Genomic DNA, 57,442 nt, shown 5'->3' on the forward strand with positions numbered 1-57,442 from the left:
GCCGAGCGGCGCGCTTCGTTGAGGGTGGGGACCGGATCGGCGTAGATGGTGAAGTTCAGCAGGGTCGGCAAGCGCTCGGGCGCGCTGCGTTGGCGCACGATCAGCGCGCAGACGGTGGCGCCGTCGGGCGTGGTCACCGCGACATCGCGTTGGATCAGATAACGGCGCGCGTCGTCCGCGGCGATCAACGCCGGCAGTTGCGGCGCCAACGCCGCGTAGCTGCGTTCGACCTGGTAGCTGCGCAGCAAGGCCAGCGCGGCGTTGCGGTCCAGCGTGGGCTGTTTGTGCAGCGGCGCCAAGGCATCGGCCATCGCGCGCTGCTGCCGCGGCTGCTCTGCGGTCTCGAAGTTGAGCACGCGCATGGCCACCGCGGCGCTGCGGTCGTCCATCGTCGCGATCGATTCAGCGAAGGCGCGCGGCAGGGCCTGCTCGAAGCTCAACCCCTGCCCCGCCTGCAGCGCCTTGGCGCGGGCGTACAACCGGTATTGGGCGAGGTTGAGCCGCACCGGCACCGGGCCCTGGGTGGCGGTGGCGGCGAGTTCGTCGAGGCTGCGTTCGGCCGCAGCGTAGTCGCCGGCCACCAGTTGCAGGCGGAAGCGTTGGTTGAGGTCGCGGCTGCGATCGGGGTCGCGATAGTCGGCGAGCAGTTGCCGGGCCAGCGACGGCATGGCGGCGTCCAGGCGCTTCGCATCGTCGGCGACGATGGCGGGCAGCGCGTAGGACGCGGCGGTTTCGGCCGCGCGGGCAGCGGAACCGCACAGGCCGACGGCGGCGATGGCCGACATGAGGATGATCGATCGCAGCATTTGCCCTCCCAGGCGTGCATGTATCCCTGACTGGATGGCGCCAGCGGCGGAATCGTCGCATAACCGACACCGCCGCGAACGAATACACGATTACGCCGGCTCGCTGGCTGTAGGAGCGGCGTGAGCCGCGACCCGGGATCCCTGCTTGCGGCGCTCACTGGAAAGCCCACGGTCGCGGCTTGCGCCGCGCCTATAGGGGCGGGCTGCGACCGAATGTCCCAGGACGGGCATATAGCCAAGGTCGCGCCGCGGGCCCGACAATGGCGCTTTCCGACAATGGATGTTGCGCATGCGTGCTGCCGCCCTGCTGCTTGTCCTGGCATCGTTCGGTGCCGACGCGATCGTCGTTCGCGACGATGTCCCGGATTTGCGCTATCGGATGGCGGTCTCCGAGTTCCCGGCGCTGGCGGACATGCCTGGCGAGGGCCATGGGGTGCTCATCGCGCCGCAGTGGGTCGTTACCGCCGCCCACGCCGTCGCCTGGCAGCACGCTGTCGATGAGGTGGTCGTCGGCGGCACGCCGCGTGCGGTACGCCGCATCGTCGTCCATCCGGGTTGTAAGCAGCCGCCTCAGGCGATGATCGACGCCGCGTTGAAATCGGGCGATTGGGAGGCCTTCTTCGCGTTCGCCGCCACCTCCGACGACATCGCCTTGATCGAACTTGCCGAGCCGGTGCGCGATGTCGCGCCCGCGGACATCTACCGCGGCTCGGCATTGGGCAAGGTCATTCGGATCATGGGGCGCGGCGCCACGGGGACGGGTTCGAAGGGCCATTCGCTGCATGGACCGAACCGGACCGCCCTGCGCCAGGGCTACAACCGGATCGGCATCGAGGAAACCCGCTGGATCGGCTACACCTTCGACGCACCGCCGAAGGCGCTGCCCCTGGAGGCCTCGGCCGGTAGCGGGGACAGCGGCGGGCCGATCCTGGTCGCGGTGGACAAGCAATGGCAGGTCGCAGGCGTAACGGCGTGGAAGCGTGGCCTGGTGGAGGGCACCGAACTGCGCCCGGGGCGATACGGCGAGACCAGTTACGGCGTGCGGTTGGGGAACTACGTAGGCTGGATCGAAGAGACGATGACGGTGGGTGGGGATTCCGGGAAATCCGCCGGACGTTGAAGCGGCACTGGCGACGGGGATAGGAACGCCGGTGGATCGCTGCCTGATGTAGGCGAATCGCTTCCTGTAGGAGCGGCGTCAGCTGCGACTGCGAACCCCGGCGTGCGGCGCAAGCTGAAACCCCGCGGTCGCGACTTGCGTCGCTCCTACAGGGGGCCCAGACGGCTGCGCGGTTTTTTTCGGATGCAAAGCCGGCGGAGATAGGACCGCCGGTGAATCGCTTCCTGTAGGAGCGGCGCGAGCCGCGACCGCGAATCCAGGCGTGCGGCGCGAACTGGAAACCCCGCGGTCGCGACTTGCGTCGCTCCTACAAGGGGCCCAGACGGCTGCGTGGTTTTTTGGGATGCAAAGCCGGCGGAGATAGGACTGCCGGTGAATCGCTTCCTGTAGGAGCGGCGCGAGCCGCGACTGCGAATCTTGGCGTGCGGCGCGAGTTGGGAACCCCGCGGTCGCGACTTGCGTCGCTCCTACAGGGGGCCCAGACGGCTTTGCGGTATTTTTGGATACAGGTGAATCGCTCCCTGTAGGAGCGGCGCGAGCCGCGACTGCGAATCCTGGCGTGCGGCGCAAGCTGGAACCCCTGCGGTCGCGACTTGCGTCGCTCCTACAGGGCCCAGTCGGCCGCGCGCGGGGTCAGCGGTTCTGCGACTCGGGGTGCCGCACCTGCCCTTCGCCGCGCACGACGAAACGCTCGATGGTCAGCGACTCCACGCCCATCGGGCCGTAGGCGTGCAGGCGCGTGGTCGAGATGCCGATCTCGGCGCCGAGGCCGAGCTGGCCGCCGTCGTTGAAGCGCGAGGAGGCGTTGACCATCACCGCCGAACTGCGGGTGCCGCGGACGAACGCATCGGCGGTGGCGGCGTCTTCGGTCGCGATGACTTCGGTGTGGTCGGAGCCGAAGCGGGCGATGTGCGCGAGCGCTTCGTCCAGCCCATCGACCACTTTCGCGGCGATGATCAGGTCGAGGTATTCGGCGGCGTAGTCGCCCTCATCGGCGGGCTGCACCGTGCCGGCCGGCAGGTCCGCCGCGAGCGCGCGCGTGCGCTCGCAGCCGCGCACCTGCACGCCGCGCCCGGCCAGCGCGACGAGCGCGCGCGGGACGAAATCGGCGGCGATGTCGCGATGCACCAGCACGGTTTCCAGCGCGTTGCACACGCCCGGCCGCGAGGCCTTGCCGTCGATCAGCAGGCCGAGCGCGAGGTCGAGGTCGGCGGCGCGGTCGACATAGAGATGGCACACGCCCTTGTAGTGCTTGATGACCGGCACCCGGGCGTGTTCGGCGACGAAACGGATCAGCCCCTCGCCGCCGCGCGGAATCGCCAGGTCGACCAGGTCCGACAGTTGCAGCAGTTCGAGCACGTGCTCGCGCGCCGGGTCTTCGATCAGCGACACCGCCGCGGCAGGCAAGCCCTGCTCGCGCAAGGCCGCATGCAGGCAGGCGGCAATCGCGGCGTTGCTGGCGCGCGCTTCCGAGCCGCCGCGCAGCAGCACTGCGTTGCCGGCTTTCAGGCACAGCGCGGCGGCATCGGCGGTGACGTTGGGGCGCGCCTCGTAGATCATCGCGATCAAGCCCAGCGGCACGCGCTGGCGTTCGATCACCAGGCCATTCGGCCGGGTTTCGCGACGAGTGACTTCGCCAAGCGGGTCGGCCTGCGCCGCCACTTCCCGCAGCGCCGCGGCGATCGCGGCCAGGCGCGACGGGTCGAGGCGCAGGCGGTCGAGCATCGCTGCGCTCAGGCCGGCCGCTTCGCCGCGACCGAGGTCTTCGGCATTCGCGCTGAGAATGCTGTCGCTGGAAGCATCCAGCTGCGCCGCCATCGCCTCGATCAGGCGGCGGCGCGCGTCGCCGTCGAGCGCGGCGAGGACGACGGAGGCGTCGCGCGCCTGTTGGGCCAGGGCCCGGACATAACCGCTCATGGCAAGACTTCCTTGGGCAACTCGGTGACGGCGCCGGGACCGGCGTCGCCATTGGAACTCTGGGACGGCGCGCTGGCGCGATCGAGCAGCACCAGATCGTCGCGATGCACCACCGATTCACCGTAGCGGAAACCGATCAGCGCCTCGATATCGCGGCTGTGGCGGCCGGCGATCCGGCGCACCTCGCCGGCGTTGTACTGGACCAGGCCGCGCCCGAGCACCGCGGCGGCATCGCCGACGCTGCGCAGCTCGACCACGTCGCCGCGGCGGAACTCGCCTTCGGCCGCGACCACTCCGCCCGGCAACAACGAGGCGCCGCGATCGTGCAGGGCCGTCGCCGCGCCGGCGTCGATGCGCAGGCAACCGCTGGCCGGCGCATGCCGCAGCCACTGCTTGCGCGCACGCAAACGGTCGCTGCGCGCCGCCACCAGGGTGCCGTGCAAGCGGCCTTCGCCGAGCGCGGCGACCACTTCGGCATCGCGGCCGCAGAACAAGGCGGTGGCGATGCCGGCGGTGGCGGCCTTGGCCGCGGCTTCGAGCTTGGTGCGCATGCCGCCGGTGCCGAGCGTGCCGGCACCGCCGCTGGCGGCGTCGAGCAGTTCCGGCGTGACCACGGCGACCTGCGCAATCGGCCGCGCCGACGGATCGCGCTGCGGATGGCCGCTGTAGAGGCCGCCGATGTCGGTCGCGATCAGCAGCAGGTCGGCGTCGACCAGTGAGGCGACGGCGGCAGCGAGGTTGTCGTTGTCGCCGAGTTTCAATTCGTCGACGGCGACGGTGTCGTTCTCGTTGATGACCGGCAAGGCGCCGAGCCGCAGCAGCTCGCGCAACGAAGCGCGCGCATTGAGATAGCGGCGGCGGTTGCGCAGGTCGTCGTGGGTCAGCAACACCTGCGCCACCGGCACCGGCGACAGGCCCTGCCAGAACGCGATCAGCGAGGCCTGGCCCAGCGAGGCCAAGGCCTGCCGCAACACCAGGCCATTGCCGCCGGCCTCGATGCGGCTGCGCCCGGCGGCGACCGCGCCGGACGACACCAGCACCACTTCGCGTTGTTGCGCGCGCGCTTCGGCGATGAAGCGCGCCAGCCCGGCCGCATAGCGCGGGTCGAGCCCGCCGCCGGCCTGATCGGCGAAACCGGCCAGCAGACTGCTGCCGACCTTGAGCACAGCGCGACGCCAGTTCGGCAAAGGCTGGGCGATGAAATCCTTTGCCGCGACGCTCATGTCAGTGCCTGCAAGCGTCTGCGCAGCACGTCGAGGCGCAGGTCGGCGGATGCGCCGGGCGAAACGCGCGCGGCCAGACTGGCTTCGGGATCGCCTTCGGCCCAGCGCGCCGGATCGGCCGCCTGCTTGTAGGCGTCGCGGAACGGCACGCCTTGACGAGCCAGGTCCACGGCGAGGTCGGTCGCGTACATCGACGGGTCGAGCGCGGCGCGCAGGTTGTCGGGTTTCCACTCCAGATTGCGCAGCAAGTCCGGCAACAGTTCGAGCGCGGCCAGGCCGCGGCCGAAGGCGTGGAAGATCGCGCCCTTGGAGAACTGCAGGTCGCGGTGATAGCCGGACGGCAACGACAGCAGATGCTCGATCTCCGAGCGTGCGGCGGCGACGCTCGCGTAGCTCGCGCGCATCAACTCGATCACGTCCGGGTTGCGCTTGTTCGGCATGATCGAGCTGCCGGTGGTGTACTCGGCCGGCAGCGCGACGAAGGCGAACTCGGCGGTGGTGAACAGGCTCAGGTCCCAGGCCAGGCGGCGCAGGTCGAGCACCGCGGTCGACAAGGCGTCGATCGCGCCGAGCTCGAACTTGCCGCGCGACAGCTGGGCGTAGGCCGCCGACACCTGCAGGCGGCCGAAACCGAGCGCCGTGGTGGTGTGGTCGCGCGCCAGCGGCAGGTTGACGCCGTAACCGGCGGCGCTGCCGAGCGGATTGGCGTCGACCCAATCGAGGGTCTGCTGCGCGCGCACGGCGTTGTCGATGAAGCCTTCGGCCCAGGCGCCCCACCACATACCGGCCGAGGACACCACCGCGCGCTGCAGATGGGTATAGCCCGGCAACGGCAACTGCGCTTCGGCTTCGGCGCGGGCCAAGGCGACCTCGGCGGTCTCGCGGCACAGCGCGTACAGATGCGACAGGCGATCCTTGAGCCAGAGCCGGGTCGCGACCAGGATCTGGTCGTTGCGGCTGCGGCCGGTGTGGATCTTGCGGCCGGCATCGCCGAGGCGTTCGATCAAACGGCCTTCGATCGCCGAATGGCCGTCCTCGAAACGTTCGTCGAGGACGAAGCGGCCGGCGCGGAAGTCCTCGGCCAGCACGTCGAGCTCGCGAGTCAGGCCGGCCAGCTCGTCGGCGCTGAGGATGCCGATCTGCTGCAGGCCTTGCGCATGCGCGGCGCTGGCCTGGATGTCGAACAGGAAGAATTCGCGGTCGAGGATCACGTCCGCGCCGGCGAGGAAGTTCTGGATGCGCGCGTCGACCTTGACGCCGGGTTTTTGCCAAAGCAGATCGGACATGGGGGCGGCTCGCGGGGGGCTGGAGGTTGGTGTGGGGGTGAGGAGTGAGGAGTGAGAAATGAGGAGCGAGGAACCAGGAACTGGGAACTGCAAGCAACGCTTTACTCGTTACTCGCTCCTCTTCACTCGTTCCTCGCTTCGATCCGCGCCGGCACGTCGGCCGGCGTCAGTTCGCTGCGTTCGCCGCTGGCGCGGCGCTTGAGTTCGACGATACCGCGATCCAGTCCGCGCCGGCCCACCACGACCTGCCAAGGCAGGCCGAGCAGGTCCATGCGCGCGAACTTGACCCCGGCGCGTTCTGGGGTGTCGTCGTGCAATACGTCGATGCCGCGCGCTTCGAGCTGCGCTTGCAGTTCGACGCAGGCGGCCTCGACTTGCGCATCGGCCGGGTCGAGATTGACCAGGCCGACGCGGAACGGTGCGACCGCATCGGGCCAGACGATGCCGCTGTCGTCGTGGCCGGCCTCGATGATCGCACCGAGTAGGCGCGACACGCCGATGCCGTAGGAGCCGCCGTGGATCGGCCGCTCGTCGCCCTCGGGCGTGGTCACCAGCGCCTTCATCGGTGCCGAGTATTTGGTGCCGAAGTAGAACACCTGCCCGACTTCGATGCCGCGGGTCTGCACGCGTTGTTCGGCCGGCACCTCGCGCTCGAAGCGGTCGATGTCGTGGACGTCCTCGGTGGCGGCGTAACGCGCGGTCCAGGCCTGCACGATCGGTTCCAGGTCGCCTTCGTAGTCGGTGTCGTCGCCCGGAATCGGCAGATCGAGCACGGCGCGATCGCAATACACCGCCGACTCGCCGGTCTGCGCCAGCACCAGGAACTCGTGCGAGAGATCGCCGCCGATCGGGCCGGTCTCGGCGCGCATCGGGATCGCGCGGATGCCCATGCGGGCGAAGATGCGCAGGTAGGCGACGAACATGCGCCGGTACGACCGGCGCGCCGCGGCTTCGTCCAGGTCGAAGGAATAGGCGTCCTTCATCAGGAACTCGCGCCCGCGCATGACCCCGAAGCGCGGCCGTTGCTCGTCGCGGAACTTCCACTGCACGTGGTACAGGTTCATCGGCAGCGCGCGGTAGGACCGCACGTTGGCGCGGAAGATCGCGGTGATCATGTCCTCGTTGGTCGGCCCGTACAGCAGCTCGCGCTCGTGCCTGTCCTTGATGCGCAGCATCTCCGGGCCGTAGGCGTCGTAGCGGCCGCTCTCGCGCCACAGGTCGGCCAGTTGCAGGGTCGGCATCAGCAGTTCGAGCGCACCGGCGCGGTTCATCTCGTCGCGGACGATGGCCTCGATCTTGCGCAACACCCGCAGACCGGCCGGCAACCAGGAATAGATGCCGGCGGCTTCCTGGCGGATCAGCCCTGCGCGCAGCATCAAGCGATGCGAAGCGATCTGCGCGTCGGCGGGGTTTTCCTTCAATGTCGGCAACAGGTAACGCGACAGACGCATGGCGACCTACTCCTGGGTTTCGAACGACTCACCGACCACCAACCTACTTACCGTCCCGCTCCCCCCCTTTGGAAAAGGGGGGTTAGGGGGGATTTGCTCTTGCTCTTGCTCGACCAACGACAAAAACAACGGCAACAGCAAATCCCCCCTGCCCCCCTTTTCCAAAGGGGGGAACGGCTTGGGGTTACGGTTGCGGTCGCGACTCCACTTCGATGCCGGCCAGCTCGTCGAAACCGAATGCCAGGTTGAGGTTCTGCAAAGCCTGCGTCGCCGCGCCCTTGAGCAGGTTGTCCAGGGTCGATACCACCACCACGCGGCGGCCGTCCTCGGACATGCTGAAGCCGCCGATGTCGACGTGGTGCTTGCCGGCGATCGCGCTGACCCACGGCGCCTCTTCCTGCACCCGCACCATCGGCTCGCCGTCGTAATGGCGGTGATAGTGCTCGACCAGTTCCTCGCGCTCGAAGCGGCGCGACAGATGCAGGTTCGAGGTGATGGTCAGGCCGCGGAAATGCGCGGCCACGTGCGGCATGAACTCGACCGGGTGGCCCAGATGGCGGGTGACTTCGCGCTCGTGCATATGCCCGGTCAGCGCGTACGGCATCAGGTTGTCGCGCAGCTTGTCGGGGTCGTTCTTGTCCGACGGCGAGGTGCCGGCGCCGGAATACCCCGACACGCCGAAGCACTGCACCGGGCCTTCGAGCACGTTGAGCAGCGGCGCGATCGCCAGTTGCATCGCGCTGGCGTAGCAGCCCGGATTGCTGATCCGGCGCTGGCCGTGGTACTGGGCGCGGGTCAGCTCCGGCAGGCCGTAATACCAGTGGTCGTCGAAGCGGTAGTCCGCCGACAGGTCGATCAGCACCGGCTCGGCGCCGACCGCATCGAAGGCGGCGACGCATTGCGCGGCCTTGCCGTTCGGCAGGGCCAGCACGATTGCGTCGGCGCCCAGGCCCGGCAGCTCTTCATGGCTCGGCGAGCTGTAGCGCAGGTCGCCGCCTTTGGCGGCGTACTCGGGAATATGGTCGGCGACCGGCTGCCCGACCAGTTCGCGCGAGGACACGAAGGCCAGCTCGAACTGCGGATGCGCGGCGATCAGCCGGATCAGGTCGGCGCCGACATGGCCGCGCGCGCCGACGATGCCTAGGGTCTTAGCCATGGGTCTTGCCTCCGGAAGCATGCTGTTCGAGCTTGTACCGCAGATTGCGTTTCACCGCCGGCCACTCGTTGTCGATGATCGAGAACGCGACGGTGTCGCGGCGGCTGCCGTCGGCATGGCGGCGGTGATTGCGCAGCACGCCGTCCTGCTTGGCGCCGAGGCGGGCGATCGCGGTGCGCGAGGCCAGGTTGAACCAACTGGTCTCGAAGCCGACCGCGATACAGTCCAGCGACTCGAAGGCATGCCCGAGCAATAACAGCTTGGCTTCGGTGTTCAGGCCGGTGCGCTGCACGCGCGGCGCGTAGAAGGTGTAGCCGATCTGCACCCGCGGCACGCTCGCGTCCATGTCGTAGTAACGGGTGCTGCCGACCACCTCGCCGGCCGCATCGAGCACCGCATAGGCCCAGGCCGTGCCCTTGCCCTGCATCGCCAGGGCCGCATCGACATAGGCCTCGACGGCTTCGGGCGCCGGCACGTTGGTGTACCAGGCGCGCGCCAGTTCGCCGTCGGCCAGGGCCGTGCGCAGGCCGTCGGCATGCGCGTAGCTCAGCGGTTCGAGCGTCACGTGCTCGCCGCTCAATCGGATCGGCCTATGCCAGGCGGCGGCGGTGTGGTCCTCGCTCATCGGTTCAGTCCTGCAGGGTCGGATCGCGCTGGGAAGAAAACGCCACGCATTCGGCGATCTCGTCGAAACCGTTCATGCCGTACCAGAACACCTTCCACTTCTCCTGCTTGTAGCAGCCGTCGGACTCGGCGTAATAGAACGGATTGACCGGGTTGCCGTGGCGCGAGCGCCAGAACAGGCTCGGGTTCTGCTCGCGCATGACCTGCCACACAGCGCGGCCGAGGCCTTCGCCCTGGGCGTCGTCGAGCACGGCGAACTTGTCCAGGTAGGTATGGCCACCGCCATCGATCAGGATCACCGCGGCGCGGTAGTTCTCGCTGACGTAGGCGCGCTTGAGCGTGGTGGTGTCGAAGTAGTCGCCGACCAGTTTGCGCCCGAACGCGGACTCGATCAGGCTGCGCAGCCGCCCCAGGTCGAGCTGGTCCCAACGCTCGGCCTGCAGCACGCGTTCGCCGCGCCGCACCAGGGTGCCCGAGCCCTTGTGGGTGAACAGTTCCTTGGCCAGTTCGGCCGGCTTGGTGATCGACACCGACGAAGTCAGCGGCAACTTGTCCAGCAAATCCTTGATCTGCTCGATCTTGACCCGCATGCCGCCGTTGATCCACGGCTGCTGGATCAGGTGCTCGTACTCGGTCGACAGATTGATCGAGTCGATGACCCGGCCGTTGTCGTCGAGCAGGCCGCCGGTGCCGGTCAGGAACACGATCTTGTACGGCTGCAGCACCTGCACCAGCTCGTTGGCGGCGAAATCGGCGTTGACGTTGAGGATCTGGCCGCCGGCGGTTTCGCCGAGGCTGGCGATCACCGGGATCGAGCCGGCCTGCAGGCTGGCCTCGATCGGCGCCAGGTTGATCGCGCGCACTTCGCCGACCAGGCCATAGGTGTCGCGGTCGAGGTAGTCCGCCTCGAACACGCCGGAGATGATCGAAGTCGCGCGCGCATCGCCGGTCTGCAAGGCTTCGACCAGCTTGAGGTTCTGCGCCTGGAACACGCGGCGCACGATCGCCAGCGCTTCCGGCGAGGTCACGCGCAGGCCGTTGACGGTCTGCTTCTCGATGCCGGCCGCGGCCAGTTCGGTGTCGAGCTGCGGGCCGGCGCCGTGGATCACGATCGGGGTCAGGCCGACGTCCTGCAGGAAGGCCAGCGACGAGGTCAGCGCGGTGAGATCGTCGCGCAACACCGCGCCGCCGACCTTGACCACCGCGAAGCGCTTGGCGTCGAGCTGGGAAAAACGTTTGAGGTACTGCGAGATCTCCTTCGCGCTGGCCATGCTCGAAAGCAGGCGCACGATGGTCTGTCGCGTTTGCAGGTGGGCGTCCATCGAAATGCTCATTGCGCGTTGTTGTCCATGATGCGGGCGACGCTGTCGGCGTAACGCTGCAGTTGTTCCAGGGCGACCCACTCGTCGGCGGTGTGGGCCTGGGCGATGTCGCCGGGGCCGTACACCATCGCGGTCAGACCGCCGGCCGAGAACAGCGAGGCCTCGGTCCAGAAATCCACCGCGTTGCCGATCGGCAGGTCGAGCGCGTCGGCAAGGTCGCGCGCTTCCAGGCGCCGTTGCTCGGCGCTGGCGACGTCGCCGGCCGGCAGCGAGGGGCCGCGGAAGGTTTCTTCGTAACTCTCGATGGCGCTGGCGTCGGCCATGCCGCGGAAGCCCTCGTGCAGGCCGTCGATCGATTGCGAAGGCAACGGCCGGAAGCCGAAACGCAGCTCGGCGCTCGGCGCGATCATATTGGCCTTGATGCCGCCTTCGACCCGGCCGATGTTGAAGCGCAGGCCGGTCAGGCCGCCGAAGCGCTGGTGCGACTGCGACTCGACGAAGTCCAGGGCCTTGCCGCCCCAGCGGATCGCCTGGTGCAAGGCGCTGGTCTGCATCGCGTTCGCGCCGGAAGCGTGGCCGGCGACGCCGCGGAACTTCAGCAGTACCGAGCTGATACCGCGATGGGCGAGCACGGCTTCGCACATCGTCGGCTCGGCGATGATGGCTTCGTCGAAACCGTGATCGGTGGCGAGGAAACCGGCGATGCAGCGCGGGTCGTTGGCTTCTTCGTCGGTGCTGAACAGGAACGCGGCATCGCCCTTGGTCGTCGCGGCGGCGGCGAGCAGGCCGGCGGCCGCGCCCTTGATGTCGCAGGCGCCCAGGCCGATCGCGCGGTCCTCGGTGACGCGCAAGGTATGCGGATCGGCGCTCCAGGCCTGCGACGACGGCACCGTGTCGAGATGGACGTTGAACAACCGCCGCGGCTGCCCGCGCACGGCCAGCATCGACACCGCCCCGGCGCCGTGGTCGACGACTTCGATGCGGAAGCCGTCGAGCTGGCTGCGCAGGTAATCGAAGATACCGCCGGTGCCGATCTCGCGCGGCGGATTGCGGGTGTCGAAGGACACCAGGGCATGCAGGTGCTTCAGGACTTCGGGGAGCATGGTTGGGCTCGAGTCTTTCGCTTGGGTGGCGGACGAGGAGTGAGGAGTGAGGAGTGAGAAGTGAGAAGTGAGGAGAGGTTAAGTTCGCTTTCGCTCACTCCTCACTCCTCTCCACTCACTCCTGGCAAGAGCATCAGCCCTTGCGGTTGATCTCCGCCCACAGCGTGCTGCTCATACCGAACAACTTGATGAAGCCCTCGGCCTCGGCCACGCCCCAGTCGGCGGCCTGAGCGTAAGTCGCGCCCTTGGCGTTGAGGATGTGCGTCGAGTTGATCGCCACCGCGTTGACCACGCCGCCCGAGGTTTCCAGCACCACTTCGCCGTTGACCGTGCTCTGCGAGCTGGCCAGGAAGGCTTCGAGGTCGGTCTTCAGCGGGTCGTGGAAGAAGCCTTCATAGACCAGTTCGACCCACTTGCGCGCCACGTCCGGCTTGAAGCGGTTCTGCTGCTTGCTCAGCACCGCCTCTTCCAGCGCGCGATGCGCGGTCAACAGCGCGATCAGGCCCGGCGCTTCGAAAATGATCCGCCCCTTGAGGCCGATGGTGGTGTCGCCGGTATACAGGCCGCGGCCCACGCCGTACTGCGCGAACAAACCGTTGAGCTTGGCCAGCAGCTTGTGGCCTTCGATCTTCTCGCCATCCAGCGCCACCGCTTCGCCGTTCTCGAACGTCAGCGTGACCTTCAACGACTGCGCCGGCCATTCCGCACGCGGCTTGCACCAGCCCACCGCGCCCTCGCCCGGCGCCTGCCAGCGGTCGATCTCGCCGCCGGACATGGTCAGGCCGAGCAGGTTCTCGTTGATCGTGTAGGCCTTCTGCTTGGCGCGCACGCCGAAGCCGCGCTCTTCCAGGTACTTCTGCTCGTAGGCGCGCACTTCGGTGTGTTCTTTCTGGATTTCGCGGATCGGCGCGACGATCTCGTAATCGCCGAGCGCCTTCACCGCCAGGTCGAAACGCACCTGGTCGTTGCCCATGCCGGTGCAACCGTGGGCGATGACCTTGCAGCCCAGCTCGGCGGCGCGCGCGAGCGCGGCCTCGACGATCAGGTAACGGTCCGACACCAGCAGCGGGTACTGGCCCTGGTAGCCCTCGCCGGCCCAGACGAAGGGCTTGACGAAGCCCGACCAGATCGCCGGGCCGCCGTCGACGGTGACGTGGCTGGCGACGCCGAGTTCGGCCGCGCGCTGCTCGATGAAAGCGCGCTCTTCGGCATCGACGCCGCCGGTGTCGGCGAACACGGTGTGCACGGCCCAGCCGCGCTCCTGCAGGTAAGGCACGCAGAAGCTGGTGTCGAGGCCGCCGGAGAAGGCCAGCACGATATTGCGATCAGTCATGGGGGTTTCCGGGGAAAGAAGTGAGTGAAAAGGAAAAGGAGTGAGGAGTGAGCAAGGGCGGGAGCGCGGGAGGGAGGACGAGCGAGCAGGAGCCCTGCTCACTCCTCACTCCTCTCCACTCACTCCTAGATCAGGGCGGCCATGATCGCCTTCTGCACGTGCAGGCGGTTTTCGGCTTCGTCGATGGCGATGCACTGCGGCGAATCCATCACCGCGTCGGTGGCCTTGACGTTGCGGCGCAGCGGCAGGCAGTGGCTGAAGACGCCGTTGTTGGTCAGCGCCATCTTGGCTTCGTCGACGATGAAGTGCTGGTACTGGTCGCGGATGGGCTTTTCGGGGCCCCAGTTGCCGAAGTACGGCAGTGCGCCCCAGCTCTTGGCGTAGACCACGTCGGCGCCGCGGTAGGCGCTTTCGATGTCGTGGCTGACCTGCAGCGAACCGCCGCTTTCGGCCACGTTCTGCTCGGCCCAACCCATGTAGCGCTCGTCGAGCACGTACTCCGGGGTCGGGCACAGCAGGGTCACGTCCATGCCCATGCGTGTGGCGATGGTCAGGGCGGAGTTGGCGACCGCGGTGTTGAGCGGCTTGGGGTGATAGGTCCAGGTCAGCACGTACTTCTTGCCGCGCAGGTCGCTGGTGCCGAAGTGCTCCTGCAGGGCCAGCGCGTGGGCGAGCTCCTGGCAGGGATGGGTGATGGTTTCCATGTTGATGACCGGCACCGGCGAGTACTTGGCGAAGCTCGCCAACACCTTGTCCTGGCGGTCGTTGGCCCAGTCGACGAACTTCGGGAACGCGCGCACGCCGATCAGGTCGACGTAGCGGCCGAGCACCTTGGCCACTTCGGCGATGTGCTCCTCGGTGTCGCCGTCCATCACCGTGCCCAGCTCGAACTCGATCGGCCAAGCGTCCTTGCCGGGCTGCAGGACCACGGCATGGCCTCCGAGCTGGAACGCGCCGAGCTCGAAGCTGGTGCGCGTGCGCATCGACGGATTGAAGAACACCAGCGCGATCGACTTGCCCTTGAGGTGGTCGCCGAGCTTGCTGCGCTTGAACGCGGCGGCCTGCGCCAGCAGCGCATCGAGGTCGGCGCGCGACCAGTCCTGGGTGTTGAGGAAATGCTTCATTGGTCAGCTCGAGAATGGGGAATCGGGAATGGGGAATCGGTTAGAGCGGTTGCGCTGTGGCCGGCAGTCGCGAGAGGAGACGGATAACGGCGTACTGCTCTGCCATTCCCGATTCCCCATTCCCGATTCCCGACCCGAAAAACAAAAAAGCCCAGCGCTAAGGCTGGGCTTTTCGTGTGTGGTGCTTGTTACACGAACGACGGCGAGCGCCGTCACCCAGCTGATTGGCAGGGCAACGGTCGACGCGCGCGCGAGGTCATGCCCGCCGCCATGTAGGCAGAGGTCAGGATGTCGGCGTCGGCGTAGTTCGGGTTCATGAGGCCGCGAATGCTCGCATGGGCAGGCCCGGGGCGCAAGCCGGCCAAGCCAGGTCAGGCCCGCTCCAGGCCGGTCGGGATCAGCGCGAGGTGCTGATCGGGGTGATGATCGGGGTCACCGCGACCCGGATCCGCAGCTTGTTGCCGGGGTCTTCGGGCAGGCGCGAGCGGAACCGGCTGCCCTTGTAGACGTAGTCGACGTCGTAGGCGATCGGGCGGCGGAACTCGCGCTCGACCGGCACCGGCTTGCAGTTGTCGCCGGTGCTGGGCTTGGGATTGCGCTCGCGGCCGAGGGCTTCGCGGACCGCGCCGACTACCCGCGACAGGCGCGAATCCTCGGGGGTGGGCGGCTCCGGCTCGCACTGCTGCTCGACCGTGGTGGCGCGCAGGGTCTGGTAGACCGGCGTCACCTTCAGCACCTGGGCGTAGTCGAATCGCACGTTTTCGGCCTGGATGACCGTGTGCTGGGCCGCCGCCGGGATCGTCCACAGGCCAGCCAGGGCGCTGGCGAGCACCAGGATCGAAGCCTGCAGGACGGTTCGGTTCATCGGGCTCGCGGAGTGGGATTCGTAAACAAAGTGTAAGAGCAGTGTCCGCTCACGGCCTGAATCCCGCCTTTAGACCTTGAGCCTGCGAGCTCTCGGCGCGGTGCCGGCGCCGCTTCGGAGGCCGGAAGCCGGCCGGATTGCGCACCGGGCCCGCGCCGTCGCGCCCGAATCCTCGCCCTGCCCCTGCCCACCTGCCCACCTGCCCGCCGTTCGCACCGGCACCGCCGCGGCGAAGCGCGAAGCGGATCGGCCGCATCGCCGGCCCGGATCGTCGCGGCGCGCACCGCGAGGGTCATCGGCCGTTAGAATGAACCGACCCCAAGCCGTATCTCCATGAGCCTGCATCTCTACAACAGCCTGTCGCGACAGGTCGAAGCCTTCGTCCCGCTGGATCCGGCACGCCCGACGATGTACGTCTGCGGCCCCACGGTCTACAACTTCGCGCATATCGGCAACGCCCGCGGCCCGGTCGTGTTCGGCGTGCTCGCCGACCTGCTGCGCCGTCGCTACGGCGTGCTGGCCTACGCGCGCAACATCACCGACGTCGACGACAAGATCAACGCCGCGGCCGCCGAACAGGGCGTGCCGATCTCGACCATCACCGATCGCTTCGCCGCCGCCTACCGCGAGGACATGTCCGGCCTCGGCGTGCGCCTGCCGGAGCTGGAACCGGCCGCGACCGCGCACATCGGCGAAATCGTGACGATGATCGAGCGCCTGATCGAAAACGGTCACGCCTACGCCGCCGAAGGCCACGTACTGTTCTCGATCGAGACCTACGACGGCTACGGCAAGCTCTCGCGCCGCGACATCGACGACATGCGCGCCGGCGCCCGCATCGAGGTCGCGCCGTACAAGCGCGACGCCGGCGACTTCGTCCTGTGGAAGCCCTCGACCGGCGACCTGCCGGGCTGGGACTCGCCCTGGGGCCGCGGCCGCCCGGGCTGGCATATCGAGTGCTCGGCGATGGCCGCCGCGCACCTGGGCGAAACCATCGACATCCACGCCGGCGGCGTCGACCTGGTGTTTCCGCACCACGAGAACGAAATCGCCCAGAGCGAATGCGCCCACGGCGGCAAGACCTTCGCCCGCTTCTGGCTGCACAACGGCATGCTCAATTTCGACGGCGGCAAGATGGCCAAGTCGAAGGGCAACATCGAGACCGTGCGCGACCTGCTCGGCAAGCATCCGGCCGAAGCGCTGCGCTATGCCCTGCTGTCGGCGCACTACCGCCAGCCGCTGGAATGGTCGCCGGGCCTGATCGAACAAAGCGCGCGCACCCTGGACCGTCTGTACGGCACCTTGCGCGAGCTGGCCGAGGTCGACGCCGGCGCCGTTGCGATCCCGGCCAGCATCGAGGCCGCGCTCGAGGACGACCTCAACACCCCGCAGGCGCTGGCCGAACTGGCGCGCATCGCCGGCGAAGCGCGCAAGGCCACCGACCCGGCCGAACAGGCTCAGCTCAAGCGCGACCTGCTCGGCGCCGGCCTGGCCCTGGGCCTGCTGCAGCAAGACCCGGCGGCGTGGTTCGTCGGCGCGGTCGATGCCGACGACGACGCCCGCATCCAGGACCTGGTCGACGAGCGCAACGCGGCCAAGAAAGCGCGCGATTTCGCCCGCGCCGACGCGATCCGCGACCAACTCGCCGGCGAAGGCATCCTGCTCGAGGACACGCCGGCCGGCGTGCGCTGGGTCAGGAAGCGCGCCACCCAGCCGGCCTGAGGCCGGTCGCGGCGACCACCGCTGCGCTTGTGCACGCCCGGCCGGCAACGGCCGCGGCGCACGCCCCGAATACCGCGCCAGGGACGGCCGCCTACCGTGATGAATCGATGATAGTCAGTCCCTTCCCGCTCGAATCCACCGCCGCGCAAGCGCAGGCCGCGATCCGCGAAGAATTCGCCTTCTTCGGCGACTGGTCCGAGCGTTACCAGTACCTGATCGACCTCGGCCGCAAGCTGCCCGACCTGCCGGACGAGTGGAAGACCGAACAGCATCGCCTGCTCGGTTGCCAGTCGATGGTCTGGATCGTGGTCGAAGGCGACGCCGACAAGCTGGTGTTCCATGCGATCAGCGACTCGGCCATCGTCTCCGGCCTGATCTACCTGGCCCTGCGTGTGTACTCGGGTCGCAGCGCGACCGAGATCGTCGCCACCCAGGCCGACTACATCGCCGACATCGGCCTGGCCAAGCACCTCTCGCCGACCCGCAGCAACGGCCTGGCGGCCTTGCTCGCCTTCGTCCGCGACCAGGCGCAACGCCGGCTGTGAGCACCGACGCCGACCGCCCCGCTGCCGTCGGCACCGGCTCCCGCGACGCTGCCACTACCATTCAAACCTCCGCCGCTCCAGCGATAGGCGCCGCGCAACTGCTGCGCAACCCCGGCTTCGTCGGCCTGCTGGTGTATCGCTTGCTGGGCATGCTGTCGTACCAGATCGTCGCGGTCACCGTCGGCTGGCATGTCTACGAAATCACCCACGACCCGCTCGCGCTCGGCCTGATCGGCCTGACCGAGGTCATCCCCTACTTCTGCTTCGCCCTGTTCGCAGGCTATGCGGTCGATCACCTGCCGCGGCGCAAGCTCGGCCTGTTCGCATGCCTCGGCTTGTTGTTGACGACGCTGATGCTGGCCGGCGTCGCCAGCGGCCATCTGCCGACCGGCGCGTTCGGTTTCGGCACTTTGACCATCTATGCGGCGATCGCCATCAACGGCGTGGTCCGCGCCTTCCTGGCGCCGGTCTACATGTCGTTGTTCGCGCGCGTGCTCAAGCGCGAGCACTACGCGCGCGGCGCCGGCGTCAGCAGCGTGGTCATGCAGACCGGGCTGGTGCTCGGCCCGGCGATGGGCGGCGCGCTGGTGGCTTGGGGCGGCAAGACCTCCGCGTATCTGGTCGCGGCCGGTTTCGCCCTGGCCGCGGCGGTCGCGATCATTTCCCTGCGCGTGACCGAACCGCCGGCGCCGGCCGAACGCGCGCCGGTGTTCAAGAGCATCGGCGAAGGCCTGCGCTTCGTCTTCAATAATCAGGTGGTGCTCGGCGCGCAGGCGCTGGACATGTTCTCGGTGTTGTTCGGCGGCGCGGTGGCGCTGTTGCCGGCCTTCATCAACGACATCCTGCATTACGGCCCGGAGGCCCTGGGCGTGCTGCGCGCGGCGCCGGCCGCCGGCGCGGTGCTGATCGGGTTGTGGCTGGCGAAACATCCGCCGCAGAAGAACGCCGGCCGCCTGCTGCTGTACGCGGTGGCCGGGTTCGGCCTGTGCATCATCGGCTTCGCCCTGTCGCGGCAGTTCTGGCTGTCGGCGGCGATGCTGATGTTGTCGGGCATGTGCGACGGCGTTTCGGTGGTGCTGCGCTCGACCATCCTGCAGTTGTCCACGCCCGACGAAATGCGCGGCCGGGTCTCGTCGATCAACGGCATCTTCATCGGCTCGTCGAACGAGCTCGGCGCGTTCGAATCGGGCCTGGCGGCGCGCCTGATGGGCCTGGTGCCGTCGGTGATCTTCGGCGGCTGCATGACCCTGGCGGTGGTCGGCGCGACCGCGAAACTGGCGCCGAAGCTGCGCCGGCTGGACCTGCGCGACCTGCAATGAGGCCGCGCCACGGCCGGATCAGCGGCCGGATCAATCGCTGCGCAGCCTGACCCGGCGACGCTCCGCTTCCGAATGTTCCGCCGCGTCGGCGCGCGGCACCGGTTTGCGGACGGCCGCCGCGACCGCGGCGACCAGGGCGATCAGGCCGTTCAAGGCCACCGCCGCGACCGCCACCAGCACGTCGCCATAGCTGCCGGCGGCGCTGGGCTCGGCATCGAGATTGGCCAACTGCCATACGCCCGCTCCGATCAGGGGCGAGCCGACCAGCAGGTTGAGCACGAACAAGGCCGGGCCGGCCACGCGGTCGAAGCGGTAGGACAGCCGCCACAGCACGAGGTTGAGGCCGATGATCAGCACCAGTGCGGCCAGTAACAGCAAATCGTCCATGAAGGGTGGCTGGGTTGTGCGGGTACGGACACGGTATCACCGCATGGGGTGCCGGTAGCCGCCGGCGGCTAAGCCGGCGATGCCGCAGGCGACATGTCGCGCAGGCGTCCGATGCCGGCCCGGCATCGCTCGGCGTAGTCCGGGTCGGCGGCGATCTCGTCGAGAATCGCGATCTCCTGCGCCCGCGCCTCTGCCTGCAGCGGAACGAACGCATCGAGCAACCCGGCAAAGTGCGGCGGCGAATTGAGTATCCGGGTGTGCAACAAGGCGCACCACTCCGGCGCCCGCTGCCGCAACGTCGTCAGGTTTTGCGCCAGCGCAGCGAAATACCGGTCCGAGGCAAAGCTTTCGACGGCGTGAACGACGCCGAAGATCACCTCATGGAATTCGCAATCGTCGTCGAGCAGGCCGAGCAAGACAGGGATCAAGGCCTCGTCCTCGGCGCGATACGCCTCGGCGATCAAGGCGTCGAAGCGCGCCACATTGGTGTCGTCGACCGGCCCGAAGGCGAGCAGGTCGCGGCGGATCTCGGAGGTGGGGCGCATCGTGCATCGCTCCTGGGCAACTCGTGGTGGGTGCGTCGTACCGGGGTCGATCCGGCACAGCGTGCCCGGCCCGGCCTGCATCGTAGCGGCGCGGCCGCAAACGAAAAGCCCCGCTTTCGCGGGGCCTTTCGTGATGCGGGACGAAGCGACGGTTCAGTCGCCCATCTGCTTCTGCAGATGTTCCCAACGCTCCTGGGCGTCGATGGTGCGCTCGGCGGTCAGGCGCGCCTCCAGGCGCTCCAGGCCGATTTCTTCGCCGGTGTCGACGCAGAAACCGTAGTCGCCGGAATCCACGCGCTTGAGGGTGCTGTCGATTTTGCTGATCAGCTTGCGGTAACGGTCGCGGGTGCGAAGCTCGAGCGAGTTTTCGGTCTCGCGGGTGGCGCGCTCGGCCTCGTCGCCGACATCGCGCACTTCGTCCTTGAGGTTCTCGATGGTCTGCTTCGACTCTTCGACCAGGTCGGTGCGCCACTGCAACAGACGCTGGCGGAAGTACTCCAGCTGCAGCGGGCTCATGTATTCCTCGTCCGACGCCGGCTTGTAGCCTTCCGGCACGAGCGGACGACCGGTGGCGGGGTCGTTCTTGTAGGGCACGACCTTGACCTTGGTTTTCGGGGCGGGGGTTTGTTGGCTCTTGGCGGTCACGGCCACGGCGACCTTGCCGGCCGGGCGCGGAGCCGGAGCGGCGGCGGTTGTCGCAGGCTTGCCCGCGGGAGTTTTGCTGGATGCTGTCTGGGTCACTGTGTTCTTGCTTTGGTCGGAGATGCTGACGACCTGCGCCGGGGCGACCTTGGAGGACGGCGGCGACGCGGGCTGCTTGTCGGCAGGCTTGGCTGCGGGCTTCACAGCTTCGGGCTTTTTCACTTCAGTTTTCTTAAGCTCGGGCTTCTTTGCTCCGCTGTCCTTGCTTGCCGCGGATTTATTGGCCGGTGCGGGCACCGCCTTCTTCGCCGGAACCGCCGGCTTGGCGGCCGGCTTCTTCGCGGCCGGAGCCTTGGCAGGCGCCGTCTTCTTCGCGGGCGCGGCCTTCTTGGCCGCCGGTTTGCTCGGCGTGGCTTTCTTGACTGCTGCCGTCTTGGTCGCCGCGGGCTTGCTCGCAGGCTTCTTGGCCGCGGGCGTCTTGACCGCAGGCTTCTTGGCGACCGCCTTCTTCGGCGCAGGCTTGGCCACGGGTTTGGCCACCTTCTTAGCGGCCGGCTTGACGGTCTTCTTGGCGGCCTTGGCGGCCTTCTTCGCAGGTTTTTTCACTGCCACGAGCGGCTTGTCCTTCTATTCCCTGAGGGCGCCCCTGGACGCCGTCCAGGAGCTTCGCGGGCCAAGCATGACCCACCCGGTCATCAAATGCACATGCGTTCGACGACCGCAAGTGAAATCCGACATTACGCCGGTTTTCGCCCGGTCCGAGCAAACTTGGCGGCTTCGCTTCCACGCCGCACGGACCTTCGTCTTGCACTTGCCTTGTTTGGGGAAAGCGCGCTGTTATACCCTGCTGCGGCACCCGCGGCAACCGCGCGAAATACCCGGCCAAACGCAGTGCCCGCGGGTCTATCCAGCGCCCCGGCCCTGCCTTAGTCCCTACCGTTGCCGGCATGAAGGAAACGTGATCGACCGCCTGCTCATCGCCCTGCTTCATGGCTACAAACGTTGGATCAGTCCGATGTTAGGCCAGCGCTGCCGTTTCTATCCCAGTTGCTCGTCGTACTCGATGCAGGCCATCGAGCGCTTCGGCGCGCTCAAGGGCAGCTGGCTCACGGTCCGGCGCATCGCGCGCTGCCATCCCCTGCACCCCGGCGGGCACGATCCGGTGCCGCCCCTGGAACCTGGAAAGCACTCATGTCATCGACACTGATCGTCAACGCCCGCCTGGTCAACGAAGGACGCGAGTACGACGGCGACCTGCGCATCGAGGACGGCCACATCGCCCAGATCGGCAGCGGCCTGGCCGCGCGCGGCAACGAAACCGTGGTCGACGCCCGGGGCCGGCGCCTGCTGCCGGGCATGATCGACGACCAGGTTCACTTCCGTGAACCGGGCCTGGAGTACAAGGCCGACATGGCGACCGAGTCGGCCGCGGCGGTCGCCGGCGGCCTGACCACGTTCATGGACATGCCCAACACCAATCCCCCGACCCTGGATGCGCAGGCGCTGGAGGACAAATACCGCCGCGCCGCCGGCCGCGCCTGGGGCAACTACGGCTTCTACCTGGGCGCCAGCAACGACAACCTGGCCGCGATCCAGACCCTGGACCCGCGCACGGCGCCCGGTGTGAAAGTGTTCATGGGCGCTTCGACCGGCAACATGTTGGTCGACGATCCGGTCACCCTCGACGCGATCTTCCGCGACGTGCCGACGCCGATCATCACCCACTGCGAAGACACGCCGATGATCGACGCCGAACTGGCGCGCTACAAGGCACAGTACGGCGACGACATCCCGGCCCGCTTCCATCCCGACATCCGCTCGCGCGAGGCCTGCAAGAAATCCACCGAACTGGCGATCTCGCTGGCGCGCCGGCACGGCACCCGCCTGCACGTGCTGCACATCAGCACCGCCGACGAGCTGGCGCTGTTCGAAGCCGGCCCGATCGAAGGCAAGCGCATCACCGCCGAGACCTGCATCCATTTCCTGCGCTTCGACCGCGACGACTACGAGAAGCTCGGCCACCTGATCAAGTGCAATCCGGCGATCAAGGACCCGGCCGACCGCGAGGCGCTGATCCGCGCGGTCGCCGGCGACGTGATCGACGTGCTCGCCACCGACCACGCCCCGCACACCCTGGAAGAAAAAGCCCGCCCCTACACCGGCGCGCCGAGCGGCCTGCCCTTGGTGCAGTTCGCGCTCAATGCCGCGCTGGAACTGGTCCACGAAGGCCATTTGACCACCGCCCAGGTGGTCGACAAATTCGCCCACGCGCCGGCCAAGCTGTTCGACGTCGACCGGCGCGGCTTCCTGCGCGAGGGCTATGCCGCCGATCTGGTGCTGATCGACGACACGCCCTACACGGTGCAGCGCGAGGACGTGCTGTCCAAGTGCGGTTGGTCGCCGTTCGAGGGCCGCACCTTCCATTCGCGCATCGCCTCGACCTGGGTCAATGGCGTGTTGGCCTGGGACGGCAGCGCCCTGGTCGGCGCACCGAACGGACAGCGCCTGGCGTTCAATCGATGAGGGCAGTGCTCGCGGGCTCGATGCTGGTCGCGGCGTGGCTGGCCCCGGTGGCCTTCGCCGGTGCGCAAACCGCGCAGGTCGCGGCGCCGGCGCGCGCGCCGGCCGACACCCGCATCGTGTTTCCGCCGGCGGTGCAGCAAGGCGCGCTGGTGATCGGCAAGGTCCCGGCCGGCAGCGTCGTGCGCTACGGCGAGCGCGTTCTGCGCACGACCGGCTACGGCACGGTGGTGTTCGGCGTCGGCCGCGAGGCCAGCGGGACGGTGGCCGTGCAGGTCGAGACCGCGCCGGGTCGCGCCGAAACCGTACGCATCGCGGTGACGCCGCGCGACTTCCCGACCGAATACATCCAGGGCGTGCCGCCCAAGACCGTCAACCCGCCGCCGGAGATCGCCGCGCGCATCGAGCGCGAGCAGGCCGAAGTCACCGCCGCGCGCGCGCGCGACGACGACCGCGCCGATTTCGCCCAGCCCTTCGTCTGGCCGGTGCGCGGCCGCATCAGCGGCCGTTTCGGCAACCAGCGCGTCTACAACGGCCAGAAAGGTTCCGGCCATTCCGGCATGGACATCGCCGCGCCGACCGGCACCGCGATCGCGGCACCGGCCGCCGGCGTAGTCACCTTCGCCAAGCCCGGCCTGTACCTGACCGGCGGCACCGTGCTGCTCGACCATGGCCACGGCGTCAGCTCGAACTTCCTGCACCTGTCGCGCATCGACGTCAAAGTCGGCGACCGCGTCGCCCAGGGCCAGACCCTCGGCGCGGTCGGCGCGACCGGACGCGCGACCGGCCCACACCTGCACTGGGGCATGAACTGGTTCGACGTGCGGGTCGACCCGCTGCTGGTGTTGGAACGCGGGCAAGCGACCCAGGCGGCGAAAGCGCCTACGCCGTAAGAGCTATCTGGCGCTCAAGTGGCGCCGGGCGCCGAATACAGGCGGCCGAGCGGCTCGTAGGAAGGCGAGCGTTCCAGCTCGCACAAGCGCAGCCACTTCGGATTCGGCTGGCGCGGCCCCGCCGCAAGCAGGCCGGCGCCGGTCGAGATCAGACCGAGCCGCGAACGCGCCGCGGTCGTGGCGATGTAGAAATCGCCGTCGTCGACGCCCGCGTCGCCGTCGAACGACGGCAACAGGCGGCGTTCCTCGGGCAACCACGGTGCGATCTGCAGCCACAACGCCGGCCAATCGATCTGCGGAAACGGCGCAGCGCGCGCCGCCATCGGGGTCAGCTGCGGCGCCAGGCGCCCAGGCGGCTGCACCGGGTTCTCGGCGAAGCACCGATAGACGAATTCGCTCGCGGTCATCGCATCGGCGCCGGCGCGGGCGACGCGCTGCAAGGCTTCGTACAGCACCCGGCGCAAGGCCGGTTGCGGCGGCAGCTCGCGCTCGCGCACCGCCGCGAGCACGCCGAGCGCGCGCAAAGGGTCGCCGGCATAGTTCGGCCGGCGCAAGGACAAGGCATGCGCCAGCACGGCGATGCGGTCGTTGTCCTGCAAGTCCTCGCCCTGCCCCGACAAGGGGCGGCGCACGTCCACCGCGACCACATCGGCTGCGCCCAGGCGTTCGTCCAGGGCCGGCTCGACCACGCCGCCGGCGCCGAAATCGATCACGCAACCGGCGCGGCCGACCAACAACACATGGTCGTAGTCGCTGTCCCCGAACCAAGTGGTCAACGTCGCCAGCTCGTTACGGTTGCGCATCAGCAGCAGGTCGCCGGTGCGCAACTGCGCCGCCGAGACCGTGGCCGGGCTCGCGCCGTCCGGCGGATTCATGACACGACCTCGCGTTCGGGCGCGACGCTGTGGCCGGTGACGCGGTCGCGCCCGGCCGACTTGCTCGCATACAAGGCGGCGTCGGCGCGTTCGAGCAACTGCTCCGGGGTTTCGCCGGTGCGTAACTCGGCCACGCCGAGACTCAGGCTGACCGGCAACAGGCGGCCGTCGATCGACAGCGGGCTGCCGCTGACCGATTCGCGCAGATGCTCGGCGACCCGGATCGCGTCGCGCAGATAAGTGTCGGCCAACACCACCAGCACTTCGTCGCCGCCGTAACGGCCGAACAGGTCGTAGGCGCGCAAACGATTGCGGGTGCGCAGCGAAACGATGCGCAGGGTTTCGTCGCCGACGCGGTGGCCGTGTTCGTCGTTGATGCGCTTGAAGTGGTCGATGTCGAAGAACACCACCGACAAGGGCCGGTGCGAACGGTGCGCGCTCTCGACCGCGCCGCGCAGGCTTTGCGAGATCGCCGCGCGCGTCATCGCCCCGGTCAGGCTGTCGTAGGTAGCCAGGCGATTGGCGGTGTCGCGGTCGCGCCGCAGCTGCTGCAGTTTCGAGGTCAGGCCGAGCAACAGGCCGAGCCCGCCGAAGGCCAGGCCGACCGGGAAGGAATATTCCAGCCAGGCGTACTCCGGCCACCACTCGTGATTGGCGCCGACCAGGACCACCAGCAGCACCATCAACGGCGACCACGCCAGCAGCAGGAAATACGCTTCGCGCTGGCGCCGCCAGATCGCCACCACGGTGCAGTACAGCACCAGCGCGATCACCAACAGCAGGTTGAGATTGCCGAACAGCGCGCTGTGCTTCCAGGTCCGGAACAAGGACACCAGCAGCAGCGCGCCGAGCGAGACGCTGCAGTAATCGAGGATGCGTGCGACCTTCGGCTGGGTCGTGCGCAGGCCGAGGAAGAAGATCAAGAAGCGAATGCTGGCGAGCACCGCCGCGGTATTGAGCACGACGTTGGTGCGCCCGTCCGGGGCGATCTCGTCGAGCCAGGGAATTGCGCGCATCTCGCCGCCGTCGGCGGTCAGGGTCAGGATCTGCAGGACCAGGGTCAGGCCGAGGTAGGCATAGCCGCGCTCGCGCAGACCGGCCCAGAAACCGAACGCGAGCACCGCCGCCACCCCCATCGCGGTCAGCACCACGCTGCGCAGGCCCACGTGCAGCATGTCCTCGCGCTGGACCTTCGCCAGCGGCTGGATCGTCACCTTGGACGGCAGCACGTCGACCGTCAGCACGCGCAGGTACAGCGAGTCGCCGCGGCGCAGGCCCTTCGGCAAGGGAAAGACGATGAAGCGGGTGGAATGGCTGAAGTCGGTGTCGGGCCCGTAGATCGAACGCCGCAGCGGCACCGCGTCGCCCGGGCGCCACAGTTCGATCTCGCGGCGATAGGGCCGGCTGATCACCAACTGCGGCGCATCGGATTCGGCGACGTCCTGGTCGGCCGTCACCCGCCACCACACCGGCTGGCGCCGCGGCGCCGAAATCTGGTTGCCGGCGATGCTTACGAACTCGCGATCGAATTCGCCCCCGAGTATCCGCGCCGGCACCGGGTCCTGGCCCAGGCGGGACAGACTCAGCGACGGCGACGCATAGGAGGCGCGGCCCGGCGAAGCCAGGCCCAAGGATTGCGCCGACACGATCGTCGCCACCCACATTCCCAGCAGCACCAACAGGGTCTGCCAGGCTCGACGCGAGGGTTTCCCCATGCCCCTTCCGGTCACAAGTCTGGTGAACCGAGCATAGCCCATGGGCCTCCCGCTCCGGGGGAGGGGGCCGTCACGGTTTGGGCCTCGAATCTGTGCACTCGCACACGCCTCCATGCATTGCCGCAGCGATCCTGCCGCGGCCTGGAGGAGATGCTACACGTCCGTTACGTCGCCGCGATGCCGACTATCCGTAGGACATCGCCGCGTCGCAGCGTCAGTCGCGGGCGCCCTGCCCGGTGACCCGGGCGACGGCGTCGTGCGCGTGTAGGCTTTCGAAGTGGGCGATCTGCGCGTCGAAACGTTCGATGCGCTTGTCGTGCGACAAGGCGGCGGCGACACGGCGCGCGGCGTCTTCGCAGAACATCAGGTTTTCGGCGTTGAGACGGGCGAAGGCTTGCTCGTCCTCGCGCTTGACCGCGGTCTGCACCGGCGTGCCGAGGGCGTGTTCGATCGCGTCGATCAGCGCCACCAGCGGGACTTCGTCGAAAGCCGGACGCAGTTCGACGCGGACGTCAGCGCGGCTGCGCTGGGCGTGCGGTGTCGCCGCTAGGCCGCGTTCGGACGCCAGCCAATCGCTGACCACCGCGGTCGACAGCGGATGGGCGGCGGCGAAGTCGTCGGCGAAGCGTTCGGCGTTGAGCTGGCGCGACAGCGCCGCCGAGGCCGGACAGGTGCTGGAGTACTCGACCGCGAAACGCAGGCCCAGGTGCAAGTGACCGTCGAGCAGGCGCGCGTCGATCTCGACCGGGTAGCGCTTCCAGCCGGCGTTGTGGCTGGCGAGCGCCGGACGCAGCAGCAACTGCTCGTAGCGCAGGACCAGGCGCGCGGCGCTGGAAATGCCGCCCTGGCCGTCGACCAGGCTCTGCAGCACGCGACGCAGGCCGGCCGGGGTCACCGTCTCGCTGGCGAAGGCGTTCTGCAGATGCAGGTACATGCGCGACATGTGGATGCCGCGCGCGTCGGCATCGCGCAGATTCACCGAGACGTCGACCGAGGCCGCGACCTGGATCGAACTGCCGTCGGCCGCGGCGATCCGCAGCGGCAAGGCGATGTTGGACATCCCGACCCAATCGAGCGGTCGCGCCGCGGCGGCGGCGTCGAAGGCGACATCGGGCAGGACGGGCTTGAGTGCGGAGGGGGTCTTGGGAGGATTCACGACGGCAGACATGGGGGCGCGTGGGGGGAACGCAACGCCGTCATTCTAGCCGCAGGGGGGCCGGGCGCCCCCTGCCCGGCCCTGCAACGGTCAGTTGCGGGCGCCGCGCCAGGCCGCCAGCAAGGCCGTCCACGGCGACAGCGGCCGGGCCGCGTCGCCACGTTGCAGGCGGGTATGGGCCAGGGCCGTCCACAAGCGCCGCGGCACGGTCGAGCCGCCGCGGGCCGGCCACTGGGCCAGCAGTTCGCGGCTCCATTCGGCCGCCGCGCCCTCGCCCGGACGCGCCATGCTGCGCGCGACCACGCTCAGCGGCACCGCCGCGTCGCCCTGCAGGACCAGTCGCGCTTCCAGCAGCGAGGACAGGATCGGTGCCACCGCCGCTTCGGCCAACTGCCCCGGTACCGGCCCGAACAGGGCCAAGTCGATGGCGCCGATGGCCTCGGCCAGCGGGGTCAAGGCCTCGAAGGCCTCGTTACGGTCGCCCGGGCGTTCGCGGCTGTCGCGCAGCGACGGCAGCATCACCGCCAGCGCCTTCCACGGCGCCGCTTGCCGCTGCAGGGCCAAACCGAGCGGGTGCCGGCGACGGCCCTGGCTCCAGCCCTGCAGTTCTTCGATCCACCAGCCGAGCTTGGCTTCGCCGGGCGCGGCATCGCTGCCGCCCCAGGCGGCGTCGGTCAGTTCCTGCTGCAGGCTCGCCCAGGCCACCGCGGTGCCGCGCTGGGCGCGCGGCACGAACACTTCGGCCACCGACCATTCCGGCCAGCGCGCGCGCCACTTGCCGGTGAAGTCTTCCAGCGCGTCGTCGCGTTCGGCGGCAGCCGCTGCGGTCATCGCGTCGCCGGCCATGCGCCTGGCTCGCTCAAACTCGAAGGCAGCTCGACCAGCACGTCGCCCTGCCAGGCGATCGGGTCGTCCTCGGCCAGGCGATAGCCCCACAGCGCCACCACCGAGGCCATGCCGGCGGCGCGCGCGGCGACGATGTCGCGCTCGTCGTCGCCGACGTAGATGCAATCGCCGGGGCGCATGCCGATCAATTCGGCGGCATGGGTCAACGGCAGCGGATCGGGCTTGCGCACCGCCAGGGTGTCGCCGCCGATCAGCACCGCGCAGCGCGTCTGCCAACCCAGCAGCGGGATCAGCTTGCGCGCGAGGTATTCGGGTTTGTTGGTGACGATGCCCCAGACGCAGCCGGCCGCTTCCAGCGCCGCCAGCATCGCTTCGATGCCCTCGAACGGTGCGCCGTGCAGGCCGAGCTCGCTTTCGTAAAGGTCGAGGAATTCCTGCACCCAGCCATCGCGCTCGCCGGCGTCGATGTCGGGAAAGGCCGCGCCGATCATCGCCCGCGAACCCTTCGACACGTGCGGACGCAAAAGGTCGAGGCTGATCGGGTCGCGACCGCGATCGGCGCGCATGCGGTTGGCGACGGCCAGCATGTCCGGCGCGCTGTCGAGCAAGGTGCCGTCGAGATCGAACAGCACCGCCTTCGGAAAGGCGCGTGCGTCGGCCTGGCCGAGCGAAGCGGCGGTCATGCGTCGAGCTCCGGCTTCAGCGCACAAGCCAGGTAGTTGACGTCGGTACGCGAGATCACCCGCGCCGCGTTGCGCCAGGGCTCGTACATCAGGCCGCTGACGTCCTCCATCCGCAGGCCGGCCTCGCGCAACCAGGCGGCGAGTTCGGACGGCTTGATGAAGTCGCGGTACTGGTGGGTGCCCTTGGGCAGCACCCGCGCCACGTATTCGGCGCCGACGATGGCCAGCGCGAACGCCGCCGGGGTGCGGTTGAGGGTCGACAGGAACAGGCGTCCGCCGGGCTTGAGCAGGCGCGCGCAGGCGCGCACGACCGCGGCCGGATCGGGCACGTGTTCGAGCATCTCCATGCAGGTGATCGCATCGAAGCGGCCCGGCATTTCCTCGGCCAGGCTCTCGGCCGGCTGCAAGCGGTAGTCGATGGCGACGCCGGTCTCCAGGCGATGCAGCTTGGCGACCTTGATTAGTTCCGGCGCCAGATCGATCGCGGTGACCTGCGCGCCGGCCGCGGCCAGGGCTTCGCTCAGCAGACCGCCGCCGCAACCGACGTCGAGCACCTGCGCATCGCGCAGATTCGCGCGCTGGGCGACGTAGCCCAGGCGCGCCGGGTTGAGTGCGTGCAAGGCCTTTTGCGGGCCTTCCGGGTCCCACCAGCGATTGGCCAGGGCGCCGAACTTGTCGAGTTCGGCCTGGCTGAAATTATCGTGCTCGGCCGCGGTGCTTGCGCCCTCGGACGTGTCGGAGGGAGTGTGCGGGGTCGAATTGGCTGCGCTCATGACTTCCTGCCCGTCATTGCTGCGGATCGTTGCGGAGCGTTCTCTTCGCGCAGAGCGCGGGAGGATCGGTCCGGCGTGGCGCGGGCCGTGCCCGCGGCTGTGGATCGATAGTGTGAAGCAAGCGCCGCCGATGCGCCGTCGAGGCTGCGCAAGCGCACAGCGACAGCACCGGATGGCGATCGCGTCGCGGCGATCGCGCTCAGCGCCGGATCGTCGCGATGCGTTCGCGCCATTGCCGGGCGTTCGCGACCAGGGCCGCGGTGTCCATGTCGATCAGCTCGCGCTGGCGCAGCTTGCTGCGCCCGGCGATCCAGACGTCGCTGACCTGGTGACGGCCGGTCGCATAGATCAACTGCGAGACCACGTGGTGCACCGGCTGGGTTTCGAGCTGGCCGAGGTCGACGCAGACCAGGTCGGCCTGCTTGCCGATCTCGATCGAACCGATCTTGGCTTCGAAGCCGAGCGCCTTGGCGCCGCCGAGGGTGGCCGCGCGCAGCGACTTGAACGCGTCCAGGGCCGAGGCGTCGTTGGCAACGGCCTTGGCCAGGAACGCCGCGGTGCGGGTCTCGCCGAACATGTCGAGGTCGTTATTGCTGGCGCAGCCGTCGGTACCGATCGCCAGGTTGACCCCGGCCTGATCGAGCTTGCACGTCGGACAGAAACCCGAGGCCAGCTTGAGATTGGATTCCGGGCAATGCACCACGCTGACGCCGCGCTCGGCGCACAGGGCGATCTCGGCGTCGGTGAGTTGGGTCATGTGCACCGCGATCAGGCGGTCGGTGACCAGGCCGAGCCGGTCCAGGCGCGCCAACGGGCGCTGGCCGTGCAGCTTGATCGAGTCGGCGACTTCCTGCGCGGTCTCGTGGGTGTGCAGATGGATCGGCAGGTCGAGCTGGTCGGCGAGCATGCGAATGCGCTCGAAGTTCGCGTCGCTCACCGTGTACGGCGCATGCGGCGCGAACGTGGTCGCGACCAGCGCATCGTCGCGCCACAGGTCGTGCACTTCGCCGGCGCGGTCGAAATATTCGTCGGAGCTCTTGGCCCAGGCGGTCGGGAAATCGATCACCGGCAGGCCGACCCGGGCGCGGAAACCGTGGCGCTTGTAGACCGCGGCCTGCACATCGGGGAAGAAATAGTTTTCGTTGGCGCAGGTGGTGCCGCCGCGCAGCATCTCGGCGATCGCCAGGGTGATGCCGTCCTCGACGAACTCCGGCCCGATCACCGCGCCTTCGACCGGCCAGATGTGGCCCTGCAGCCATTCCATCAGCGGCAGATCGTCGGCGATCCCGCGCAGCAGGGTCATCGGGTTGTGGGTATGGGCGTTGACCAGGCCCGGGATCAGCGCGGCCTCGGGCCGCGACACCGTCTGCGCGGCGGCGTAGCGCGTACGCGCTTCGGCGCTCGGCAGCAGGCCGACGATGACGCCGTCCTTGATCGCCACGGCATGGTCTTCGAGCACCACCGCATGCGGTTCGACCGGCACCACCCAGCCCGCTTCGATCAACAGGTCGCAGGCGATGGGCGGATGTTCGTGGGTCATATGCGCTCGCTCGTGAGGCTGTGGGCACCGGCCCGGCAGGCTCCGGTGGTGGCCGCCAGGCCGGCGGCATGGCGCCGATCGGGGTCGCTGCGCGGCCCGCGGTTGCGGCTGTACCGGCACCGATTGTGGGCCGGCGGGGTTACATCATGCTTTCTTTGCCGATGACGACCGCAAGCGGCCGGCCCGGCGCCTGGCCGGCGCCGGAAGGCGCCGCGGCCAGACCGCGGCCGCCGCAGCGGCCACGGTTCGCAACAGGCTTACTTCGCGCGGCTGAAATACTCGCCCGAGCGCGTGTCGACCTTGATGATCTCGTCCTGGCTGACGAACAACGGCACGCGCACCACTGCGCCGGTTTCCAGGGTCGCCGGCTTGCCGCCGCCGCCCGAGGTGTCGCCGCGCACGCCCGGGTCGGTCTCGACGATCTTCAGTTCGACGAAGTTCGGCGGCTGGACCATGATCGGCACACCGTTCCACAAGGTCACCACGCAGGCTTCCTCGCCCTTGAGCCACTTTTCCGCGCCGCCCATGCCGGACTTGTCGGCCTGGACCTGCTCGAAGCTTTCCTGGTTCATGAAGTGCCAGTACTCGCCGTCGCTGTAGAGGTACTGCATGTCGGTGTCGATGACGTCGGCGGCTTCGAGGTCGTCGGTCGCCTTCATGGTCATTTCGACCACGCGGCCGGTCTTGATGTTGCGGTACTTCACGCGGGTGAAGGCCTGGCCCTTGCCCGGCTTGACGTACTCGGTATCGGTGATGACGCAAGGCTCGTTGTTGACGAGGATCTTCATCCCGTTCTTGACGTCGTTCATGCCATAGCTGGCCATGCTGAAACTCCTGCGAATAATGAGTGTGGCGTTGCGATTGGGTTCCGGTCACCCCCGCACCGGGCGGGTCGGCGGTGGCCGCGGCCGTCGTCCGGCGCGATCCCGGGCCGGCCTGCGACGGGCCCAGGGGTCCGCGAAACCGGGACCTGCCTGTGGCGGCGGAAGGCTAGAATGTCGGGCTGCGCCGGCCCATCCGCTGCGATTCACCGCGGCGGCGGGACCCGGGCGCCGTAATCGGAACCCTGAAGGCTAGCCCCGCATGATACCCGCTGCTCAAGCCTCCTTACAGCAGGCCCCCTCGCTCGCGACCGCAGCCGTCGGCCCGACGCCGCCGGCCGCCGGCGCGCGCTGGCAGGCGCTGTGGCGCGACGCCGTGCGCGACCCGCGCGAGCTGCTGGCCCTGCTCGGCCTGTCCGATGCGGCCCTGGCGCTGTCCGACGAGGCCGCCGCGCAGTTCCCGCTGCGGGTGCCGCGCGGCTTCGTCGCCCGCATGCGCCACGGCGACCCGAACGACCCCCTGCTGCGCCAGGTCCTGCCGCTGGACGAGGAAATGCGGCCGATGCCGGGTTTCAGCCTCGACGCGGTCGGCGACGGCGCGGCCAAGGCCGGGCATGGCGTGATCCGCAAGTACAACGGCCGCGCCCTGCTGATTGCCACCGGCAGTTGCGCGATCCACTGCCGCTACTGCTTCCGCCGTCACTTTCCCTATGCCGAGGAAACCGCCGCGGCCGGGGGCTGGCGCGATGCGCTCGCCGCGATCGGCGCCGACGCCGGCATCGACGAGGTCATCCTGTCCGGGGGCGACCCCTGGTCGCTGGCCACGCCGAAGCTCGAAGAACTGACCGAGGCCCTGGCCCAGGTCCCCCAGCTCAAGCGCCTGCGCATCCACACCCGTCTGCCGGTGGTCCTGCCCGAGCGCGTCGACGCGGCGCTGCAGGCCTGGCTCGAACGCCTGCCGTGGCCGGTCGCGGTGGTGCTGCACGCCAACCACGCCAACGAATTCGACGCCGAGGTCGAGGCGGCCATGCGCCGCCTGCGAGCCAGCGGCGCGACCTTGCTCAATCAGGCGGTGTTGCTGCGCGGCGTCAACGACAGCGTCGAGGCCCTGGCCGCGCTGAGCGAGCGCAGCTACGCCGCCGGCGTGTTGCCCTACTACCTGCACCAGCTCGACCGGGTGCAGGGTTCGGCCCATTTCGAGGTCGCCGACGAGCGCGCCCGCGCCCTGCACCGGCAGCTGGCCGCGCGCCTGTCGGGCTACCTGGTGCCCAAGTTGGTGCGAGAAGTGGCAGGCGACCCGGGCAAGCGTCCGTTGTAAGGTTGTAATCTGGTTGGGGTTTGATTGGGGAACGCCGAGGAACCGTACGCGGACGCAGATGCGCCCGCGGCGTACGTCCGCGGCGCGATCGAACTCCTCAACGGGTCACAGATTCTCGACCTTGCATGGACGAGGCCGGCGCTTCATGTCATAAAACCGGCCCACGGAGGTGGTCAATGCAATTCGGCAAAGACATGGTGCTGCGCTTGTTGATCGTCGACGACAGCGTCGAGGCGGCGGAGGCCATCGTCAGCGGGCTACGCAACAGCGGCATCGCGGTACGGCCGACACGGCCGGAAAACGAACAGGAAGTCGCCGCACTGATCCTGCAACATCCACCGGACCTGGTGCTGGCGGCGCGCAACTCGCGCAACGTCTCGCTGGCCAAGTTGATGCAGAGCGTCGACGCCAGCGGCAAAGACCTGCCGGTGCTGGTGCTGTTGGAATCGATCGACGACGCCGCCCTGCTCGGCGCGTTGGAGATTGGTGCGCGCGGCGTGGTGCTGCGCTCGAACGTCGCCCACGTGCAGAACGCGGTGCGCGCCGAATGGGCCGACCTGGAAGCGCGCCGCTCGCTGCGGCGCCTCGAGGCCCAGGTGCGCGAGACCGAACGCCGTTGCGACGCGCTGATCGACTCCTCGCGCGATCCGATCGCCTACATCCACGAAGGCATGCACATCCGTGCCAATGCCGCGTACCTGGAAATCTTCGGTTTCGAGTCCTTCGACGACATCGAAGGCATGTCCCTGCTCGACCTGGTCGCGCCTTCCCAGGTCGACGGCTTCAAGCAATTGCTCAAGCAGCTCAGCAAGGGCGAACCGCCGCCGCCGAGCTACGAGACCCAGGCCCGCGCGCTCGACGGCAACGCCTTCCCGGCGGTCATGGAATTCACCGCGGCCACCTATGAGGGCGAACATTGCCTGCAGGTGGTGCTGCGCCGCCAGGAGATCGACCCCGAGCTCGCCCGCGAAGTGGAAGCGCTGCGCCAGCGCGACCAGGTCACCGGCCTGCTCAACCGCGCCACCTTCCTGCGCGCGCTCGAAGACGCGGTATCGGATGCGGCGCAGAACTCGGCCCACCACGGCCTGCTGCTGCTCGAACCCGACCATTACAACCAGCTGCTGCAGGAAATCGGCCTGGACCAGGCCGACCAGCTCATCGCCGCCTGCGGCGAGCGCCTGCGCGCGGCGATCGGCCCGGACGACATCGCCGCGCGTTTCGGCGAGCACCAGTTCGCGGTGCTGACCCGGCACAGCGACCACATGCACACCTCCAACCTGGCCGAAGGCATCCGCGCGGCGTTCGCCGACCACGTGCTGGAGACCGACAGCCTGTCGCTGAGCGCCACCGCCAGCGTCGGCGGCGTGCAGATCGGCGAGAAGATCGCCAGCATCACCGCAGTGCTCGGCAAGGCCAGCCAGTGCCTGCAGTCGGCCAGCGACGTCGGCGGCAACCGCACCGAGTTGTTCGACCCGGGCGCAGCCGACCGCGCCGAGGAAGAGCGCATCGCCGCCTGGGTCGGACGCATCCGCGACGCCCTGGACGCCGACCGCTTCGTCATGAACTACCAGCCGCTGATCAATCTGCACGGCGAGCCGATGGAGATGTACGAGGCCTATCTGCGCATGCAGAACAGCCCCTCGGGCGAAGTCGGCGGCGAACTGGTGCAGCCGCTGTCGTTCCTGCAGATCGCCGAAGAACACGGCCTGCTGTGGGAGATCGACCGTTGGGTGGTCGGCAAGGCCATCCAGGTCATCGGCGAACGCATGCGCCAGGGCCGCCGCACCACCTTGCTGGTCAAGATCACCCAGGCCTCGCTGCAGGACGAAAGCCTGATCCAGCACGTGGTCGAACAACTGGCCAAGTACGGCGCCGACGGCAAGCTGCTCGTGCTGCAATTGCCCGAGTCCAAGGTCTTCACCAACCTGCGCGCCGCGCAGGAACTGCAGTCGCGCATCTCCCAGTACGGCGTACGCGTCGGCCTGGAGCAGTTCGGCGCCGGCCTCAACTCGTTCCAGCTGCTCAACCATTTCGACGCCGCCTTCCTCAAGATCGACCGCGGCTACATGATCGACCTCACCTCCAACCCCGACCACCAGCAACGCGTGCGCGAAATCGCCGAAAAGGCGCGCGAACTGGGCCGGCAGACCATCGCCGAGTTCGTCCAGGACGCCGCCAGCATGAGCCTGCTGTTCGGCGCCGGCATCGACTACGCCCAGGGCCACTTCCTGGCCGCCGCCGGGCCGGACATGGATTACGACTTCCAGTAAGGCCGGGAATCGGGAATCGGGAATCGGGAATCGGGAATCGGGAATCGGGAATCGGGAATCGGGAAAGGCTGAAGAACCGACCTCTCCGCCGCAACAAAAAACCGCCGAAAGGCGGTTTTTTGTTGGTGGCATCAGCCAACAGCGCCCTGCCTTTGCCGTCCCCCCTTTGAAAAAGGGGGGCCAGGGGGGATTTGCTTCTGCTCTCAGCCGCGCAATTGCGGCCTATCGCACCGACCTCAACGCATCACCACACCCGACGGACGCTGCTCCGGCGCATTGCGCAGCGCCTCGATGCGTTCCTCCAGCGGCGGATGGCTGCGCATCAGACGCGACAATCCATGCCCCACCACACCGCTGATGCCGAAGGCCTGCACCTGGTTCGGCAAAGTGCTCTGGCCGTAGGTCTGCGACAGACGCTGCAGCGCCGCGATCATCTTGTGGCGGCCGGCGAGCTGGGCGCCGCCGGCGTCGGCGCGGAATTCGCGGTAACGCGAGAACGCCATCGCGATCATGCTGGCGATCAGGCCGAACACCACGTCCAGCACCATCACCACCACGAAGTAGAAGATGCCCGGGCCGCGCGACTCGCGCTGGCCGCCGAGCATCGCGTCGATCCAACCGCCGACGATGCGCGCGGCGAACAGCACGAAGGTGTTCAGCACGCCCTGGATCAAGGCCATCGTCACCATGTCGCCGTTGGCGACGTGGCTGACCTCGTGGGCGAGCACCGCTTCGGCTTCGTCGCGGCTCATCGCCCGTATCAGCCCGGTCGACACCGCGACCAAGGCTGCGTTGCGGTTGGCGCCGGTGGCGAAGGCGTTGATTTCCGGGGCGTCGTAGACCGCCACCTCGGGCATGCCGATGCCGGCCGCCTCGGCCTGGCGGCGCACGGTCGCGACCAGCCACTGCTCGGTCTCGGTGCGTGGCTGTTCGATCACCTGGGCGCCGGTGGTGCGTTTGGCGATCCACTTCGACATCAGCAGCGAGATCAGCGAGCCGCCAAAACCGAACACGGCCGCCATCACCAGGATGCCGCCGTTGTTGCCCAGGCGGATGCCGAAGACGTTCTGCAGCACCGACATGACGATGCCGAGCAAGATCAGCACGGCCAGGTTGGTGGCCAGGAAAAGGGCTATGCGTTTGAACATGGTCGTACGGCTCTGTCGTGCCGCGCACCGTGCGCGGCTTCAGTCGACGTCCCTGTCCAATGCGGCGTGGTCGCCGCCTGTCCTCGTGTGCGGCGCGATCGCCGCACTGGTCAAATGTGGCGAAACCACCGTTAATTCAACGAGAATCCCGCCATAACCCGTCCCAGCCGGAGCGCTCGTTCATTGTCCGGACATCCTTCACCGACCGCTTCGCCTGAGCGGATGCAGACGCCGTACCGGGGCCGCTTCGCGCCCTCGCCGACCGGCGACCTGCATCCGGGTTCGCTGCTGGCCGCGTTCGGCAGTTGGCTGCTCGCACGCCATCACCGCGGCACCTGGCTGGTCCGTATCGAAGACCTCGACCCGCCGCGCGAAGTTCCCGGCGCGGCCGAGCGGCAGTTGCGCACCTTGGCCGCGTTCGGCCTGCACAGCGACGAGCCGATCGTGCGTCAGAGCGCGCGCGGCGCCCTCTACCAAGCTGCGCTCGACCGCCTGCTCGACGAGGGCCGCGCCTTCTTCTGCCATTGCAGCCGCAGCGACCTGGCGGCGAACCACGGCATCCATCGCCGCTGCGTCGCCCACGCACCGCGCCACGGCCGCGCCGCGCCGCAGCCGGCGGTGCGCCTGCGCGTCGCCGACGGCGCCGTCGCCGGCTTCGACGACGCCCTGCTCGGCGCGCAGTCGCAGGACGTCGCCCGCGACGTCGGAGACTTCGTCCTGCGCCGCGCCGACGGCTACTGGGCCTACCAACTCGCGGTCGTGGTCGACGACGCCGCGCAAGCCATCAGCGACGTCGTGCGCGGCGCCGACCTGCTCGACTCGACGCCGCGCCAGATCCTCCTGCAGGCCGCGCTCGGCCTGCCGACGCCGCGCTATGCGCATTTGCCGCTGCTGCTCGACGCGCAGGGCCGCAAACTGTCCAAGTCCGATGCCGCCCAGCCGGTCGACGCGGCCGATCCCCTGCCCGCGCTGCGCGCCGCCTGGCGCAGCCTCGGCCAGGATCCGCAGGCCCTGGACGCGGTAGCGACTGTCACGGAACTGCTCGAACGCGCACAGGTTTCGTTTAGTCCGGCACAGATTCCGAAATGTGCTAAGGCTCTCGCCGCGATGCACAACGATCCTTTGACGAATGCTGTCTAGAATCGGTCCGAGACCGCGCGGTCGCGGTCAAGGAGAGTACAGATGCAGTCACGCGTTGCACTCGTCACCGGCGGTACCGGTGGCATCGGCACCTCGATCGTCCAACGCCTCGCCAAGATGGGCCACAAGGTAGCGACCAATTTTCGAGACGAGGCCAAAGGGCGCGCCTGGCAGGCGCAGATGAAGGAACTGGGCATCGACGTGGCGATCGCCAGCGGCGACGTGTCCTCTCCCGAGCAGGCCGAGGCCCTGGTCCGCGACGTCGAGCGCCAGATCGGCCCGGTCGACATCCTGGTCAACAACGCCGGCATCACCCGCGACTCCACCTTCCACCGCATGACCTCGCAGCAATGGAGCGACGTCATCGGCACCAACCTCAACTCCTGCTTCAACGTCACCCGCCCGGTGATCGAGGGCATGCGCGAGCGCAAGTGGGGCCGGATCGTGCAGATCAGCTCGATCAACGGCCAGAAGGGCCAGTACGGCCAGGCCAACTACGCCGCGGCCAAGGCCGGCATGCACGGTTTCACGATTTCGCTGGCGCAGGAAAACGCGAAGTTCGGCATCACCGTCAACACGGTCTCGCCGGGCTACATCGGCACCGACATGGTCATGGCCGTGCCCGAGGACGTGCGCAACAAGATCGTCGCCCAGATCCCGACCGGCCGCCTCGGCACGCCGGAGGAAATCGCCTACGCGGTCAGCTTCTTCATCCCCGACGAAGCCAGCTGGATCACCGGCGCCAACCTGTCCGCCAACGGCGGCCAGTACATGGGCTGGTAACAGCCAGGGGCTGGTAACAACCAGGGGCTGATAACAGTCGGGGTTGGTAACAGCCCGGCTTGGTAAAACCCGGGCTGGTGAAAGCCTTCGCCGCACCGGAGACCTGTTCAGGGTCTCCGGTTCCGGCGCGCGATCGTCCCGGCCTGCCCGCTTCGACGCAACACCGCCGCGGCCGCGCCGCGCACTCGCCGTAGCCGATACCCTTCGCCGCCCCTGCAACCGGCGTCCGCGGCTGCGCCCAGGCCGTCGAAACCCCGCGCGCGCAGGCTTCGCGACGGCCGGTCGACGCCGGAGCGCCGTACCTGTTGCAAGCCCTTGCGCCCTGAGCCATGCTGCAAGGCACCACGTTTTAGAGCCAAAGCTCCATGGCCTCGACCCGAATTATCAAGAAGTATCCGAACCGTCGTCTGTACGACACGGAGATCTCCAGCTACATCACCATCGAAGACGTACGGCAGTTGATCGTCGATGGCGAAGAATTCGAAGTCCGCGATGCGCGCTCCGGCGACGACCTGACCCGCCAGGTCCTGCTGCAGATCATTTCCGAACACGAGCAAGACGGCGAGCCGGTGCTCTCCACCCAGTTGCTGAGCCAGATCATCCGGTTCTACGGCGACTCGCTGCAGGGCTTTATGGGCAACTACCTGGAACGCTCGATGCAGGTGTTCCTCGATCAGCAGCAACAGTTCCGCAACCAGATGGGCGGCATGCTCGGGCAGACGCCCTGGGCGATGATGAACCAGCTCACCGAACGCAATCTGACCTTGTGGAAAGAGTTCCAGCAGAACCTGTCCGGCAACGTAGGCCAGCCCACGACGCCGAAGCAGAAGACCGACAAGCGCGAGCGTTGAGCCGCGCTTTTTTGTTGCGCGCCGCCTGACCGCCTGTCGCGGTGGTGGCGCGTGGTTTCTTGTCGTGCCGTCGGGGGACGGCCCAGGCGCGTGCATGCACCGCGCCTTTCGCATGAGATAAAACTCCATGAATAAACGCATCGCCGTCGTCAGTGGCGGCATCGGCGGTCTCGGCACCGAGATCTGCCTGTCGCTGGCCCGTGCCGGCCGCCGCGTCGTCGCCCTCGACCTGGGCACGCGCGAAGAACGCATCGCCGAATTCGCCGACCTCACCCGCGAGCTCGACATCCGCTTCGAAGCGGCCAACGTCGCCGACTACGACGACTGCGGCGCGGCCATCGAACGCATCGTCGGCGACGACGGCGGCATCGACATCCTGGTCAACGCCGCCGGCATCACCCGCGACGGCAGCCTGCGCAAGATGGACAAACGCGCCTGGGACGACGTGCTCGGGGTCAACCTCGACGGCGTGTTCAACCTGTGCCGTCACGCCGTCGACGGCATGACCGAGCGCGGCTTCGGCCGCATCGTCAACATCAGTTCGGTCAACGGCCAGACCGGCCAGTTCGGCCAGACCAACTACTCGGCGGCGAAGGCCGGCATGCACGGCTTCACCATGGCGCTGGCGCGCGAAGTGGCGCGCAAAGGCGTCACCGTCAACTCGGTCTCGCCCGGCTACTGCGAAACCGCGATGGTCATGGCCGTGCCCGAAGACATCCGCAGCCGCATCGTCGACAGCGTCCCGGTCGGCCGCCTCGGCAAACCCAGCGAAATCGCCCGCACCGTCGAGTTCCTGACCGCCGACGACGCCGGCTTCATCACCGGCGCCAACATCCCGGTCAACGGCGGGCTGTTCATGAGTTTCTGAGGGGCCGGGAGTCGGGAGTCGGGAGTCGGGAGTCGGGAGTCGGGAGTCGGGAGTCGGGAGTCGGGAAAGGCTGCAGACCCGAAGCTGGCGCCGCAACAAAAAAACCGCCTCTCGGCGGTTTTTTTATGGCTGGCGAAGTCGCAGCAAACAACCCCTCTTCGCCCGTGCTGTTCCCCCCTTTGTAAAAGGGGGGCCAGGGGGGATTTGCTGTTGCTCGTCCCTCAACGCAACGGCCGACTAGCGCAATTGGCCTGATAGAACTGCAGCGCCTTCGGCATCAACGCCTGCAAGGTCTGGATGCGGTTGGCCGGATCCGGATGGGTCGAGGCGAACTCCGCGGGGCGCTGGCCGCCGCCGAGCTGCGCCATGCGCTCCCACAACGGTATCGCCTGGCGCGGGTCGTAACAGGCCGCCGCGGCCAGCATCAAGCCGACCTGATCGGCTTGGGTTTCGTGATTACGCCCGTACGGCAGCACCAACCCGTACTGCGCACCGGCGCCGAGCGCGCCCATCACCATCTGCTGCTGTTGCGGGTCCATGCCGCCGACCGCCATGCCCGCGGCGATCTGGCCCATCTGCACCAGCTTCTGCTGGGCCATGCGTTGCGAGCCGTGGCGCAACAGCGCGTGGGCGATCTCATGCCCCATCACCACCGCCAAGGCGTCGTTGTTCTGGGTCACCGGGAACAAACCGGTGTAGACCGCCATCTTGCCGCCGGGCAGGCAGAAGGCGTTGGCCTCCTGCGAATTGATCACCGCCACGTTCCACTGGAAGTTGCGGTAGTCGGTCGGCGCGGCCTGGCCGTTGCTCGCCGCCAAGGACTCGGTCACCTGCGGCACCTTGCTGATCAGGCGCTGGGCGATCTCGCGCACGCCCTGGCTCTGCGGCGCGTTGTCCGGCAGCAACGCGCGCTGCGCATTGGCATCGCCGAGCACCTGCTGGAACGCCTGCGCGCCGAGCTGTATTTCTTCGTCGGCGCTGGCGCCGTAATGGGCCTTTTCGCCGGTGTAAGGGTCGGTCTGGGCGCTGCCGAACCACGACCACGCCGCGTAGATCGCGAACAGCACCAGGATCCACCAACGGAACCCGCCGAAGCCGCGCCGCCCTTGCGCACGACTCGCGCCACCCATGGGATCGATCCTCATGTCCACACTCCCCACTGCCACGGGCCCAGGCCCGATCCGTTGATTGCCGGCCGCGGCCGAAGCCGCAACCACCGTACCCGCCTGCCTCCTGCGAGCGGCGCGATTCCATCATGAACCCTGTCGCGGGTCCGCGCCCACCCAACTCAAACCCATCAACTCAAACCGATCAACTCGAACCGACCCGACTCAAATTTCCCGCACGATCCGGAACCCGAGCCGCCCGTTGGTGGTGTCCGCGCTGGTGCCCTGCCGCCATGCCGCGCGCGACTGCGCCGGCGAGCTCGACCAGGAACCGCCGCGCAACACCCGCGTGCGGCAGCCCGGATTGAACCAGGCCGCGCCGTCGCGCGGTGCCCGCCGGTAGTTGTCGTGCCAGCAGTCGGCCACCCACTCGCTGACATTGCCGGCCATGTCGTGAAGGCCGAATGCATTGGGCGCATAGCTGCCGACCGGCATCGGCCCCCAGGCGCCGTCGCCGAAGCCCTGGAAGGCGTTGCGCCAATGGCGCCGGCTCGGCGACGCGTCGAGGCTGCCGGTGAGGTTGCCGACCCGCGCCGGCGGCGAGCCGTCGCCCCAGGGATAGGCGCCCTGGCTGCCGGCGCGCAGCGCGTACTCGAACTCGGCCTCACTCGGCAGCCGATAACGCTGGCCGGTGATCGCCGACAACCATTCGACATAGGCCACCGCGTCCTTGGCGCTGACGTGCACCACCGGCAGGTTGTCGGCGGCCGGGTTGCCGGCGTAGTCGGAGCGCCAGTCGACCCCGCCGCGCCGCACCAGGTTGCCGCTGCGTTCGTCGTAGGCGGTGGAATAGCCGCGCCGCGCCGCGCGCGCCCGGTGCTTGGTCGAATTCATGAAGCGGCGGAACTCGCCGACGGTGATCTCGTAACGCGACATCGCCACGCCGCGCTCGAAGCGGATGTTGCGGGTCGGCCGCTCGGCGTCGCTGGACCCGGCCTCGCTGGGCTCGGCGCCCATGCGGAACGCGCCGTGCGGGATCACCACCATCGCCGGCCCGCGCCCGCCCAGGTTCATCGCATCGGTGAACACCTGGCCGGGCCGGAACAAGCCGTAATGGGTCGCCAGCTCGATGCGCTCGCGCAGCTCGGCCGCGGCCGGGTCGCCGGCCGGGGCGATCCGCAGCAAGGTCGCCAGATGCCCGCGGGCGACGTCGATGCCGCCGAACTTCGGCAGCGCGGCGATGCCCTGGTCGCGCAGGCCGCCGATCCGCGCCCGCCGCTGCGCCGCAATGCGCCCCTGGGCGGTGGACGCCGTATCGAACTTGGGCCGGACCTGCGCCGCCGCCGCGAGCCAGCGCGCGGCGCCGGCGTAATCGTCGCGGTCGGCGGCGAGTTCGGCGCGCCGGATCAGCGCACTCTCGGCCGCGGCGATGCCCTGCAAGGCGCGCGCATCGTTCGGCCGCAGCTCCAAGGCCTCGCGGAACCGCGCCAGCGCCCCGCCCTTGCCGTTCTCGCCGACGCGGCCGGCGTTCAAGTCTTCCTCGCCCAGGCGGTTGGCCTCCTGGGCCTGGTCGGCGCGGTCGACGCGTTCCAGATAGGCCACCACCTTGCGGTGCTCGGGCGCGGCCACCCGCGCCACCGCCGCCGCCTCGTGGGCGCCGCGCAGGGACAAGGGCTCGTCGTCGATGCCTTTCAACGCCGTGTCGCCTTCGACCAGCAACAGCGCCACGGCCTTATCCAGCCCCTTGGCGAAACGGCGGTCGTCCGGTGCGTAGGCGCGCAGGGCCAGATAGATCGGTATCGCCGAATCGGCGTCGGCATGCAGCCGGCCGGCGGCCAGCGCCGCCTCGCCGCGCTTGTTCAAGTCGTCCAGGTTCTCGGCCGTGACCGCGATGACCGGCGCCCGCCACGGCGGCACCGGCGACACCGCCTGGTCGGCGCTGATCGTCACGATCGGCGCGCGCGCGCCGCCATCCTGCGACGACGCCTTACCGCCCCGATCGGTGCATCCGACCAGCAGCCCTATCGCGGCGATGCCTGACCACATCAATGCGCGCAACCTGCAACCTCTCCGGAACCGTCTTGGCGATCGATGGGACGCAGCATATCGCTTCGACCGCGGCGCCATGTTCAGGCAATGTGGTGACCCTGCAGAGGGCGGTTCGTCCCGGGCTTCGTCTTGTCCATGGCTTGCCTGCTCTGCCCGGCCTAAGCCACCGCGCACCCGCCGCGACGCGTCGCCGCGAAAAGTAGGCTATTGTCGCCCGCCCCGGCAACCTCGACGCCGGCCACGCGAAAGAACCGAAACATGCCCGTCTGGATCAACACCCCCGCCGCGCTGCAAGCGCATTTCGAGGTCAAGCCCGAACGCATCGGGCTGGACACCGAATTCATCCGCGAACGCACCTACTGGCCGCAACTGGCCTTGGTGCAGATCGCGATCGAAAGCGCCGACGGGGACGAACCGACGATCCTGCTAGTGGATCCATTGCGCCCCGGCATCGCCGAAGCGCTGGCGCCGATCCTCGCCGACGAGGCCATCCTCAAGATCGTGCACAGCCCGAGCGAGGACCTGGTCGCCTTCAAGCACGCCTGCGGCGTGGTGCCCAAGCCGCTGTTCGACACCCAGCAGGCCGCGGCCCTGGCCGGCATCGGCAGCGGCCTGGGCTATCAGAAGCTGGTCGAACAACTGACCGGCGTGGCCCTGGCCAAGGGCGAGACCCGCTCGGACTGGATGCGCCGCCCGCTCTCGCCGTCGCAGCTCGAATACGCCGCCGACGACGTGCGCCACCTGTTCGCCATGCTCGACGCCCTCGACGGCCTGCTCGCCCCGCTCGGTCGTCGCGCCTGGCTCGACGAAGACGCCGCCCGCACCGTCTTCAACGCCGAGAACGAAGCCCCGGAACGCTGGCCGCATTTGTCCATGCGCAGCGCCCAGTTCCTCGACCTGCCCGCGCAGCGCCGCCTGGTGCGCCTGCTGCGCTGGCGCGACGCCTATGCGCGCGACAGCGACCGCCCGCGCAGTTGGATCCTCGACAACGAACTCGCCGTCTCGATCGCGCGCCAGGTCCCGGCCGACCGCGACGCCCTGCAGCGCCAACTCGACGCCCACCCCAAGGCCCCGCGCAAACTCGGCGACGCCATCTGGACCGCACTGAGCACCGAGCTGGCCGACGAAGACCAGACCCCCGACGCCGGCGTCGCCGAAACCCGCGACAAACAGCGCCTGCGCCAGCTGCAGGAGGCCGTGGCCACCCGCAGCGCCGCCCTCGGCCTGCCCGACGGCGTGCTCGCCTCGCGCCGCTGGCTCGAAGCCCTGCTCGACCACGGCGACTGGCCCGACGCCCTGTCCGGCTGGCGCCGCGCCGCGCTGGAGCCAGACCTCGCCCCCTTGCTGGCCCAACAGAACTGAGCCGAGGAACCGAGCGCAAGGACTAGCGCCCCCCAGCCCGGCCCGCTACACTCGATCCCCGAAGTGGGGCGGTAGCTCAGCTGGGAGAGCGTCGCGTTCGCAATGCGAAGGTCGGGAGTTCGATCCTCCTCCGCTCCACCAAATCATCCAGACAGAACAGCGTGTTACGCCTTGCGGTGTGACGCGCTGTTTTGTTTTGGGCAGTGTTTGCCACATTGCTGTGTCGCGCGATTTCGCCGACAGACCGACACCACTGCCGTCTGCCGCGACATCTCCAATAGAACTTGCAGATGCTGATTAGATTTCGAATGACCGCTCACGGCCGAAAGCGAACACTCACTCACACCTAGATTCAGCCGCACCACGAAGCGGCATCGGCTTGAATGAATTCTTAAGCGCGTAACTCACTGCTCGGCCGGCCTAAGTTGAATGGAGGCCTCCCATGTGGCGATCCTGCTCGCTTCATGACCTCCGGCAACAAGCTAATCAATAGTTCCTTCGTATTTTGTTGAACAGAGCGATTTTGTAGCGGTTTCCAAGCTGATTGGCCGCGGATATTTCGTTTTCAGTGAAAGCAAAGAAGAAACCTGAAAATCCTGGTTTGACGCGCTTTTGCGTCGCAGTCTTGACGTCGATGAATATCACCTGTGGCAAACAGCGAAACAGGTTTTCCTCACTATCAAACGAGATGGCTTGCCCCTCAGGAAGTGAAATGAAATCGAATGCTGTTGCCTTGATTTCTACTCCTGCTCGCTTAAGCGCAGCAAGTAAGTTCTTGCTTGCTTGGCCCCTTGGTCGGGCAATCCCGCTGGACAATAGTGAGCATGCCTCCGACTCCCCCTGCGACCCATTGCAATTTGGTAGGCGGGCGAGGTGAGAGCGCTATGCTTCGAGTAGGGCAGTCAGCGACGTCTCACAGTAAGCACCTAATTACGATTAGATCCCGAAGCGGGTGTGGCGAGGATTCTTAAGATGCCCGCGTAAGGCCATCAGACCTTCTTGCCAAATCCGCGAATCTACACACACGTGTTGAATCGCAGTGTAATGGGCGCGTTCAGTCCGCTTGATCGCCGTTCTTGATCAGAGCGGACATTAGCACCATCTCGATCTAACCATCTGACCTCTTGGCTACTAACGACCAGAAGCGAGCATTCCCCGGTCAACGCGCCTGGGCTAATCAGCCCGAGTCAGCCGCCTAAGCTAAAAGGTCAGCGCGCAACAGACAGACGTGTCTTACGCTGTTCGCTCAGATACGTCGCTACCAGCAGAGGAAGTCAGGCGGCGACGGCCGCCTACGTGTGCCTCAAGGCTCGTACCCAGGGGAACAAGCCGATTCCCGATCCGCCCTACTCCCGTCTTCTGAAAGGTCAGAAGCTATTTTTGATTGCCTGCCTGATGTGCCGCGAGGGTTGTGCAGAGACGCCCCGTCTGGGATTCGAAATCAAATATCTCGAAAGTTTGGCGCCTCATCGCCTAGATGCGAGCGTCCGGGCAGCATGCCGATTTGCCTGGCCTATGTTTACTTCGAGTCCCGTCTACTAATTGTAGCGGTGCTAGGGGCGCCAGGTAGGGGCGGTCCACGCAGCAAGATGTTGGTTAAGCTTCCTTAACAACACCATCCGCCGCGTCAAATGCTTCTTGACCCGATAGCGTGGCGACTTTCATTCCATACGGCTTCCGAACTCACGATCGGACAGTTGTCGACTAGTCGATTTAACAGTTGATCGTCTGTTTCTTTGCAGGACTCCCGTTATCTACTAGAGGGGATGAACAATGAACCACGAAATACTAAAGCTGATTGCCGAAATTGGTCACAATCTAAGCCAAGGAAGAGATCGAAGTGACATCGTAGAGCAATTGATCGATGAAGGACTTGAGCCTCAAACGGCGCAAGACATCCTTGCCTTAGCCGATCAATGGCGTGCCGGCCAAGGACATCATGGTTACACAAGATGGTTCTGGGGAATTATGAAGAATCAAGCGCCCGCCGCCAGGGGGGCCATTTGGCTCTGGCTTGCTACATCTCTCAGTATCGTTATTACCCTCCCCATGGCGATTGCGGTCTACAACGCGCTCCCCCCTGGTCGATACCCTGTTTTTCTCATTGTGTTGCCGACATTGTTCTTTGGCTTTCTTCTTGCCTACGCTGTAGGACTACCTATCTTTCGGTTCACGCTACACAGGAAGCTTGATTTTTAGCCTGCAAGAGCACTGTTGCAAGAAAACATAATGAAAATTAGTTACGCACCATATCGATCATGGCTCCTAGGAGCTTCATTGGTCATGCTTGGTCGCACAAGCATGCTTTTGCCAGCAGCTATTTTGGCTAGCGCCGCGTTCGCTATTGACAACTCTAGCTTTACCATGAGTCCCGCGCTATTAGTCGCTTCCCTCCTTGGTGTCGTCCTTGCTGGCGGACTAATTGGACCGTACCTGATTAGAATGGGTCTTTGCATCGCTCAACCGGACGCTCAAGCGGTCCTAGCTGCAGATCCCCGGCCGCCAGTAATCTATCTGCGTCCATTCAACGAGGATGGGCGTGAGCGAACACAAAACGATCTCGCTGACGACGATGATTTTGGAATTATCGCCAATCAATTTCAACATCAGTATTTGCGCTCAGCGCGATATCTAATCAAGGCATACCTCGGGTTAGAGAATTTGACCCTTGAGCAGGAGATTTGCGCGGGATTAAGACACCTCGGACCTGTAATCGCTGTCGGGAAGCCAGGGGAATTGGTGCCGACAGCAGGTGCCGCACGAGCGTACCTTACTGAAGACTCTTGGCAGCATCAGGTTGAAGATCTACTACGTAACGCGGGAATTGTAGTTTGGCATGCGGGCATCAGCCCAGGGGCATGGTGGGAACTTGAGGAGATCGCTCGCATCGTTTCGCCAGAGAAGGTGGTATTGGTTGTCCAAAGCCCCGCTCGTCGAGCTAACGCGTACGCAGATCTCGATCGGCGCACAAGTCTTGTCCTGCCGAAAGGTCTCCCTCGTTCGGGGAACGATTTCAACTTGGTGACGTTTGACGCAACCTGGACCCCTACGGGCCATGCATTTCAATATCACCATCCATTCCGACAATTCTTCATGGCAAGCGGACTAAATATTCGAGAAACCCTGCAATCTTTTATTACGCGACATAGCGAAGGTAAAGTGCCGCGCACTTCATCTTATAGCTTGCTCCAAGCCCGCCATCTTGGCATATGGGCTACTGCGCTTCTGGCGCCGATCATAGCGCTGATTGGCTGGAAATTTTCCTCACAGGAAATTGCTTATATTAAAAGCACTGAAGAGAACAGAGTGGCATGTGAAAGCTCCGCCGAGCAGGCGACTAGATTCATTAACTCTCCAATAGATAGGGACATATCTGCATCATCATGGGCCTCTTGGCTAAACCAGATCAAAGTTAGCTTGCAAAGTCCAGAAATGAGATCCTGTGAAGGGTTTGATTTCTCAATCATTCTCGATGAAATCTCATCGACAGCAAAGAATCAAGCAAGCATTTTGCTTCCGTCTTGGCAAACGCAATTATCGCGTGGAGCTGGAAGCTTTGAGGATGTCCGAACTGCGCTTGAAGCTGCAGGTGCCGAAATCGAGTTACTAGCCTGGAACAGCGAAGAACAAAAAATTAGGGAGGATGCTTCGCGCAACATCCTGGCTTTCTCGCTTGAGATAGAGAACGTTTTCCCGGCGAACGAAGTGCCGACGCGAGGAATGATGCCAAGCAAATCACCTGAGGAGGGAGAACACAATACCATTGATAAGATCTTGGAAGATTCCGAGCAAACCTTGCTCGAATCGGAAAAATCCATACAAAGATCTATCGAGGACAATCTGAAGAGGTCTTTGCTGCCCGAACTTCAACATCTCTTTCAGCGACACCTTGGGGATCAACTTACTTTACGAACCGAGTCCGATCTAGATGCCGATGACAATGCCTTAATTAAAATGCGATTACACCTTTCCGTTCAGCTCGTGCACGCTCCCTATGGAGAATCCTTATCGGCTTATACCAGCCTGCCCTCCTATGCTTCTCTGACGACCAACATGGTTGGGTGCAGAGCTGGCACAGACGATATCTTCATGGCGGCTACTGCTTCCGTAGAAACTCCAAGCCAAATTGAGCTAGGGTCATTCAGCGCAAAAAGAATCGAGTTTGCTCGGCGTCTGATCGATCAAGCAGCGGCGAGCATTCCTACTTCGATAGAGAATTGTTATCTCGCCAATGTTGAAAGCGCTTCGCACCTATCCAACCACTTGTCACGCAAACGCATAGTCGACTCACAATAGATTTTCTCGGGACTCACCTCCATAGTCAGCCCCTGTATGCACCGAGCCACCAGGACTCCATTTCAATCACCAAATTGCCCGCACCATTGAGCCTGACCGATTCACTCTAAGCTTCCAGCGCCCACCTCGGTGCACGCCTGCCCGCGCTGAATGGCCAAGCCATCGACTTGTCTCTCGCGTTGACGCGCTTGATGACCGAAGACAACTTCGCGAGCGTGGCCGCGTTGGTCATGGACGTGATACACCGACATGCCCGAAGCGACACTCGATCGCTGGTTTCCGAAGGCCTAGATCGACCAAATCGCCGCCCGTCAACAGGATGGCTTACCTAGCGTGCAACCAGGATTTCACACGTTCAAGACGACATGTGTTTTGCCGAAGCAACAACATCAATCATCTTGCCGTCGGGGGCTGCCATAGGTGACGTTACCTGCGTTACCAGCTGCCGCGATTCAATACAGGCATCGACGCGGTACAAGTCACCGAGACCAATACTGGCGTGCTCCTCACCCAGGCAGAGTGCATCGCGGTATCTCGTCGTCACTAGGGCAGGACGATCCAGCCTTGGATAACGCTGAGAAGGATCGAGTGTCCGCTTCGGGTCGAGACCAGACTTTCACCACTAATAACCGAGCTATACCAGCGTGAGCGGGCAGATCAAGCGCTCGGTCCTGCTATGGACACCTTGCTCCTGCAACGGTACCAACATCGCGCCAGATAGGCCAACCATCAAACCCAGGTTCCCGCTGTCATGCCCCCAACCGGCGCGATAGTGATTTTTGTCGGCGACCGGCTCAAGTTGTGGCAAGACGAACCCCAGTTTGTCCGTGACCTTAGCCAAAGCAAGCCGAACCCCCGCAGTGCCATGGCACAGCGAATCATCCTCTAGCCGCCCAAACCACTCGACGCTGCGCGCGAACGCCGTGTGCACATGCTCGCGCTGCCAATCCTCTAGGTCGTCCCAAACTTTAGCCCGCGCCAGCAAGAACCCAGCAGCGCCATTGCACCAGCCCAGCGAGTACTGCGGTTCGTCCATGCGGGTGTCCGGCCATAGGCCGATTTCGGGATTGAACAATCGGTCTTCGCGTCGCAGTGTGCGCAAGGCGAGTTGGTGCATGTTCGCGTCGCCTAGCGCTCGCGCGAGGTGGACCAGGGCGAAGGCGATGCCGCTGCCGCCGTGGGCGAAGCCGGTGACGCAGCGGTCGACGCCGTGCAGCCACCATTCTGGGCCGTCGACGGTGTCGCGGGCGGCTTCGGTCAGACGGTCGGCGAGTCGCCGGGCGACGTCGAGCAGGCGTGGGTCTGGGTGCTGGCGATGCAGGGCCAGGGCCACCAGGGCGATGCCGGCGGCGCCGTCGATGATGTCGTGGCGCGCGGGGTCCCATTGCGGTTCGCGGGCGAGGAAGGTTTCGAGCGCGAGCGATGCGAGTTCGTGGTCGCCGCGGTCGCCGGCGGCTTCGCTCAGGCTGAGGATCAGTCCTTCCATGCCGGAGTAGGCGCCGCTGCCGAGCATGGGGCTGCGTTCGACCAGGATGCGGCGGCCGGTGGCGATCAGGCGTTCGGTCAGGGCTAGCTCTTTGGCGTCGGCGCCGTGCGCGCAGCGGCGCGACAGGAACAGCAGCAGGCCGGCGAGGCCGGTGTAGAGGTCGGGGCCCATCGGCATGATCGCGAACTCGCCGCCGGGCGTGCCGACCGGCGGGCTGTAGGTCCACAGCACGCTGCCGTCGCCCTCCCCTGGCACCGCACGCTCGGCGAGCAGGGCGGCCACGGCGTCGGCGATGTCGGTCTGTTGCAGGCGGGGGGCGTCTTCGCAACCGAGCGCGGTGGCGACATAGCTCAGTTGTCGCGCTATCCAGCGTTCGTCGGCGAAACGCGCGAGGCGTTCGCGCACTTGCTCCAGCGCCGAGCGCTCGAAGAAGCCTTCGACGTTGCCGCAGGGGCTGAGCAGGTCACGGCTGTCGAGCTGGGCTTCGAAGTACGGAATGTCGAACTGCAGCATCTGTTCGCGTTCACTGGCGTAGAGATGGCGCAGGAACGGCTTGCTGGCTTCCTCGCGGCGCAGCTTGAGCAACAAGGCGTCGGTCTTGGCCGGGTCGGCCAGCGCCGGATGGGTGGTCTCGGCCAGGAACAGGCCGTACAGATAGGTGTGGCGCAGGATCTGGCGCGAACGCAGTGCGGCGTTGTCGCGCAGCAGGGCTTCGATTTCCTCGGCATGTTCGACCATGGCCGCGGCGGCGCGGCGATAGCCGTCGCTGAAGCCGTCGAAATGCGCGGCGAATGCGGCCGGCTCACCATCCACGCGCGGCACCGGGCTGTCGATCTGGATCGCTTCCTGCACCCGCGACAGGCGCATGGTCGCGGTCTTGGCGTCCACCGCGACCTCGCGCGACACCGGCGCGGCGACCTTGTCGCCTTGCGCAGCGCCGGAGAACACGCCTTCGCGGGTGCGGCGCAATGACACCACGCCGACCGACAGCACCGACTCGCCGAGGCGCCGGTCGAGCTCGCGCTCGGCATCGAGCAGGGGCACGCCCGACGGTGGCTGCCGGTCGATGCGCGCGGTGTTGGTGAACAAGGCTTCAACGTCGACGAAGAACGGCTGCCCCTGCGCGTCGGTGACGATGTTCTCGAAGTGAAGGTCCGAGCCGCACAGCGCATGCGCAACCGCGGTGCAGACGCCGAGCGAACGGTAGAAGCGTTCGGCCGCCGCCCTGCCCTGGGCGCCGCCGCCACGCACGCCGAGTTGCCAGCCGTAATGGCCTCGGTCGATCGAGGCCAACACCGCCATGTCTTCGTCGACCAGGCGCTGCAAGCGTGCGAACAGCAGGTCCAGGCCTAACCCGCGCGGTTTGTAGTACAGGCCGATGCGCTCGAAGCGATAACGGACCGTGGCACGCGCGCTGCGATGCGGATCGCCCTGGCCGAATTCGACCCGCAAGGGCGCGTCGCCGGAGTGCAAGCCGAAGGCCGCCAAGGCGGGAAGATCGTCGGTCAAATGAGCCAGGTGCTCGCCGAAGAAGTCGATGAAGCCGGCGCAGAACCACTGCGCACGCTGATACAGAAACCCGTAGCGTTCGCGCAGTTCGCGCGCCGCGTCGCCGCCGGCGATGGCCTGCACGAAGGCGACGAACACCGGGTCGCCGACCGCGGTCGGCGCCACCGCTGCGCCGTCGTGCTTCGGCGCGGCCGCGGCGTAGCGGTTGAGTTCGAACACGAACACCTTCTGGAACATCCAGCAAAGCCGTTGCATCAGATAGTCGCTGGCGCCGTCGGCGATCGGCGTGTGGAACGCCGTCGGCAAACCGCTTGCGGCGACGCAGGCGGCAACCTCGCCGCGCAAGGCCTCGGCTTCCGCGCGGCAGATCGCGGCGATGTAGTAACGATCGAAATCCAGGCTGCTCATGTCATCGGGCTTCCGTGGCGGCGGCGTTCATCGCCGCCTCGTAGTGGGCGAAGGTCCAGGGTTCGCTCAGGGCGACGCGGTCGATGACCACGGTCGGCACCGAGGAAATGCCGTGGACGATGGCGCGATAGCGTTGCTGCTCGACCCGGCGGGCGATGTCGGGGCGTTGCATGCAGGCGTTGAGTTCGGCGGCTTCGAACCCCGCCGCTGGCGCAAGGCGCTGAGCCAGTTCCATGCCGACGATGCCGGCGAGGTCTTGTCCGTAGACGCGGTCGTACAAGGCCTGAACATCGCTGCCGGGGCGTTGTTGCAAACAGGTCACCGCATGCGCCAGTTCGGTCGAACCTTCACGGATCGGAAACGCCAACACCCGGATCTTGGCGCCGCCGTTGTCGACGAAGCGCGCCATCAGCCGCGGCAGCATCTCGGCATGGAAGCGCTTGCACGCCGGGCAGCCGTAATCGGTGACCAGGACGATCTCGTGCGGCGCATCGCCGCGACCGAGCATCGGCAAGTCGTCGACCTGCATCCCCTGCAAGGGCTCGGAACGGCCCGCGGCCATCAGCACGAAGCCCAGTGATACCGCGAGCACCGCCACCAGGGCCGATGCCCCTATCCAGACCCACGGTCCCTTCATGTCTTCACCTCAGTGATGATGCAAACCGGCCACGGGGTCCAGGCGCGCCGCGCGCGCCGCCGGCCATACCCCGGTCGACAAACCGACCAGCAGCGCGGTGACGACCCCGAACAGACAACCCGACCAGGAAACGGTCGGCTCGCCGAAATAGCTGGAACCGGAGGTGATCGCCAGCGCCGCGGCGGCGCCCAAGATCACGCCCAGCACGCCGCCGAAGCCGGTCAGGATCACCGCCTCCAACAGGAATTCGAGGAAGACGTTGGCGCGCGAGGCGCCGATGGCGCGCTTGATCGCGATCTCGCGGCGGCGCGCGTTGACGCCGGACACCATGACGTTGCCGATGCCCAACGCGGCAACCGCGAACACCACCGCCATCAACAGGAACAGGCCGGCGCGCACGCTGGCCAGGGTGTCGTCGAGATAGCCGCGCAGGCGTTGCGCGGTAACGACGATGAAGTCGTCCTCGCCGCCGACGACATGGCGCTGCTTGCGCAACTGCGACGACAAGCGCCGGCCGATGGCCTCGATGTCGTCCGCTTCGGAGAAACCGGCGTGGATCTCCAGATCGCTGAGGCTGCCGTCGGCGTCCATCGCCCGCACCAGGCCGATCGGCGCGACGACCAATCGCTCGGCATCGAAACCGAGCGCGCTGCCGGCGCCCTTGACCACGCCAACGACACGGCAGGAGCGTGCGGCTAGGTTGAGGTCGCGGCCGATCACCACAGCGCTGCCGCCCAGTTCTTCGGCGAGGCTGCGCCCGAGCAGGCATTGCCGGCCGCTGCCACGCCAGTCCTGCCGCGACGGCCAGGCGCCGGCGATCAGTTCGACCTCGCCGAGCCGGAAGTACTCGACGGTGGTGCCGTAGATCGCCGCGCTGCCCTTGCGCGCGCCCAGGGCCACCGGGTTGTTGAACGCGCCGTAGCGCAGCAGCGGCGCCACCGGCCGCTGGGCGAAGGCCGTGGCGACCACGCGCAGGTCGCGCTCGGACAAACGGTTGGCGCGGCCGAGCACCAAGGATTCGTAAGACGGATCGGAGCGCACGATCAGCACCTGCCGCCCCATCGATTCGAACGAACGCACCAGGGTGCGCGACAGGCCCTCCGACAACGACGCCACCGAGACGATGCCGGCCACGCCCAAGGCCACGCTGAGCATCGCCACCGCAGTGCGCACCGGGAAGCTACGCAACTGGCGCAAGGCCGCCTGGAAGGCTTCGCTGAGTACGAACCACGCGCCCGGCGCCGCTTCCACGGCCGATGCGGCAGCGCGCTGCGGTGCGCGCACCGAACTCGTGTCAGCGGGGCGCGTGGTCGCGTTCATTCGGCGCGCAACACCCGCTTCGGGTCTTTGCGCGCGGCCTGCCACGCCGGCGCCAGCGAAAACACCAGCACCAGCGCGGTGGTCGCCAGCGCGACCAGCGCGCAGGCCTGCCCGCTCAACACCGGCGCGGAGTCCAAGCGCAACACGCCCTGGAGCAAACCGGCGGCCATGCGGCCCAGCACCAGTCCCAACGGAATCGACGCCAGGCACAGCAGCAAGGCCTCGCATAGGAACAACGCCGCGATGTCGGCGCGGGTCGCGCCGATCGCGCGGCGCAGGCCGATCTCGCCGGAACGCTCGTCGGCGCTGAGGAACATCATGTTCATCACGCCCAGGGCCGCGACCAGCGAGGCCAGCAGCGAGATCCACGCCACCGTGCGGCCTTGGCTCTCGGTCGCCGCGCGCGCACTCTGCAACAACGCCTGCTTGGCTTCGATGCGGAAGTCGTCGGCGTCGTAGCGACCGCCGTACTTGCGCAGCAGCAGCGCCTGCAGCTTCGTTCGCAATGCCTCCATGTCGACGCCCGGCGCGGCCTTGACCACCAGGCGGCCGCCGTCGTCGCCGGGCCGGACCAGGCCGCTGGCGCCGGCCAGGGGCAGGAACACCGCATCGTCGTTGGAGACGAACTTGCCCGGCTCGTCGGTCGCCGCGAGCACGCCGCCGACCGCATACCACTGCCCGCCGATGCGCAGGAACTTGCCCAACGGCGCTTGCCCGGGAAACAAACGGCCGGCGATGCGCGCGCCGAGCACGCACCGCTTGACCGAGGCTCCGCGCCCGCTCAACGCCTGGCCCTGCCCGATCGCGACCCGGTCGATGGCGAAGTAGTCCTCGCTCACCGCCAACACCTGCGCGACCTGGCGCGTGCCCGCGCCTTCCAACAAGGTGGCCGCGCCCGACAACTCCTGCACCAGCGCCGCGCGCGCGATCCACTGCGGCATCCGCTGCATATCGTCGAGATCGCCGCGGCCGGGCACGAAGCCGCCGCTGGCGGTGGACTGGCCGCGGATCACCAGGGTGTCGTCGCCCAGGCTCTCGAAGCGGCGGCCGAGCACCTGCACCATGCCGTCGGCGATGCTGACCACGGTCGAATACGCCATCACCGCCAACACGATGGCGCTCGCGCACAGCAGGGTCTGGCGCGGACTGCGCGCCAGCGAGCGTGCGGCGTCCCACAGGTTGGCCAGCCAGCGGCGCATGCCGGTCGTGCTCAGGCGGCCGCGGACGCGGCGGCGTCGATCACCTGGCCGTCGCAGACCCGGATCGTGCGTTGGCAGCGTTCGGCGACTTGCGGCGCATGGGTCACCACGATCAGGGTTCGGCCCTTGGCATGGATGCGCGCGAATACGTCCAGCACCTCGTCGGAGGTCTTCGAGTCCAGGTTCCCGGTCGGCTCGTCGGCCAGGATGATCTCGGGCTCGCCGACGATGGCGCGGGCGATCGCCACGCGCTGGCGTTCGCCGCCGGACAATTCGTCGGGGCGGTGCGCGCCGCGATGGGCCATGCCGACTTCTTCCAGCGCAGCCAGGGCGCGGCGCCCGGCGGCGGCACGCGCTTCGCCGCGATAACGCAGCGGCAGCATCACGTTCTCAAGCGCCGAGCAATTGCCGAGCAGATGAAAACTCTGGAACACGAAGCCGATGGTGCGGTTGCGGAAACCCGACAGGGCCGCGTCGTCCTGGCGCTGCACCGGCGCGCCGTGGATGCGGATCTCGCCGGCGTCGGGGGTATCGAGAAAGCCGATGATGTTCAACAAAGTCGACTTGCCCGAACCCGAGGCGCCCATCACCGCGACGTACTCGTGTTGGGCCACGTGCAGGTCGACCCCGCGCAGCACCGGCACTTCGGTCGCACCGAGGCGATAACTCTTGCGGATGCCGCTGAGCTCAACCGCGTTCATACGAGATCACCCGCACCCGGGTGCCCGGTTTCAAGGACGGTTGGCCGCTCGCCGGCACCACGACCAGGTCGTCGGCATCGAGCCCGCCACGGATTTCCTGATGGGTCTCGTTGACGTCGCCCAGGCGCACGCGGCGCAGGCTGGCGACGCCGTCGCGCACCACCAACACCGCGCCGCTGGCGCCCTGCCCGGCTTCGGCACCCAGTTCGGCCGGGTCGTCGCGCAGCGCGGCGATGGGCACGGTCAACACCGGCGCGGCCTTGCGGCTGGGAAACTCGACCCGGCAGGTCATACCGGTACGCAGGCTCGCGCGGCGGGTGTTGCGGATCTCGATCAGCACCTCATAGCTCGCCGCACCGGCTGCCGGCGCACCGGTGCCGGTGGTCGAACGCGCCGGCGCCATCGACACCGAGCGCACCGTGCCCGGCAAGGGCGTCTCGTCGAAAGCCGGCACCACCACGTTGGCGACGGCGCCGGGGCGGATCTTCCAGACGTCGTACTCGCCGAGCTTGGCGGTGGCGACCAGCACGCTGGTGTCGGCGATACGCGCGACGGTCGAGCCGCTGAAGCTCAAGGCGCTCGGCACCGCGGTTTCGCCGGCGGATACGTCGATCGACAACACCGTGCCGTCGATCGGCGAACGCAGGATGGATTTGTGCAGGCTGTCCTGCACCTCGTC

At 67.3% G+C, this 57,442-nt stretch carries 49 protein-coding genes and 1 tRNA gene (2 of these 50 cut by a window edge); 17 read left to right on the plus strand and 33 right to left on the minus strand.

The genetic code is table 11. The annotated features are described in order from the left end of the window. Nucleotides 1–806, minus strand: partial view of a CocE/NonD family hydrolase gene (locus tag EX88_RS23425; RefSeq protein WP_051884353.1) — the start only. 1,489 nt of this gene lie to the left of the window's left edge; only the first 806 of its 2,295 coding nucleotides appear in the window; it begins with the start codon at nt 804–806; its stop codon lies off the left edge, out of view. 289 nt (nt 807–1,095) lie between these two features. Here EX88_RS23425 and EX88_RS0102985 point away from each other — a divergent pair, with 289 nt between their 5' ends. Further along, nucleotides 1,096–1,926 carry a S1 family peptidase gene (locus EX88_RS0102985; protein ID WP_051884376.1) on the plus strand — a complete coding sequence of 277 codons (831 nt, stop codon included), beginning with the start codon at nt 1,096–1,098 and terminating at the stop codon, nt 1,924–1,926. A 633-nt stretch (nt 1,927–2,559) separates the two neighbouring features. Here EX88_RS0102985 and EX88_RS0102990 read toward each other — a convergent pair. From EX88_RS0102990 to EX88_RS0103045, 11 genes are all read right to left on the minus strand, one after another. Then, the gene (locus tag EX88_RS0102990; protein WP_031370525.1) at nt 2,560–3,843 is read right to left on the minus strand and encodes a glutamate-5-semialdehyde dehydrogenase; all 1,284 of its coding nucleotides are present in this window, start codon (nt 3,841–3,843) and stop codon (nt 2,560–2,562) included. Then, nucleotides 3,840–5,066, minus strand: coding sequence for a glutamate 5-kinase (gene proB, locus EX88_RS0102995; protein WP_051884354.1), 1,227 nt, complete (start codon nt 5,064–5,066; stop codon nt 3,840–3,842). Before proB ends, EX88_RS0102990 begins: the two co-directional genes overlap by 4 nt. Beyond that, nucleotides 5,063–6,352, minus strand: a complete 1,290-nt coding sequence (gene argH / locus EX88_RS0103000) for an argininosuccinate lyase (RefSeq protein ID WP_031370527.1) — start codon at nt 6,350–6,352, stop codon at nt 5,063–5,065. Before argH ends, proB begins: the two co-directional genes overlap by 4 nt. Nucleotides 6,353–6,474: 122 nt before the next feature. Next, a complete protein-coding gene (gene proS, locus EX88_RS0103005) occupies nt 6,475–7,803 on the minus strand; it encodes a proline--tRNA ligase (RefSeq protein WP_031370528.1) in 1,329 nt (442 codons plus the stop codon). Between the two features lie 184 nt (nt 7,804–7,987). Next, on the minus strand, nt 7,988–8,959 hold the full coding sequence (gene argC / locus EX88_RS0103015; protein ID WP_031370529.1) for an N-acetyl-gamma-glutamyl-phosphate reductase: 972 nt from the start codon (nt 8,957–8,959) through the stop codon (nt 7,988–7,990). After that, entirely contained in the window at nt 8,952–9,584 is a 633-nt protein-coding gene (locus EX88_RS0103020; protein ID WP_031370530.1) for a GNAT family N-acetyltransferase, read from the minus strand. Before EX88_RS0103020 ends, argC begins: the two co-directional genes overlap by 8 nt. Nucleotides 9,585–9,588: 4 nt before the next feature. Further along, nucleotides 9,589–10,917, minus strand: a complete 1,329-nt coding sequence (locus EX88_RS0103025) for an acetylglutamate kinase (RefSeq protein WP_031370531.1) — start codon at nt 10,915–10,917, stop codon at nt 9,589–9,591. Next, nucleotides 10,914–12,008, minus strand: coding sequence for an acetylornithine deacetylase (locus tag EX88_RS0103030; protein ID WP_031370532.1), 1,095 nt, complete (start codon nt 12,006–12,008; stop codon nt 10,914–10,916). Before EX88_RS0103030 ends, EX88_RS0103025 begins: the two co-directional genes overlap by 4 nt. A 133-nt stretch (nt 12,009–12,141) precedes the next feature. After that, complete coding sequence (locus EX88_RS0103035; protein ID WP_031370533.1) at nt 12,142–13,341, minus strand: argininosuccinate synthase; 1,200 nt, start codon at nt 13,339–13,341, stop codon at nt 12,142–12,144. Nucleotides 13,342–13,466: 125 nt separating this feature from the next. Next, on the minus strand, nt 13,467–14,465 hold the full coding sequence (locus EX88_RS0103040; protein WP_031370534.1) for an N-acetylornithine carbamoyltransferase: 999 nt from the start codon (nt 14,463–14,465) through the stop codon (nt 13,467–13,469). Nucleotides 14,466–14,862: 397 nt separating this feature from the next. Next, nucleotides 14,863–15,330 carry a hypothetical protein gene (locus EX88_RS0103045; RefSeq protein ID WP_031370535.1) on the minus strand — a complete coding sequence of 156 codons (468 nt, stop codon included), beginning with the start codon at nt 15,328–15,330 and terminating at the stop codon, nt 14,863–14,865. 333 nt (nt 15,331–15,663) lie between these two features. Here EX88_RS0103045 and cysS point away from each other — a divergent pair, with 333 nt between their 5' ends. The 3 genes from cysS to EX88_RS0103060 all read left to right on the plus strand — a co-directional run bounded on the left by cysS (nt 15,664) and on the right by EX88_RS0103060 (nt 18,916). Then, nucleotides 15,664–17,052, plus strand: coding sequence for a cysteine--tRNA ligase (gene cysS, locus EX88_RS0103050; RefSeq protein ID WP_031370536.1), 1,389 nt, complete (start codon nt 15,664–15,666; stop codon nt 17,050–17,052). A 107-nt stretch (nt 17,053–17,159) separates the two neighbouring features. Next, a complete protein-coding gene (locus tag EX88_RS0103055) occupies nt 17,160–17,597 on the plus strand; it encodes a SufE family protein (protein ID WP_031370537.1) in 438 nt (145 codons plus the stop codon). 59 nt (nt 17,598–17,656) lie between these two features. Next, entirely contained in the window at nt 17,657–18,916 is a 1,260-nt protein-coding gene (locus EX88_RS0103060) for an MFS transporter (RefSeq protein ID WP_031370538.1), read from the plus strand. A 30-nt stretch (nt 18,917–18,946) separates the two neighbouring features. Here EX88_RS0103060 and EX88_RS0103065 read toward each other — a convergent pair whose 3' ends face one another. The 3 genes from EX88_RS0103065 to dksA all read right to left on the minus strand — a co-directional run bounded on the left by EX88_RS0103065 (nt 18,947) and on the right by dksA (nt 21,102). After that, nucleotides 18,947–19,303, minus strand: coding sequence for a hypothetical protein (locus EX88_RS0103065; RefSeq protein ID WP_031370539.1), 357 nt, complete (start codon nt 19,301–19,303; stop codon nt 18,947–18,949). Between the two features lie 68 nt (nt 19,304–19,371). Then, nucleotides 19,372–19,929: an Imm30 family immunity protein gene (locus EX88_RS24270; protein ID WP_081930580.1), complete on the minus strand. Its 558-nt coding sequence runs from the start codon at nt 19,927–19,929 to the stop codon at nt 19,372–19,374. 72 nt (nt 19,930–20,001) lie between these two features. Next, entirely contained in the window at nt 20,002–21,102 is a 1,101-nt protein-coding gene (gene dksA / locus EX88_RS25055) for an RNA polymerase-binding protein DksA (RefSeq protein ID WP_081930581.1), read from the minus strand. A gap of 346 nt (nt 21,103–21,448) precedes the next feature. Between dksA and yidD the strand changes: the two genes are divergently transcribed. Genes yidD through EX88_RS0103090 form a run of 3 tightly spaced genes read left to right on the plus strand, consistent with a single transcriptional unit; the run spans nt 21,449 to nt 23,903 of the window. Continuing rightward, nucleotides 21,449–21,697 (plus strand): membrane protein insertion efficiency factor YidD, encoded by a 249-nt coding sequence (gene yidD / locus EX88_RS27030; protein WP_031370542.1) that lies wholly within the window; start codon nt 21,449–21,451, stop codon nt 21,695–21,697. After that, nucleotides 21,682–23,013, plus strand: coding sequence for a dihydroorotase (locus EX88_RS0103085; RefSeq protein WP_031370543.1), 1,332 nt, complete (start codon nt 21,682–21,684; stop codon nt 23,011–23,013). The genes yidD and EX88_RS0103085 overlap by 16 nt, the downstream gene beginning before the upstream one ends. Further along, on the plus strand, nt 23,010–23,903 hold the full coding sequence (locus tag EX88_RS0103090; RefSeq protein ID WP_031370544.1) for a M23 family metallopeptidase: 894 nt from the start codon (nt 23,010–23,012) through the stop codon (nt 23,901–23,903). The genes EX88_RS0103085 and EX88_RS0103090 overlap by 4 nt, the downstream gene beginning before the upstream one ends. 14 nt (nt 23,904–23,917) lie before the next feature. On the opposite strand, the gene EX88_RS0103095 is transcribed toward EX88_RS0103090, so the two are convergent. The 8 genes from EX88_RS0103095 to efp form a co-directional block, all read right to left on the minus strand. Further along, nucleotides 23,918–24,778: a hypothetical protein gene (locus tag EX88_RS0103095; RefSeq protein WP_031370545.1), complete on the minus strand. Its 861-nt coding sequence runs from the start codon at nt 24,776–24,778 to the stop codon at nt 23,918–23,920. Continuing rightward, a complete protein-coding gene (locus tag EX88_RS0103100) occupies nt 24,775–26,493 on the minus strand; it encodes a GGDEF domain-containing protein (RefSeq protein ID WP_161786071.1) in 1,719 nt (572 codons plus the stop codon). The genes EX88_RS0103095 and EX88_RS0103100 overlap by 4 nt, the downstream gene beginning before the upstream one ends. Before the next feature lie 214 nt (nt 26,494–26,707). Further along, on the minus strand, nt 26,708–27,661 hold the full coding sequence (gene folE2 / locus EX88_RS0103105) for a GTP cyclohydrolase FolE2 (RefSeq protein ID WP_031370547.1): 954 nt from the start codon (nt 27,659–27,661) through the stop codon (nt 26,708–26,710). Nucleotides 27,662–27,739: 78 nt separating this feature from the next. Further along, complete coding sequence (locus EX88_RS0103110; RefSeq protein WP_051884358.1) at nt 27,740–28,495, minus strand: hypothetical protein; 756 nt, start codon at nt 28,493–28,495, stop codon at nt 27,740–27,742. Continuing rightward, nucleotides 28,477–29,178 (minus strand): phosphoglycolate phosphatase, encoded by a 702-nt coding sequence (locus EX88_RS0103115; protein ID WP_031370549.1) that lies wholly within the window; start codon nt 29,176–29,178, stop codon nt 28,477–28,479. Before EX88_RS0103115 ends, EX88_RS0103110 begins: the two co-directional genes overlap by 19 nt. Next, nucleotides 29,175–29,951, minus strand: a complete 777-nt coding sequence (gene ubiG, locus EX88_RS0103120; protein WP_051884363.1) for a bifunctional 2-polyprenyl-6-hydroxyphenol methylase/3-demethylubiquinol 3-O-methyltransferase UbiG — start codon at nt 29,949–29,951, stop codon at nt 29,175–29,177. The genes EX88_RS0103115 and ubiG overlap by 4 nt, the downstream gene beginning before the upstream one ends. Nucleotides 29,952–30,150: 199 nt before the next feature. After that, nucleotides 30,151–31,491 (minus strand): TRZ/ATZ family hydrolase, encoded by a 1,341-nt coding sequence (locus EX88_RS0103125; protein ID WP_031370551.1) that lies wholly within the window; start codon nt 31,489–31,491, stop codon nt 30,151–30,153. A gap of 257 nt (nt 31,492–31,748) precedes the next feature. Beyond that, nucleotides 31,749–32,315 (minus strand): elongation factor P, encoded by a 567-nt coding sequence (gene efp / locus EX88_RS0103130; protein WP_031370552.1) that lies wholly within the window; start codon nt 32,313–32,315, stop codon nt 31,749–31,751. Between the two features lie 259 nt (nt 32,316–32,574). Between efp and epmB the strand changes: the two genes are divergently transcribed. Further along, nucleotides 32,575–33,630: an EF-P beta-lysylation protein EpmB gene (epmB, locus tag EX88_RS0103135; protein ID WP_031370553.1), complete on the plus strand. Its 1,056-nt coding sequence runs from the start codon at nt 32,575–32,577 to the stop codon at nt 33,628–33,630. A gap of 176 nt (nt 33,631–33,806) precedes the next feature. Continuing rightward, nucleotides 33,807–35,900 (plus strand): GGDEF/EAL domain-containing response regulator, encoded by a 2,094-nt coding sequence (locus EX88_RS0103140; protein WP_031370554.1) that lies wholly within the window; start codon nt 33,807–33,809, stop codon nt 35,898–35,900. 236 nt (nt 35,901–36,136) lie between these two features. Here EX88_RS0103140 and htpX read toward each other — a convergent pair whose 3' ends face one another. Next, nucleotides 36,137–37,048: a protease HtpX gene (gene htpX, locus EX88_RS0103145; RefSeq protein WP_036147921.1), complete on the minus strand. Its 912-nt coding sequence runs from the start codon at nt 37,046–37,048 to the stop codon at nt 36,137–36,139. A 222-nt stretch (nt 37,049–37,270) separates the two neighbouring features. On the opposite strand from htpX, the gene gluQRS reads away from it, so the two are divergent. The 4 genes from gluQRS to phbB (EX88_RS0103165) all read left to right on the plus strand — a co-directional run bounded on the left by gluQRS (nt 37,271) and on the right by phbB (EX88_RS0103165) (nt 40,690). Then, nucleotides 37,271–38,188, plus strand: coding sequence for a tRNA glutamyl-Q(34) synthetase GluQRS (gluQRS, locus tag EX88_RS0103150; protein ID WP_031370556.1), 918 nt, complete (start codon nt 37,271–37,273; stop codon nt 38,186–38,188). Between the two features lie 42 nt (nt 38,189–38,230). Further along, complete coding sequence (gene phbB / locus EX88_RS0103155; RefSeq protein ID WP_031370557.1) at nt 38,231–38,971, plus strand: acetoacetyl-CoA reductase; 741 nt, start codon at nt 38,231–38,233, stop codon at nt 38,969–38,971. A 365-nt stretch (nt 38,972–39,336) separates the two neighbouring features. Beyond that, entirely contained in the window at nt 39,337–39,822 is a 486-nt protein-coding gene (gene phaR / locus EX88_RS0103160; protein ID WP_036147922.1) for a polyhydroxyalkanoate synthesis repressor PhaR, read from the plus strand. A gap of 127 nt (nt 39,823–39,949) precedes the next feature. Beyond that, complete coding sequence (gene phbB, locus EX88_RS0103165) at nt 39,950–40,690, plus strand: acetoacetyl-CoA reductase (RefSeq protein ID WP_031370559.1); 741 nt, start codon at nt 39,950–39,952, stop codon at nt 40,688–40,690. 221 nt (nt 40,691–40,911) lie between these two features. Here phbB (EX88_RS0103165) and EX88_RS0103170 read toward each other — a convergent pair whose 3' ends face one another. Together EX88_RS0103170 and EX88_RS0103175 are read right to left on the minus strand one after the other, a co-directional pair. Beyond that, nucleotides 40,912–41,835, minus strand: coding sequence for a M48 family metallopeptidase (locus EX88_RS0103170; RefSeq protein WP_031370560.1), 924 nt, complete (start codon nt 41,833–41,835; stop codon nt 40,912–40,914). Between the two features lie 186 nt (nt 41,836–42,021). Further along, nucleotides 42,022–43,746: a formylglycine-generating enzyme family protein gene (locus EX88_RS0103175; RefSeq protein ID WP_235186184.1), complete on the minus strand. Its 1,725-nt coding sequence runs from the start codon at nt 43,744–43,746 to the stop codon at nt 42,022–42,024. Between the two features lie 357 nt (nt 43,747–44,103). Between EX88_RS0103175 and rnd the strand changes: the two genes are divergently transcribed. Next, nucleotides 44,104–45,207, plus strand: a complete 1,104-nt coding sequence (rnd, locus tag EX88_RS0103180) for a ribonuclease D (RefSeq protein ID WP_031370562.1) — start codon at nt 44,104–44,106, stop codon at nt 45,205–45,207. A 65-nt stretch (nt 45,208–45,272) separates the two neighbouring features. After that, nucleotides 45,273–45,348: transfer RNA gene (locus tag EX88_RS0103185), tRNA-Ala, on the plus strand. Between the two features lie 345 nt (nt 45,349–45,693). On the opposite strand, the gene EX88_RS25705 is transcribed toward EX88_RS0103185, so the two are convergent. Next, entirely contained in the window at nt 45,694–46,023 is a 330-nt protein-coding gene (locus EX88_RS25705) for a hypothetical protein (RefSeq protein WP_152566072.1), read from the minus strand. A gap of 957 nt (nt 46,024–46,980) precedes the next feature. Between EX88_RS25705 and EX88_RS25710 the strand changes: the two genes are divergently transcribed. Continuing rightward, nucleotides 46,981–47,406 carry a hypothetical protein gene (locus EX88_RS25710; RefSeq protein ID WP_152566073.1) on the plus strand — a complete coding sequence of 142 codons (426 nt, stop codon included), beginning with the start codon at nt 46,981–46,983 and terminating at the stop codon, nt 47,404–47,406. A gap of 84 nt (nt 47,407–47,490) precedes the next feature. Next, nucleotides 47,491–49,503, plus strand: a complete 2,013-nt coding sequence (locus EX88_RS25715) for a hypothetical protein (RefSeq protein WP_152566074.1) — start codon at nt 47,491–47,493, stop codon at nt 49,501–49,503. A 634-nt stretch (nt 49,504–50,137) separates the two neighbouring features. Here EX88_RS25715 and EX88_RS0103200 read toward each other — a convergent pair. The 6 genes in view from EX88_RS0103200 to EX88_RS0103225 are tightly spaced (at most 11 nt apart) and all read right to left on the minus strand, a layout consistent with a single transcriptional unit that may run on beyond the window. Next, complete coding sequence (locus tag EX88_RS0103200) at nt 50,138–52,906, minus strand: type 2 lanthipeptide synthetase LanM family protein (protein ID WP_031370563.1); 2,769 nt, start codon at nt 52,904–52,906, stop codon at nt 50,138–50,140. Nucleotide 52,907: 1 nt separating this feature from the next. Continuing rightward, complete coding sequence (locus EX88_RS0103205; RefSeq protein ID WP_081930584.1) at nt 52,908–53,543, minus strand: DsbA family protein; 636 nt, start codon at nt 53,541–53,543, stop codon at nt 52,908–52,910. A 9-nt stretch (nt 53,544–53,552) separates the two neighbouring features. Beyond that, nucleotides 53,553–54,863: an ABC transporter permease gene (locus EX88_RS0103210; protein WP_031370565.1), complete on the minus strand. Its 1,311-nt coding sequence runs from the start codon at nt 54,861–54,863 to the stop codon at nt 53,553–53,555. Continuing rightward, complete coding sequence (locus EX88_RS0103215) at nt 54,860–56,062, minus strand: ABC transporter permease (RefSeq protein WP_031370566.1); 1,203 nt, start codon at nt 56,060–56,062, stop codon at nt 54,860–54,862. Before EX88_RS0103215 ends, EX88_RS0103210 begins: the two co-directional genes overlap by 4 nt. An 11-nt stretch (nt 56,063–56,073) precedes the next feature. Then, nucleotides 56,074–56,763 (minus strand): ABC transporter ATP-binding protein, encoded by a 690-nt coding sequence (locus tag EX88_RS0103220; RefSeq protein ID WP_031370567.1) that lies wholly within the window; start codon nt 56,761–56,763, stop codon nt 56,074–56,076. Further along, on the minus strand, nt 56,750–57,442 hold the 3' portion of the coding sequence (locus EX88_RS0103225; RefSeq protein ID WP_081930585.1) for an efflux RND transporter periplasmic adaptor subunit. It continues 543 nt past the right edge of the window; only the last 693 of its 1,236 coding nucleotides appear in the window; its start codon lies off the right edge, out of view — the gene reads right to left on this strand; its stop codon occupies nt 56,750–56,752. Before EX88_RS0103225 ends, EX88_RS0103220 begins: the two co-directional genes overlap by 14 nt.

This window comes from Lysobacter antibioticus, assembly GCF_000731095.1.
Classification (GTDB): Bacteria; Pseudomonadota; Gammaproteobacteria; order Xanthomonadales; family Xanthomonadaceae; genus Lysobacter; species Lysobacter antibioticus_B.

Bases quoted from the DNA above. Each gene is read 5' to 3' on its own strand.
- EX88_RS0103025 (WP_031370531.1), bottom strand. From the start codon at position 10,917: ATGAGCATTTCGATGGACGCCCACCTGCAAACGCGACAGACCATCGTG.
- gluQRS (WP_031370556.1), top strand. From the start codon at position 37,271: ATGCAGACGCCGTACCGGGGCCGCTTCGCGCCCTCGCCGACCGGCGAC.
- EX88_RS0103110 (WP_051884358.1), bottom strand. From the start codon at position 28,495: ATGGCCGGCGACGCGATGACCGCAGCGGCTGCCGCCGAACGCGACGAC.
- EX88_RS24270 (WP_081930580.1), bottom strand. From the start codon at position 19,929: ATGCAGGCCGGGCCGGGCACGCTGTGCCGGATCGACCCCGGTACGACG.
- EX88_RS0103065 (WP_031370539.1), bottom strand. From the start codon at position 19,303: ATGGACGATTTGCTGTTACTGGCCGCACTGGTGCTGATCATCGGCCTC.
- EX88_RS0103170 (WP_031370560.1), bottom strand. From the start codon at position 41,835: ATGAGGATCGATCCCATGGGTGGCGCGAGTCGTGCGCAAGGGCGGCGC.
- argH (WP_031370527.1), bottom strand. From the start codon at position 6,352: ATGTCCGATCTGCTTTGGCAAAAACCCGGCGTCAAGGTCGACGCGCGC.
- htpX (WP_036147921.1), bottom strand. From the start codon at position 37,048: ATGTTCAAACGCATAGCCCTTTTCCTGGCCACCAACCTGGCCGTGCTG.
- EX88_RS0103125 (WP_031370551.1), bottom strand. From the start codon at position 31,491: ATGACCCACGAACATCCGCCCATCGCCTGCGACCTGTTGATCGAAGCG.
- EX88_RS0103090 (WP_031370544.1), top strand. From the start codon at position 23,010: ATGAGGGCAGTGCTCGCGGGCTCGATGCTGGTCGCGGCGTGGCTGGCC.
- phbB (WP_031370559.1), top strand. From the start codon at position 39,950: ATGAATAAACGCATCGCCGTCGTCAGTGGCGGCATCGGCGGTCTCGGC.
- phaR (WP_036147922.1), top strand. From the start codon at position 39,337: ATGGCCTCGACCCGAATTATCAAGAAGTATCCGAACCGTCGTCTGTAC.
- EX88_RS0103045 (WP_031370535.1), bottom strand. From the start codon at position 15,330: ATGAACCGAACCGTCCTGCAGGCTTCGATCCTGGTGCTCGCCAGCGCC.
- ubiG (WP_051884363.1), bottom strand. From the start codon at position 29,951: ATGAGCGCAGCCAATTCGACCCCGCACACTCCCTCCGACACGTCCGAG.
- EX88_RS0103055 (WP_031370537.1), top strand. From the start codon at position 17,160: ATGATAGTCAGTCCCTTCCCGCTCGAATCCACCGCCGCGCAAGCGCAG.
- EX88_RS0103200 (WP_031370563.1), bottom strand. From the start codon at position 52,906: ATGAGCAGCCTGGATTTCGATCGTTACTACATCGCCGCGATCTGCCGC.
- EX88_RS0103115 (WP_031370549.1), bottom strand. From the start codon at position 29,178: ATGACCGCCGCTTCGCTCGGCCAGGCCGACGCACGCGCCTTTCCGAAG.
- efp (WP_031370552.1), bottom strand. From the start codon at position 32,315: ATGGCCAGCTATGGCATGAACGACGTCAAGAACGGGATGAAGATCCTC.
- EX88_RS0103220 (WP_031370567.1), bottom strand. From the start codon at position 56,763: ATGAACGCGGTTGAGCTCAGCGGCATCCGCAAGAGTTATCGCCTCGGT.
- argC (WP_031370529.1), bottom strand. From the start codon at position 8,959: ATGGCTAAGACCCTAGGCATCGTCGGCGCGCGCGGCCATGTCGGCGCC.
- EX88_RS0103030 (WP_031370532.1), bottom strand. From the start codon at position 12,008: ATGCTCCCCGAAGTCCTGAAGCACCTGCATGCCCTGGTGTCCTTCGAC.
- epmB (WP_031370553.1), top strand. From the start codon at position 32,575: ATGATACCCGCTGCTCAAGCCTCCTTACAGCAGGCCCCCTCGCTCGCG.
- proS (WP_031370528.1), bottom strand. From the start codon at position 7,803: ATGCGTCTGTCGCGTTACCTGTTGCCGACATTGAAGGAAAACCCCGCC.
- EX88_RS0103020 (WP_031370530.1), bottom strand. From the start codon at position 9,584: ATGAGCGAGGACCACACCGCCGCCGCCTGGCATAGGCCGATCCGATTG.
- EX88_RS0103035 (WP_031370533.1), bottom strand. From the start codon at position 13,341: ATGACTGATCGCAATATCGTGCTGGCCTTCTCCGGCGGCCTCGACACC.
- EX88_RS0103085 (WP_031370543.1), top strand. From the start codon at position 21,682: ATGTCATCGACACTGATCGTCAACGCCCGCCTGGTCAACGAAGGACGC.
- phbB (WP_031370557.1), top strand. From the start codon at position 38,231: ATGCAGTCACGCGTTGCACTCGTCACCGGCGGTACCGGTGGCATCGGC.
- rnd (WP_031370562.1), top strand. From the start codon at position 44,104: ATGCCCGTCTGGATCAACACCCCCGCCGCGCTGCAAGCGCATTTCGAG.
- EX88_RS25710 (WP_152566073.1), top strand. From the start codon at position 46,981: ATGAACCACGAAATACTAAAGCTGATTGCCGAAATTGGTCACAATCTA.
- EX88_RS0103040 (WP_031370534.1), bottom strand. From the start codon at position 14,465: ATGAAGCATTTCCTCAACACCCAGGACTGGTCGCGCGCCGACCTCGAT.
- proB (WP_051884354.1), bottom strand. From the start codon at position 5,066: ATGAGCGTCGCGGCAAAGGATTTCATCGCCCAGCCTTTGCCGAACTGG.
- EX88_RS0102990 (WP_031370525.1), bottom strand. From the start codon at position 3,843: ATGAGCGGTTATGTCCGGGCCCTGGCCCAACAGGCGCGCGACGCCTCC.
- EX88_RS0103205 (WP_081930584.1), bottom strand. From the start codon at position 53,543: ATGAAGGGACCGTGGGTCTGGATAGGGGCATCGGCCCTGGTGGCGGTG.
- EX88_RS25715 (WP_152566074.1), top strand. From the start codon at position 47,491: ATGCTTGGTCGCACAAGCATGCTTTTGCCAGCAGCTATTTTGGCTAGC.
- EX88_RS0103140 (WP_031370554.1), top strand. From the start codon at position 33,807: ATGCAATTCGGCAAAGACATGGTGCTGCGCTTGTTGATCGTCGACGAC.
- EX88_RS0103215 (WP_031370566.1), bottom strand. From the start codon at position 56,062: ATGCGCCGCTGGCTGGCCAACCTGTGGGACGCCGCACGCTCGCTGGCG.
- EX88_RS0103100 (WP_161786071.1), bottom strand. From the start codon at position 26,493: ATGGGGAAACCCTCGCGTCGAGCCTGGCAGACCCTGTTGGTGCTGCTG.
- EX88_RS0103095 (WP_031370545.1), bottom strand. From the start codon at position 24,778: ATGAATCCGCCGGACGGCGCGAGCCCGGCCACGGTCTCGGCGGCGCAG.
- folE2 (WP_031370547.1), bottom strand. From the start codon at position 27,661: ATGTCTGCCGTCGTGAATCCTCCCAAGACCCCCTCCGCACTCAAGCCC.
- EX88_RS0102985 (WP_051884376.1), top strand. From the start codon at position 1,096: ATGCGTGCTGCCGCCCTGCTGCTTGTCCTGGCATCGTTCGGTGCCGAC.
- cysS (WP_031370536.1), top strand. From the start codon at position 15,664: ATGAGCCTGCATCTCTACAACAGCCTGTCGCGACAGGTCGAAGCCTTC.
- EX88_RS0103210 (WP_031370565.1), bottom strand. From the start codon at position 54,863: ATGAACGCGACCACGCGCCCCGCTGACACGAGTTCGGTGCGCGCACCG.